The organism is Rhizobium sp. LARHSG275, assembly GCF_052871115.1.
In genome coordinates, this window is the sequence record NZ_JBIXJN010000006.1 from 282,825 (window position 1) to 333,230 (window position 50,406).

The 50,406-nt window shown below is 60.6% G+C and carries 54 protein-coding genes and 2 pseudogenes (1 of these 56 cut by a window edge); 22 read left to right on the top strand and 34 right to left on the bottom strand.

The window, feature by feature from the left end; all coding sequences use genetic code 11:
• The 13 genes from ACIPSK_RS10140 to ACIPSK_RS10200 all read right to left on the bottom strand — a co-directional run.
• Positions 1 to 1,188, bottom strand: the 5' portion of a protein-coding gene (locus ACIPSK_RS10140; RefSeq protein ID WP_162117624.1) for a pyridoxal phosphate-dependent aminotransferase. Its footprint begins 15 nt before the window's first position; 1,188 of the gene's 1,203 nt are visible here — the first part of the coding sequence; it begins with the start codon at positions 1,186 to 1,188; the stop codon falls past the left edge of the window.
• Between the two features lie 61 nt (positions 1,189 to 1,249).
• Positions 1,250 to 2,017, bottom strand: a complete 768-nt coding sequence (locus tag ACIPSK_RS10145) for a 5-oxoprolinase subunit PxpA (RefSeq protein ID WP_162117625.1) — start codon at positions 2,015 to 2,017, stop codon at positions 1,250 to 1,252.
• A 36-nt stretch (positions 2,018 to 2,053) separates the two neighbouring features.
• Positions 2,054 to 3,049 carry a 5-oxoprolinase subunit C family protein gene (locus ACIPSK_RS10150; RefSeq protein WP_162117626.1) on the bottom strand — a complete coding sequence of 332 codons (996 nt, stop codon included), beginning with the start codon at positions 3,047 to 3,049 and terminating at the stop codon, positions 2,054 to 2,056.
• Complete coding sequence (pxpB, locus tag ACIPSK_RS10155; RefSeq protein ID WP_162117627.1) at positions 3,046 to 3,753, bottom strand: 5-oxoprolinase subunit PxpB; 708 nt, start codon at positions 3,751 to 3,753, stop codon at positions 3,046 to 3,048. The genes ACIPSK_RS10150 and pxpB overlap by 4 nt, the downstream gene beginning before the upstream one ends.
• Positions 3,750 to 4,175, bottom strand: coding sequence for an acetyl-CoA carboxylase biotin carboxyl carrier protein (locus ACIPSK_RS10160; protein ID WP_162117628.1), 426 nt, complete (start codon positions 4,173 to 4,175; stop codon positions 3,750 to 3,752). Before ACIPSK_RS10160 ends, pxpB begins: the two co-directional genes overlap by 4 nt.
• Entirely contained in the window at positions 4,172 to 5,557 is a 1,386-nt protein-coding gene (locus ACIPSK_RS10165; RefSeq protein ID WP_162117629.1) for an acetyl-CoA carboxylase biotin carboxylase subunit, read from the bottom strand. Before ACIPSK_RS10165 ends, ACIPSK_RS10160 begins: the two co-directional genes overlap by 4 nt.
• On the bottom strand, positions 5,557 to 5,994 hold the full coding sequence (locus ACIPSK_RS10170) for an acetyl-CoA carboxylase biotin carboxyl carrier protein (RefSeq protein WP_162117630.1): 438 nt from the start codon (positions 5,992 to 5,994) through the stop codon (positions 5,557 to 5,559). Before ACIPSK_RS10170 ends, ACIPSK_RS10165 begins: the two co-directional genes overlap by 1 nt.
• A gap of 330 nt (positions 5,995 to 6,324) precedes the next feature.
• On the bottom strand, positions 6,325 to 6,612 hold the full coding sequence (locus ACIPSK_RS10175) for a MurR/RpiR family transcriptional regulator (protein ID WP_017968727.1): 288 nt from the start codon (positions 6,610 to 6,612) through the stop codon (positions 6,325 to 6,327).
• A gap of 129 nt (positions 6,613 to 6,741) precedes the next feature.
• Complete coding sequence (iolG, locus tag ACIPSK_RS10180; protein ID WP_162117631.1) at positions 6,742 to 7,734, bottom strand: inositol 2-dehydrogenase; 993 nt, start codon at positions 7,732 to 7,734, stop codon at positions 6,742 to 6,744.
• A 42-nt stretch (positions 7,735 to 7,776) separates the two neighbouring features.
• Positions 7,777 to 8,580, bottom strand: coding sequence for a TIM barrel protein (locus tag ACIPSK_RS10185; RefSeq protein WP_017968729.1), 804 nt, complete (start codon positions 8,578 to 8,580; stop codon positions 7,777 to 7,779).
• 84 nt (positions 8,581 to 8,664) lie between these two features.
• The gene (locus ACIPSK_RS10190) at positions 8,665 to 9,459 is read right to left on the bottom strand and encodes an ATP-binding cassette domain-containing protein (RefSeq protein WP_017968730.1); all 795 of its coding nucleotides are present in this window, start codon (positions 9,457 to 9,459) and stop codon (positions 8,665 to 8,667) included.
• Between the two features lie 2 nt (positions 9,460 to 9,461).
• Positions 9,462 to 10,583: an ABC transporter permease gene (locus ACIPSK_RS10195; protein ID WP_017968731.1), complete on the bottom strand. Its 1,122-nt coding sequence runs from the start codon at positions 10,581 to 10,583 to the stop codon at positions 9,462 to 9,464.
• Positions 10,584 to 10,706: 123 nt separating this feature from the next.
• The gene (locus ACIPSK_RS10200) at positions 10,707 to 11,654 is read right to left on the bottom strand and encodes a sugar ABC transporter substrate-binding protein (RefSeq protein WP_017968732.1); all 948 of its coding nucleotides are present in this window, start codon (positions 11,652 to 11,654) and stop codon (positions 10,707 to 10,709) included.
• 175 nt (positions 11,655 to 11,829) lie between these two features.
• On the opposite strand from ACIPSK_RS10200, the gene ACIPSK_RS10205 reads away from it, so the two are divergent.
• Positions 11,830 to 12,825 (top strand): LacI family DNA-binding transcriptional regulator, encoded by a 996-nt coding sequence (locus tag ACIPSK_RS10205; protein ID WP_017968733.1) that lies wholly within the window; start codon positions 11,830 to 11,832, stop codon positions 12,823 to 12,825.
• 147 nt (positions 12,826 to 12,972) lie between these two features.
• On the opposite strand, the pseudogene ACIPSK_RS10210 reads toward ACIPSK_RS10205, so the two are convergent.
• Positions 12,973 to 13,089 (bottom strand): annotated as a pseudogene (locus ACIPSK_RS10210) (transcriptional regulator); the annotation flags it as partial.
• A 234-nt stretch (positions 13,090 to 13,323) separates the two neighbouring features.
• Between ACIPSK_RS10210 and ACIPSK_RS10215 the strand changes: the two are divergent.
• The 3 genes from ACIPSK_RS10215 to ACIPSK_RS10225 are packed head-to-tail and all read left to right on the top strand — an operon-like array spanning position 13,324 to position 15,303.
• Positions 13,324 to 14,109: an SDR family NAD(P)-dependent oxidoreductase gene (locus ACIPSK_RS10215; protein ID WP_162117632.1), complete on the top strand. Its 786-nt coding sequence runs from the start codon at positions 13,324 to 13,326 to the stop codon at positions 14,107 to 14,109.
• A gap of 13 nt (positions 14,110 to 14,122) precedes the next feature.
• Positions 14,123 to 14,902 (top strand): MoaF C-terminal domain-containing protein, encoded by a 780-nt coding sequence (locus ACIPSK_RS10220; RefSeq protein WP_162117633.1) that lies wholly within the window; start codon positions 14,123 to 14,125, stop codon positions 14,900 to 14,902.
• 11 nt (positions 14,903 to 14,913) lie between these two features.
• Entirely contained in the window at positions 14,914 to 15,303 is a 390-nt protein-coding gene (locus ACIPSK_RS10225; protein ID WP_017968736.1) for a nuclear transport factor 2 family protein, read from the top strand.
• A gap of 21 nt (positions 15,304 to 15,324) precedes the next feature.
• On the opposite strand, the gene ACIPSK_RS10230 is transcribed toward ACIPSK_RS10225, so the two are convergent.
• From ACIPSK_RS10230 to ACIPSK_RS10280, 11 genes are all read right to left on the bottom strand, one after another.
• A complete protein-coding gene (locus ACIPSK_RS10230) occupies positions 15,325 to 16,266 on the bottom strand; it encodes a helix-turn-helix domain-containing protein (protein WP_446532923.1) in 942 nt (313 codons plus the stop codon).
• 10 nt (positions 16,267 to 16,276) lie between these two features.
• A complete protein-coding gene (locus ACIPSK_RS10235; protein ID WP_162117635.1) occupies positions 16,277 to 16,993 on the bottom strand; it encodes an SDR family NAD(P)-dependent oxidoreductase in 717 nt (238 codons plus the stop codon).
• 15 nt (positions 16,994 to 17,008) lie between these two features.
• Positions 17,009 to 17,728, bottom strand: a complete 720-nt coding sequence (locus tag ACIPSK_RS10240) for an ABC transporter ATP-binding protein (protein ID WP_162117636.1) — start codon at positions 17,726 to 17,728, stop codon at positions 17,009 to 17,011.
• Positions 17,728 to 18,432: an ABC transporter ATP-binding protein gene (locus ACIPSK_RS10245; RefSeq protein WP_162117637.1), complete on the bottom strand. Its 705-nt coding sequence runs from the start codon at positions 18,430 to 18,432 to the stop codon at positions 17,728 to 17,730. Before ACIPSK_RS10245 ends, ACIPSK_RS10240 begins: the two co-directional genes overlap by 1 nt.
• Complete coding sequence (locus ACIPSK_RS10250; protein ID WP_170282754.1) at positions 18,429 to 19,466, bottom strand: branched-chain amino acid ABC transporter permease; 1,038 nt, start codon at positions 19,464 to 19,466, stop codon at positions 18,429 to 18,431. The genes ACIPSK_RS10245 and ACIPSK_RS10250 overlap by 4 nt, the downstream gene beginning before the upstream one ends.
• A complete protein-coding gene (locus ACIPSK_RS10255) occupies positions 19,463 to 20,329 on the bottom strand; it encodes a branched-chain amino acid ABC transporter permease (protein ID WP_162117638.1) in 867 nt (288 codons plus the stop codon). The genes ACIPSK_RS10250 and ACIPSK_RS10255 overlap by 4 nt, the downstream gene beginning before the upstream one ends.
• 83 nt (positions 20,330 to 20,412) lie before the next feature.
• On the bottom strand, positions 20,413 to 21,669 hold the full coding sequence (locus ACIPSK_RS10260; protein ID WP_162117639.1) for an ABC transporter substrate-binding protein: 1,257 nt from the start codon (positions 21,667 to 21,669) through the stop codon (positions 20,413 to 20,415).
• 69 nt (positions 21,670 to 21,738) lie between these two features.
• Positions 21,739 to 23,334, bottom strand: coding sequence for a GMC family oxidoreductase (locus ACIPSK_RS10265; RefSeq protein ID WP_162117640.1), 1,596 nt, complete (start codon positions 23,332 to 23,334; stop codon positions 21,739 to 21,741).
• 3 nt (positions 23,335 to 23,337) lie between these two features.
• Positions 23,338 to 24,744, bottom strand: coding sequence for an aldehyde dehydrogenase family protein (locus ACIPSK_RS10270; protein ID WP_130767512.1), 1,407 nt, complete (start codon positions 24,742 to 24,744; stop codon positions 23,338 to 23,340).
• Positions 24,745 to 24,870: 126 nt separating this feature from the next.
• Positions 24,871 to 25,815: a helix-turn-helix domain-containing protein gene (locus tag ACIPSK_RS10275; RefSeq protein WP_409518807.1), complete on the bottom strand. Its 945-nt coding sequence runs from the start codon at positions 25,813 to 25,815 to the stop codon at positions 24,871 to 24,873.
• A 166-nt stretch (positions 25,816 to 25,981) separates the two neighbouring features.
• Entirely contained in the window at positions 25,982 to 26,923 is a 942-nt protein-coding gene (locus tag ACIPSK_RS10280; RefSeq protein ID WP_162117642.1) for a helix-turn-helix domain-containing protein, read from the bottom strand.
• A 52-nt stretch (positions 26,924 to 26,975) separates the two neighbouring features.
• Here ACIPSK_RS10280 and ACIPSK_RS10285 point away from each other — a divergent pair, with 52 nt between their 5' ends.
• Together ACIPSK_RS10285 and ACIPSK_RS10290 are read left to right on the top strand one after the other, a co-directional pair.
• Entirely contained in the window at positions 26,976 to 28,538 is a 1,563-nt protein-coding gene (locus tag ACIPSK_RS10285; protein WP_162117643.1) for a 4-hydroxyphenylacetate 3-hydroxylase N-terminal domain-containing protein, read from the top strand.
• A 9-nt stretch (positions 28,539 to 28,547) separates the two neighbouring features.
• Entirely contained in the window at positions 28,548 to 29,060 is a 513-nt protein-coding gene (locus ACIPSK_RS10290; RefSeq protein WP_018073576.1) for a flavin reductase, read from the top strand.
• A 51-nt stretch (positions 29,061 to 29,111) separates the two neighbouring features.
• On the opposite strand, the gene hpaR is transcribed toward ACIPSK_RS10290, so the two are convergent.
• Positions 29,112 to 29,585 carry a homoprotocatechuate degradation operon regulator HpaR gene (hpaR, locus tag ACIPSK_RS10295; protein ID WP_162117644.1) on the bottom strand — a complete coding sequence of 158 codons (474 nt, stop codon included), beginning with the start codon at positions 29,583 to 29,585 and terminating at the stop codon, positions 29,112 to 29,114.
• Positions 29,586 to 29,699: 114 nt separating this feature from the next.
• Here hpaR and ACIPSK_RS10300 point away from each other — a divergent pair, with 114 nt between their 5' ends.
• From ACIPSK_RS10300 to hpaI, 7 genes are all read left to right on the top strand, one after another.
• Complete coding sequence (locus tag ACIPSK_RS10300) at positions 29,700 to 30,092, top strand: 5-carboxymethyl-2-hydroxymuconate Delta-isomerase (RefSeq protein WP_162117645.1); 393 nt, start codon at positions 29,700 to 29,702, stop codon at positions 30,090 to 30,092.
• Positions 30,093 to 30,183: 91 nt separating this feature from the next.
• Positions 30,184 to 31,701: a 5-carboxymethyl-2-hydroxymuconate semialdehyde dehydrogenase gene (gene hpaE, locus ACIPSK_RS10305; protein WP_162117646.1), complete on the top strand. Its 1,518-nt coding sequence runs from the start codon at positions 30,184 to 30,186 to the stop codon at positions 31,699 to 31,701.
• Between the two features lie 38 nt (positions 31,702 to 31,739).
• Positions 31,740 to 32,720 carry a 3,4-dihydroxyphenylacetate 2,3-dioxygenase gene (gene hpaD / locus ACIPSK_RS10310; protein WP_162117647.1) on the top strand — a complete coding sequence of 327 codons (981 nt, stop codon included), beginning with the start codon at positions 31,740 to 31,742 and terminating at the stop codon, positions 32,718 to 32,720.
• A gap of 65 nt (positions 32,721 to 32,785) precedes the next feature.
• Entirely contained in the window at positions 32,786 to 34,240 is a 1,455-nt protein-coding gene (gene gabD / locus ACIPSK_RS10315) for an NADP-dependent succinate-semialdehyde dehydrogenase (RefSeq protein ID WP_446532924.1), read from the top strand.
• A gap of 20 nt (positions 34,241 to 34,260) precedes the next feature.
• Positions 34,261 to 35,130, top strand: coding sequence for a fumarylacetoacetate hydrolase family protein (locus ACIPSK_RS10320; RefSeq protein WP_162117649.1), 870 nt, complete (start codon positions 34,261 to 34,263; stop codon positions 35,128 to 35,130).
• A 1-nt stretch (position 35,131) separates the two neighbouring features.
• Positions 35,132 to 35,935: a 2-oxo-hept-4-ene-1,7-dioate hydratase gene (gene hpaH / locus ACIPSK_RS10325; RefSeq protein ID WP_162117650.1), complete on the top strand. Its 804-nt coding sequence runs from the start codon at positions 35,132 to 35,134 to the stop codon at positions 35,933 to 35,935.
• Positions 35,936 to 35,945: 10 nt separating this feature from the next.
• Positions 35,946 to 36,761 carry a 4-hydroxy-2-oxoheptanedioate aldolase gene (hpaI, locus tag ACIPSK_RS10330; RefSeq protein ID WP_162117651.1) on the top strand — a complete coding sequence of 272 codons (816 nt, stop codon included), beginning with the start codon at positions 35,946 to 35,948 and terminating at the stop codon, positions 36,759 to 36,761.
• A gap of 41 nt (positions 36,762 to 36,802) precedes the next feature.
• Here the strand turns inward: hpaI and ACIPSK_RS10335 are convergent, their stop codons facing one another.
• Positions 36,803 to 37,063, bottom strand: coding sequence for a winged helix-turn-helix transcriptional regulator (locus ACIPSK_RS10335; RefSeq protein ID WP_162117652.1), 261 nt, complete (start codon positions 37,061 to 37,063; stop codon positions 36,803 to 36,805).
• On the opposite strand from ACIPSK_RS10335, the gene ACIPSK_RS10340 reads away from it, so the two are divergent.
• The gene (locus ACIPSK_RS10340; RefSeq protein ID WP_446532925.1) at positions 37,028 to 37,897 is read left to right on the top strand and encodes a PDZ domain-containing protein; all 870 of its coding nucleotides are present in this window, start codon (positions 37,028 to 37,030) and stop codon (positions 37,895 to 37,897) included. The genes ACIPSK_RS10335 and ACIPSK_RS10340 overlap by 36 nt on opposite strands.
• Before the next feature lie 305 nt (positions 37,898 to 38,202).
• On the opposite strand, the gene ACIPSK_RS10345 is transcribed toward ACIPSK_RS10340, so the two are convergent.
• Positions 38,203 to 38,373, bottom strand: a complete 171-nt coding sequence (locus tag ACIPSK_RS10345; protein WP_162117653.1) for a hypothetical protein — start codon at positions 38,371 to 38,373, stop codon at positions 38,203 to 38,205.
• A gap of 308 nt (positions 38,374 to 38,681) precedes the next feature.
• On the opposite strand from ACIPSK_RS10345, the gene ACIPSK_RS10350 reads away from it, so the two are divergent.
• The 6 genes from ACIPSK_RS10350 (at position 38,682) to ACIPSK_RS10375 (ending at position 43,921) form a co-directional block, all read left to right on the top strand.
• Positions 38,682 to 39,497 (top strand): oxidoreductase, encoded by an 816-nt coding sequence (locus ACIPSK_RS10350; protein WP_168724832.1) that lies wholly within the window; start codon positions 38,682 to 38,684, stop codon positions 39,495 to 39,497.
• Between the two features lie 51 nt (positions 39,498 to 39,548).
• Entirely contained in the window at positions 39,549 to 40,139 is a 591-nt protein-coding gene (locus tag ACIPSK_RS10355; RefSeq protein WP_162117654.1) for a TetR/AcrR family transcriptional regulator, read from the top strand.
• A 156-nt stretch (positions 40,140 to 40,295) separates the two neighbouring features.
• Positions 40,296 to 41,300, top strand: a complete 1,005-nt coding sequence (locus ACIPSK_RS10360) for a zinc-binding dehydrogenase (RefSeq protein ID WP_162117655.1) — start codon at positions 40,296 to 40,298, stop codon at positions 41,298 to 41,300.
• A gap of 181 nt (positions 41,301 to 41,481) precedes the next feature.
• Positions 41,482 to 42,468: an acrylyl-CoA reductase (NADPH) gene (gene acuI, locus ACIPSK_RS10365; RefSeq protein WP_162117656.1), complete on the top strand. Its 987-nt coding sequence runs from the start codon at positions 41,482 to 41,484 to the stop codon at positions 42,466 to 42,468.
• A gap of 446 nt (positions 42,469 to 42,914) precedes the next feature.
• Positions 42,915 to 43,220, top strand: a complete 306-nt coding sequence (locus ACIPSK_RS10370; RefSeq protein ID WP_017968764.1) for an alkylphosphonate utilization protein — start codon at positions 42,915 to 42,917, stop codon at positions 43,218 to 43,220.
• A 260-nt stretch (positions 43,221 to 43,480) separates the two neighbouring features.
• Positions 43,481 to 43,921 carry a hypothetical protein gene (locus ACIPSK_RS10375; RefSeq protein ID WP_162117657.1) on the top strand — a complete coding sequence of 147 codons (441 nt, stop codon included), beginning with the start codon at positions 43,481 to 43,483 and terminating at the stop codon, positions 43,919 to 43,921.
• 126 nt (positions 43,922 to 44,047) lie between these two features.
• Here the strand turns inward: ACIPSK_RS10375 and ACIPSK_RS10380 are convergent, their stop codons facing one another.
• The 5 genes from ACIPSK_RS10380 to ACIPSK_RS10400 all read right to left on the bottom strand — a co-directional run bounded on the left by ACIPSK_RS10380 (position 44,048) and on the right by ACIPSK_RS10400 (position 48,584).
• Positions 44,048 to 44,950 carry a hypothetical protein gene (locus tag ACIPSK_RS10380; RefSeq protein WP_246709781.1) on the bottom strand — a complete coding sequence of 301 codons (903 nt, stop codon included), beginning with the start codon at positions 44,948 to 44,950 and terminating at the stop codon, positions 44,048 to 44,050.
• Positions 44,951 to 44,965: 15 nt separating this feature from the next.
• On the bottom strand, positions 44,966 to 46,960 hold the full coding sequence (locus ACIPSK_RS10385) for a protein-L-isoaspartate(D-aspartate) O-methyltransferase (RefSeq protein ID WP_162117659.1): 1,995 nt from the start codon (positions 46,958 to 46,960) through the stop codon (positions 44,966 to 44,968).
• 207 nt (positions 46,961 to 47,167) lie between these two features.
• A complete protein-coding gene (locus ACIPSK_RS10390) occupies positions 47,168 to 47,440 on the bottom strand; it encodes a hypothetical protein (protein WP_162117660.1) in 273 nt (90 codons plus the stop codon).
• A gap of 421 nt (positions 47,441 to 47,861) precedes the next feature.
• The gene (locus ACIPSK_RS10395; RefSeq protein WP_162117661.1) at positions 47,862 to 48,326 is read right to left on the bottom strand and encodes a YbhB/YbcL family Raf kinase inhibitor-like protein; all 465 of its coding nucleotides are present in this window, start codon (positions 48,324 to 48,326) and stop codon (positions 47,862 to 47,864) included.
• A gap of 18 nt (positions 48,327 to 48,344) precedes the next feature.
• Positions 48,345 to 48,584: a hypothetical protein gene (locus ACIPSK_RS10400; protein ID WP_020486284.1), complete on the bottom strand. Its 240-nt coding sequence runs from the start codon at positions 48,582 to 48,584 to the stop codon at positions 48,345 to 48,347.
• Positions 48,585 to 48,942: 358 nt separating this feature from the next.
• Here ACIPSK_RS10400 and ACIPSK_RS10405 point away from each other — a divergent pair, with 358 nt between their 5' ends.
• Positions 48,943 to 49,236 (top strand): hypothetical protein, encoded by a 294-nt coding sequence (locus tag ACIPSK_RS10405; protein WP_246709782.1) that lies wholly within the window; start codon positions 48,943 to 48,945, stop codon positions 49,234 to 49,236.
• A gap of 307 nt (positions 49,237 to 49,543) precedes the next feature.
• Entirely contained in the window at positions 49,544 to 49,990 is a 447-nt protein-coding gene (locus ACIPSK_RS10410) for a hypothetical protein (protein WP_017968787.1), read from the top strand.
• A 310-nt stretch (positions 49,991 to 50,300) separates the two neighbouring features.
• Here the strand turns inward: ACIPSK_RS10410 and ACIPSK_RS10415 are convergent.
• Positions 50,301 to 50,406: pseudogene (locus ACIPSK_RS10415) on the bottom strand (IS5/IS1182 family transposase); the annotation flags it as partial.

Here is a 50,406-nt window from a genome sequence, read left to right on the forward strand (position 1 = left end):
GCAGAATTGAGCTATGCGCGCGCAGCCTTCGCCGAGTTTCTCCATGCTCGTGGCGTAGGAAATGCGAAAGAACGGGCTCATTCCGTAAGCCGCTCCTTGCACGGTCGCGACATGATGCTCGTCCACCAGCGCCATGACGAAATCGACATCGGTCTCGATCTTTCGCCCACCCCTGCTGGTATTGCCGATCAGCCCGGAAATGTTGGGATAGAGGTAGAAGGCGCCTTCTGGCCTATGGCAGCGCAACCCTTCCACTTCCGACAATCTGTCGAGGACGAAGTCGCGTCTTTCCTTGTAGATCGCCGCACGCTCCTTCAACAGATCCTGAGGACCGTCGAGCGCCGCGGTCGCCGCAGCCTGGGTCAGCGTTGCGATCCCGCCGCCATTCTGGCCGTTGACGTTGCTGATGGCGGAGATCAGCTCTTTCGGACCCGCACAAAAGCCGAGCCGCCAGCCTGTCATTGCGTAAGCCTTGGAAACGCCGTTCATCGTCAGGACGCGCTCATAGAGCCTGGGTTCGACTTCGGCGATCGTGCAGAACTGGAAGTCGTCATAGACTAGGTGTTCGTAGATATCGTCGGTCATGATCCAGACATCGGGATGACGCAGCATGACCTCGGCGATGGCAGCCATCTCCGCCCGAGAGCAAGCGGCCCCGGTCGGATTGTTCGGGAAATTGAGGAAAAGCCACTTCGTGCGCGGCGTGATCGCCGCCTCCAGATCCTCGGGACGCAGCTTGAAGCCGGTCTGCTCGTGGCAGGGGACGGCGACCGGGATGCCGCCGGCGAATTTGACGATATCCGCATAGCTGACCCAGGAGGGTGTGGGAATGATGACCTCGTCGCCCGGGTTGCAGGTTGCCAGCATGGCATTGAAGATCACCTGCTTGCCGCCGCCCGAGACGACGATCTGGCTGGCCTCATAGTCGAGATTATTGTCCCGTTTGAACTTCCTGATGATGGCGGATTTGAGCGCCGGCGTTCCGTCCATCGGAGGATATTTCGTATCGCCCGCAAGAGCAGCCGCATGAGCCGCCTCGATTGCGCGGCCCGGAGTGGGGAAATCCGGCTCGCCAGACGAGAGGCTGACGACGTTGATCCCGTTGGCGGCCAGTTCCCTGGCGCGCTGGGTCATGGCGGCGGATGCGGATATGGAGACGTTTTTCAGGCGGTCTGATGCAGCGGACATCAAGAAGGTCCTTCGATGAGGGATTGGAACGGGAGACCGCCCGCAGGCGATCGGGATTGTATCAATCGGCGAGTTCGGCGGCAGGCGCGAGGGTCGCGCCCGTGGCTTCGATCTCGCCGCGCACGATGCTGGCAAGCTCCAGGGCGCCCGGGGTGTCGCTGTGGACGAGAATGGAGCGGGCCGGCATTGCGATCACCGCTCCGTCGATCGTCTCGACGGTTCCTTCGAGCAGGAATTTCCGTACGCGTGCACGCACCGAGGCTTCGTCCTTGATGACGGCGCCGGCGAGTCCGCGCGCGACGAGTCTGCCCTCGGCGTCATAGGCCCGGTCCGCCAGGAAAAGCGCCAGCGTCCTCAAATCTGCGCGTCTGGCCGCCTGTTGGATCTCGCTGCCTGACGTCACGAAGACGACGAGGCCCGCGTCCACGGCGGCGATCGCATCCATCGTCAGGTCGGCGAGCAGAGGATCGCGATTGACCATATTGCCCATGGCCGCGTGGAAGCTGATATGGGACACCGTGACACCCTCGGCTTTGGCGATCGCCGTCAGGGCGCCGAGCTGATAGAGCATCTGCTGGCGAAGCTCATCTGCCGAAAACGCTATTTCGCGCCGGCCGAACCCCAGCCGGTCGGGCAAGCCCGGATGGGCGCCGATGCCGACGCCGTTCAGTTTCGCAAGCCGGACCATACGCCCCATGGTATCGGGGTCGCCGCCATGGAAACCGCAGGCGATGTTGGCCGACGAGACGAGTTTCATCATCGCTTCGTCGTCGCACAGCCGGTAGGGGCCAAATCCTTCGCCCATGTCGGAATTCAGATCGATCTTCATCAGCTCCTCCTTTTGACGGCCTATTGGCGACACCCATTAGGCCATCGCCTTCAAGGCGCGCTTGACCATTCGGGATGTCTGCATGACGTCGTCGATATAGCGGGCGACAGCCTGTTCCGCCGCGCGGGCCTCCGTATGCGTCGAGCGAACGAATTTCAGGCGGGTGCCGATGCGGGCTTGCCCGAGCCGCCACAGGTCACATTCGATCACGCCGGCGATCTTCGGATAGCCGCCGGCGGTGTTGGCATCGCTCATCTGCACGATCGGCTCGCCGCCGGGCGGAACCTGGATCACGCCGGGCACGACGCCGTGGGAGCGCATCTCGATGGACGCCGTCGGCGTGATGGGCTCGCCGGACAGGCGGTAGCCCGTCCGGTCGCTTCGGGAGGAAATCCTCCAGGTCCGGCTCCAGAAAGCCTCGCCGTCGCCTGCGAAAAGATCGTGCTCACCGGCAGGCAAGGCGCGGATCGGCAGCGTGCCGTCGACAGCAGCCGGGAAGACATCGCGCAGTGCCACGGCCGGTTCGACGACGGCAAGACCCGAGGTCGGCAGTATGGCGATCTCTGCATCCTTGCCGACCGCGATCCGGTCTCCCTTCGCCAGAGGCCGGCCTGAATTGCCGCCAAAGCCGCCGCGCAGCGACGTGCTTCGCGAACCCATGACAACGGGAATATCCAGCCCGCCTCCGAGCGAAATATAGGAGCGCGCCAGCCGTGGAGGCTGTTTCAGTTCGAGAACCTGTCCGGGCTCCGCGATGTAAGCGCACCAGGGAAGTAGTTCCAGTCCGTCCAGATGAGGTTTGCCGTCGGCGCCGGTCACGGCAAAGACGATGCGCCGCTCGAAGCGCAGGCTGAACGGAAAGGTCTGCACCTCTATCGCGGCGGCATTTTCATCATTGCCGACGAGAATGTTGCCGATCCGGACCGCCAGCGGATCCATTGCGCCGCTGGCCGATACGCCGATATCGCGATAGCCGGGTCGGCCGAGATCCTGCACCGTGTTGAACGGACCGCTTTCCAAGATCTCGATCATAGCTCGATCCTCGCCGGCAGGAACCGCACTGTATCTCCCGGCGCCATCACGGCGGGGCTCGGCAAGGTGGGGTCGAACATCTCAAGCGTCGCGAAGCCGATGGAATTCCAGCCGTTCGGACCTGTGAGCATGGCGACGCCGGTCTGCATGCCGCCGATGGTCACGCAGCCCTTCTGCATCTTCAGCGAGGGCACGGTCTTTCGCGGCATGTAGATGCGCGGATCGAGGCCATGTAGGTAGCCGAAACCGGGAGCGCTGCCCAAGGCGAAGACACGGTAGGTCGCTTCATGATGGATGCGGACAACTTCGCGATCGCTCAAGCCCGAGAGATCGCAAAGGGCCGCCAGATCCGTCGCATATTCGCCGCCATAATCGACAGGGATCTCGATGGTCTTGCCCTTGAGGTCGATGCTGCGGGCATTCTCCCATGCCTCCAGCAGCCGGGCGACCACCGCATCCGGATCTTCGGGCGTCTCCTTGAAGATCACCAGCAGGTTGGTCATGCCGGGAATGTTTTCGGCAAGGTCCGCCCAACCTTTCACGCTCTGGGACAGAGCCCAGATCCGCCGCTGCGCGGCGAGATCGAAGTCGCCGGGCGCCTCGAGCAGGAAAGATCTGGCGCCGATCGAGGAAACCCGCGCCTGGCTTTTGGTGGCCGGAACGATCTCGCGCTGCGATGCGTGTCTGTTCGTCGTGGCGATCATGACGGGAGCCCGATTTCGAACAGAGGATCGCCAAAGCCGACGAGCGCGCCGGGCTCGGCGAGCAGCCTGATCAAAACACCGGAACGGCCGGCGCGAAGGGGAAGCAGGATATGCCCTACCCCGACGAAGCCGACGATATCCGCATCGGATACGGAGCGCGGCAGATCTTGCGGCGCGGCGGAGGCGGCCGGGTGCTCGACACAGAAGCGGCCCGCCATCGGCGCCTTCACCACCGCCGCCGCTGAACCGGGAGCAGGAGGCGTCGCTTCCGTCGAGCCAATGCGGGCGCCACTTTCTCCAGCGACGACGATGCGAAGCTGTCCGCCCGGCCGGGAGATTTCAAGACCGTCCACGCCGGCGGCCATCAGCGCCGCAGTGAGGAGTGCGATGGTCTCCGGATCGCTGAAATCGATCGCGCTCATGCCGCCCTCCGCAGCTTCAGCCATTGTTCGAGATGGTGAATGTCAGTCTCGCCGCGCGCGAATGCGCCGTCCTCGAACAGAGTGCGCAGGAAAGGGATATTGGTGGAAATTCCCTCGACCTCAGTGCCGGCAAGCGCTTCGCGCATTCTTGCCATCGCTTCCGCCCGCGTCGGCGCATGGACGATCAGCTTTGCGATCAGCGAATCGTAATAGGGCGAGACCTTGTAGCCGGCATGAATATGCGTATCGACGCGGATGCCTGACCCCGTGGGCAGAACCAGATGGGTGACGACACCTGCCGAGGGCAGGAAGCTATCCGGGTCCTCGGCGTTGATGCGGCATTCGAAGGAATGGCCTTCGCAGGTCACATCGCCTTGGACGAGATCGAGAACGTGACCCTGAGCCACCCTTATCTGCGCCTGGACGATATCGACACCGCTCGTCATCTCGGTGACGGGATGCTCGACCTGAAGTCGCGTATTCATCTCGATGAAATAGAAAGCACCGTCCTCATAGAGGAATTCGAAGGTTCCGACACCCCGGTAGCCGATCTGAAGGCAGGCCTGCACGCAGGCCATGCCGACCGGCTGGATGATGTCGGGCACAATTCCCGCCGCCGGCGCCTCTTCCACCACTTTCTGATGGCGGCGCTGCATCGAGCAATCCCGGTGTCCGAGCCACACGGCATTGCCGTGATCGTCGCAAATGACCTGGATCTCGATGTGGCGCGGATGCCCTAAGAATTTCTCCATGTAGAGCGCGGGTGAGCCGAAGGCCTTGCGGGCCTCTTCCCGCGTCAGCGCAATTGCTTCATGCAGCAAATCGGCCTTTGGCACGACGCGCATGCCGCGTCCGCCGCCGCCGCCGGCTGCCTTGATGATGACGGGATATCCGATTTCGAGCGCTAGGCGCTCGATCGTGGCGGGGTCATCGGGCAGCGCGGTATCCGGACCGGGAACGCAGGGAACTCCGGCTGCCATCATCGCGCGCTTTGCCGATATCTTGTCGCCCATGATGGCAATCGAGGAGGTGGTCGGGCCAATGAAGACAAGGCCGGCCTTTTCGACAGCGTCGGCGAAGGCGGCGTTTTCCGATAGAAAACCGTAACCTGGATGGATGGCGCCGACACCGGCGAGACGCGCCGCCAGAAGGATGGCATCCTGATTGAGATAGCTCTTGGCAGCACTCGACGGGCCGATGCAGAGAAAGCTGTCGGCGGTGCTGCCGTAAGGCGCTTCCCTGTCCGCCTCGGAGCAGATGGCGACTGTCTTCAGGCCGAGCTCGCGGCAGGCGCGCTGAATCCGGACTGCGATCTCGCCGCGATTGGCGATGAGGACGGTATCGAAGCGGCCGCTCGGAGATTGTTCAGGCGTTTCCGGCATCAGGCAATCTCCGCCAGCAGATCGCCGGTCTCGACCTCGCCGTCGTCGATTTCGGTGAGATGGGTGATGCGCCCCGATCGCGGCGCCGCGATCGTGTTGAAGACCTTCATCGCCTCGATGATGAAAAGCGTTTGCCCCTCTTCCACCTCTTCACCGATTGCGACGAATGGCGGCTCCCCGGGTGCCGGGGTCCGGTGCAGAACGCCGAAGACCGGCGCCTTCACCGCATGGGTTTTTTCAGGCTTCGAAGGCGTATCGGCGCCGGCATTCTGGGCAAGGCTTGTCGTCGATCCCTCTTGCTCGGGCTCGGCAGCAGCCTCCTGACCCGGCGACGTGCGGAAGATCCGAACCGTCACGTCCTTCTCCGTCACGGTCAGCTCGGTAATGTTCGATCGTCCGACAAAGTCGATCAGCGTCTTGATCTTCAAGAGGTCCATATGTGTGCTCGGAATTTCAAAATTCCACCGCGCATAGCTGAAGTTTCAGATCGCCCGGCGTTGTGATTTTCGTAGCACGACGCGCCGACTGATGGGGTCAGACGAAGTTTTGATGGAGCGTGACCTGCGCCCAGCGGGGCATCTCGCCGAGCGCTTGCGAATTTCTCTCGACGGCAGCAGCGGCCGCCGGAATCCCCAGACGACTTGATTCCTTCTCGAGAAGTTACGCGTCATCGAACTGGTAGAGGCAACGGCTTCGACGGCCTCGATGCCGGGAGCCTTGTGACCTCATGCGGAACGGCCTTCGTCGAACAGGGAGCCAGACAGCCCCTAGCGATGATTCGCGGAAATCTTGCGGAGATGATCTCTTATCATCGCGCGAAACTCGCGCAATGTTCGAAACCCGATGTGCTGTGCAAGTCGGTGAACCGTCGTTTGAGAAACCTTGCAATTGCGCGCAATCACAGCGGCACTTTCGAATGCAATTATTTCCGGCCGTTCAATGACCTGCCTCGCAACTTGTTCGAGACTGTTTGGAAAGACGATCTGCCGTTTGGCGATCAGGTACTTCAATTCCTGCAGAGTCGCAGGAGGGCGATGGTCTCTATCCTGTAGCATTGCGCTTCACCTTCCAAAGGCCGTCTTCCGGCAATCTCGGTGCGACCCGGATGCGCATTGGAAGGCGGCACGTCACCCCCGGTGGCGATGCGACAGTGTGACAACATGGCCGCATCGCATCGAAGCTTGTTAATCGACCTGCACGGGCCTTCCTGTCTGCCAACTGACAGTGGCGGCCTCCGCCAGTTTCTGAGCCTGGAGGCCGTCGAGTCCGCCGGGCCTCGGTGAGCGGTTGCCGCTGTCGATCGCATCGATGAAAACATTGATCTCATTGGCGTAGGCCTGGGCGTAGCGTTCGAGGAAGAAATATTGGACGGGATCGCCGCTAACACCATGCGCATTGGAAAGCTCGACGCTGGTTGCGTGGATATTCCTCGCAGCAAGCATGCCGGCAGCTCCGTGGACTTCGATTCGCTGGTCGTAGCCATAAGTCGCCCGGCGCGAATTGGTGATGACGGCAATGCGCCCGGATGCCGTCTGCATCTGCACGGCGGCGGTATCCACATCGCCCTCGGCCCCGATCGCCTTGTCGACGAGCGAGGAGCCAAGTGCATTCACGACGATGAATTCCTCCCCGATGAGGAAGCGGGCCATGTCGAAGTCATGAATCATCATGTCGCGGAACAGACCGCCGGAGGATTTGACGTAATCGGCAGGCGGCGGCGCGGGATCCCGGCTGGTGATCGTCACGATTTCGATTTCGCCGATATCGCCGCGGCGCAGGCGCGCTTCCACACTGGCGAAATTCGGGTCAAACCGGCGATTGAAGCCGATCATCAAGGTCGACTTGTTCTTCTCGACGACGTCGAGGCAGGCATTGATGCGCTCGACCGACAGGGACACCGGCTTCTCGCAGAGGATTGCCTTGCCGGCCTTCGCGGCCGCTTCGATGAGATCGGCGTGGCTGGGGGTCGGTGTCGCAATCAGGATCGCATCGACGTTTGAGGACTTGGTGACGTCCTCCGCATCGGCAACCTCGGCGCCCGTCTGCGCGGCAAGCGCCTCTGCCGATGCCTTGAAGGCATCCGCCACATAGACGAGCTTCGCCTTCGGGTTCGCCGCAATAGTCGCGGCATGCACCTTGCCTATCCGGCCGGCGCCGATCACTCCAAACCTGATCATTGATATTTCTCCATGATATGTAAGTGTTGACTATCGAAATCTTCAAACCGTGAAGGCGTCGCGGAAACGGGCAAGCGCCGTCTCATCGTCGCCGGAAGCCCAGGCCTCCATGCCGATCGTGCCGCGATAGCCCATATCCTTGAGCGCACCAGCAATTGCCTTGTAGTTGATCTCTCCGGTACCCGGCTCCATGCGCCCCGGAACATCCGCCACCTGGATTTCGCCGATATGAGGCAGAGCGCGCCGGCATAGCTCGATCAGGTTTCCTTCGCCGATCTGAGCGTGATAAAGGTCGAGATTGAGCTTCAGCGCCGGTCGGTTTACCGACGAAACGAGCGCAAGCGTATCTTCGGCCTTGGCAAACGGTGTCTTTGGGTGATCGACTGCCTCATTGAGGTTTTCGAGCACGAAGGTGACGCCCTCTTTGTCGCCGAGGTCGGCGATACGGCTAAGAGTATCGCGCGCCTTGAGCCACATGGCGCCCGTCACCTTGTCGGCCTTGACCACCGGCAGACCCTGGCCGTCGAGACCGGTCCCATGCAGGTTGAGGCGCGGGCAGTTGAGCTCTCTGGCGATCGGGATCGATTGCTTGGCCGTTCGCAGCAATTCGTCTGCGCCCGCGTCATCGGCGAGCGTACCGGTCACATAGCCCGTCATTGACGAGAAGACCGCTCCTGATCTTGCAAGGGCGGCGATGTCATGTCTCGTCCAATCCCAGATCTCGGCCTGAAAGCCGAGTTCGGTGATGCGCTTGAGCCTGTCGACGACCGGCAGCGACTTGAAGACCATCTCGGCACAGATGGCGAGCGTGAAGGGGGATGAGGCATTCGACGAGCCTTCGTACATGACCGTATTCCATGATTGATGATTGAGTGAAAGGCGGCGACGGCCCTTGAAAGCCAATCGAACGCCGTCTCGGAAGCAAGCCGGCTAGATCGTGCCGCCGAGTTCTTCGGACAATTGCTGCAGTTCCTTGCCGCCGGCCATGAGGTTCTGAAGCTCATCCATCGCGATATCAGCCTTGGCAAAAGTGCCAAGCGTCTGGCCGCGATTGAGGATGGTGAAACGGTCCGCCACCGCGTAAGCATGGCGAACATTGTGGGTGATGAAAATGACGCCCAATCCGTTCTGTCGGACCTGGTGGATGTATTTCAGCACCATCGAGGTTTGCGCCACGCCGAGCGCCGAAGTTGGCTCATCGAGAATGAGGATCTTGGCGCCGAAGTAGACCGCACGCGCAATCGCAACGCATTGGCGTTCGCCCCCCGACAAGGTGCCCACTGCCTGATTGGGATCGCGGATATCGATGCCGATCTTGCGCATCTCTTCACGCGTGACGTCGTTGCAATGCGTAAGGTCCAGGTGACGGAAAGGGAAGAAGCCTTTGCGAGGCTCCCGGCCCATGAAGAAGTTACGGGTGATTGACATCAGCGGGATCATGGCAAGGTCCTGATAGACAGTCGCAATCCCCGCATCGAGCGCGTCGCGCGGACTGCGGAAATTGACCGGCTTGCCTTCGACCAGGAACGAACCTCCGCTTGGGCGGACGACGCCGGAGAGTGTCTTGATCAAGGTGGATTTGCCCGCGCCGTTGTCACCGAGGAGACAAAGTACTTCTCCGGCCGACACCTGCATCGACACGCCGTTGAGCGCAATCACGGAGCCGTAGTGCTTGATGATATCGGTCACTTCGATGATCGGCGTTCGATTGTTGATATCAGACATGATCAGCGCTCCCCGGTAACCTTGCGGCGGATGAAATTGTTGAAGAGAACGGCCAGCAGCAGCATCGAGCCCAGGAAGACCTGAAACCAGTCGGAATCGAATTTGGTGTAGGTCAGGCCGATCGAGACCGAGCCGAAGATGATCGCGCCGAAGAAGGCGCCAATCGCCGAACCATAGCCGCCGGTCAGCAAGCACCCACCAATGACGGCGGCAATGATCGCCTCGAACTCTTTCTGAAAGCCGCGTCTGGCGTCAGTCGAGCCAGCATCGAGCACGGTGATGATGGCAACCAGAGCTGCCGCGCATGCTGTCAGCGCAAACAGGCCGGTCTTAACTCTGTGAACGGGCACGCCGGAGTTTCTCGCCGCATTGGGATCGCCACCGGCGGCAAAGATCCAGTTGCCCGTGCGGGTGCGCAGGAGGACCCAGGTCGCAGCCAGCGCAAGCGCGACAAACCACAATACGGAGACCGGGACGCCCGTGACCTTCGGCATGCCGTTGGGGAACTTGTCGATCAGATCGTGATCCGCGAGCCAGACAAATGCGCCCTTCAGCGCATCCCCGGAAAAAAAGCCAAGCAGCGGACTGTCTTTGACACGATCGCTGATGCCGCGAAGCTGCGTCGAACCGCCCGTTGCCCATTTCAGGCCGACGAGCGTCAGGCCACGGAGAATGAAAAGGAATGCCAGGGTCACGATGAAGGACGGAAGGCGCGTGCGAATGACGATCTGCCCATTGATCGCTCCCATGAACGCGGCGAAGAGCATCGTCATGACGATGGCAACCGAAAGCGGCTGGCCGAAATTCGTGAGGATGACGCCGAAGATCAGTCCGGCAAAGGCCACCATCGAGCCGATCGAGAGATCGAACTCTCCTCCGATCATCAGAAGCGCTGCTGCAATGGCAAGGATTCCCAATTGCGAGGCCGGCGCCATGATGGTCATCAGGCCGGAAAGCGAAAACATCGTCGAATCTGCGGTAAGAAAGAAAAAGACGATGACGAGAACAAGGCCTGCCACAGCACCAAGCTCTGGCCGCCGCATCATATGCGTCAGAAAGCTCACTTGTTTGACGCGCTCATCGGTCTTCGGCGCAGCTGCCGTTCTCTGCTCAAGCGAAGCCATAACTCCTCCGACTGGATCGTAATTTAGGGTGGCGGGGCGCTGTTCGGCAGCGCGCTCGGTCAGCCGAACCCCCTCCCCACAAGGAGGAGGAGAGTCCGGGAGAATGCCTGACGGCAATTGCGGTCAGCGAATGCCCTTGGCGGAAAGATCCACAACTTGGGCAGCCTTTTCCTTGGTGATAAGGTTCGGGCCGGATGGAACATTCCCCCCCGGGATAAGCCCGTATTTGGCGTAGTTGGCCAAAAATACGACGGGCAGATAACCCTGTAGGAACTGCTGCTGATCGATCGCAAAAGCTGCCTTCCCATCGGCCACGGCCTTCAGGAAATCAGCTGAAAGGTCGAATGTCGCCACCTTGATCTTGCCGGTCATTCCGACATCCTCGACGGCAGCCAGGGACGGCTCGCCGGCCGTGCCGGCACCGAGCGCCATGACAGTGTCGACGGCAGTATTGGAACTCAGCGCCGCCTTGACCTTCGCGCGGACATCTGCCGGATCGTTGCTGACGGGTAGTACCGTGACCTTGCCGCCGAAACCGTCGGCAAAGCCCTTGCAGCGCAGATCGAGCGAAACATTGCCGACCTCCTGGTTCACGCACAGGCCTTCCTTGCCGCCCAGCTCTTGCAGCTTCGCGCCGGCGGCCTTGCCGGCGGTATATTCGTCCTGGCCGACATGGAGAAGTGCTCCCAGCTCCTTTGAAACGTCAGAACCGGAATTGATGGAGATAACCGGGATACCGGCGGCGACAGCCTTCTTGATCGATGGGCCGAGTGCCGAGGCGTCTGGAATGGAGACGATAAGCCCATCGGGCTTCTGATTGACGGCAGCATCGATGAGCTGCCCCATCGACACCATGTCGAAGGTTTCCGGAGCGCGATAATCGACGCTGGCACCCATGTCCTTCGCCGCTGCGTTGACGCCGTTCTTGACGACCGACCAGAACGGATCATTGGCTTGGCCGTGGGTGACGGCGACGATGCGAATGTCAGCCGCGTTGGCGATTGCCGAAGAGCACATGAGCACAGCAGCAACGGCCGCACTCGTGAGAAGCGATTTCACACCGAATTTCATTTTACCCTCCCAAAACACAGTCCGCTCCATGCGAACTTGCGAATGCTACCGGTAGCAACTCCTATTGCACCCGGTAGCAAGCTCGACAAAACTACTTTATTGTCGACAAAAATCAAGCATCCATTCCATTTTTATTTTTTTGTGGAATATTCATTCCATTCAAGAGGAGGCAGTCATGCGCAAACGGGCGACGGCGAAAGAGGTGGCGGAAGCCGCCGGCGTGTCGAAATGGACCGTCATCCGTGCGTTCACGCCAGGTGCGTCCATTGCGGACGCAAGCCGGCAAAAGGTGCTTCGGGCGGCGGAGACCCTGAACTATTCGCCCAACCTGCTTGCCCGAAGCCTCGCGACGAACACCACCCATCAGGTCGCCGTCTTCGTCGACGACTTCGCCAATCCGCATAAGCTTCCGGTTCTGGAGACGCTGACCGAGCGCCTGCAGGCGGAGGGTCTGCTGACAGTATTGATCAACATCAACCGCCATTTCGATCACGTTCACGCCTTGATCAATGCTGACCAACGACAATTCGATGCCGTGATCCTGTTCGGTACGGCCTTTCGCGAGGAAACGCTGGGTGATCGACGGCTTGGCCGAGGTTTCCCCCCGATGTTCGTTCTTGCGAGAGACAGCCAAATCCCCGGCGTTCCCGCGATTGCCTGCGATGCAGAAATCGCTCTCAGCGAGATCGTCGATTACCTCTTCGACAAGGGCTATCGCCGTCCCGGCTTCATGACCGGGGCGAGAACCCTGTCGACGGCGCTCGGCAGGCGTCATCACTATGCAAATTTCTGGCGACGAAAAGGTGTCGAAGGCGTCACAGAATTGGCCGCGGAAAGATACAGCGCCCTGGCCGGCGCCGAATCGGCACGCACTTATCTGAACGCAACTTCGCCCGGATCGCGCATCGATGTATTGATGTGTGAAAATGATATTTTGGCGCTGGGAGCGATGGACGTTGCCCGCAGAGAGTTCGGTCTTGGGGTTCCGCAAGACTTGGCAGTCGTCGGCTTCGACAATATCGAACTCGGCGGGGCTCCTGCCTACGAACTAACCAGCTACGAACAGCCCACCGACGAGATGATCAACGCCATGGTCGCAATGATAACGGGCAAGCGCGATGCCGAAATGGTTGTCATGCGGGGACGGCTTGTGCCGAGGTCATCGGCATGAAGTGTCTCAAGGATCTTCCCGGGAGCACCTCGCGTCGCACTTCGATCGAACGGTGGTCATCCCGCTCTTGATGGGAATTGAACCGCAAACCCTGTGCTCTGGTGGCCCCTGGGAGGGGCGCCGATGAATCTCATGCTGACAAGATTCGTCTTGGGCTATTACGAACTTGAGATCCATGTCTCCCCAGATCCAATTCGGATTGGAATTGACTATTCGCCGCGCAGATCCGTACTCAACGGCAAAGCTGCGCTGCACTTTTCTCACTTTGAGAAGCTTGGATGTCCGCGGTGATGTTTCGGCGACGTTTTCAGCATCGCAACAAGCCCTGCAGATAACCACTATCGCGCTGCCGGTCTAAGCCCTTGCTCGGCCCGTGGCGCGAGGCCTTAGACTCGAAACCAACATCTGTGCACGCTCAGTCAAAACCAATTGCAGACGTGGACACGACGGCTCCGCTGCTTTCGGCCATGATGTTCCTCAAGGGTGAGAGGAGACATCATGCGCTTCAAGAACAAGACGGCCTTGATTACGGGCGGGGGAACGGGAATCGGTGCCGCGGTTGCGCGCCGGATTCGGTTGGAGGGTGGCAACGTTGCGCTCGTGGGGCGGCGTCCGGACCCACTTCACGCCGTTGCCGAAGAGATCGGAGCCGCGGTCGTTGTCGCCGATGCAGCTGACGGCACCAGCATGAAGACTGCCGTCCTTGCCATCGCCGAGCAGTTCGGCGGACTGGATATTCTCGTGGCCAATGCCGGGGGCCACGGTGTCGGTCCCACGGTCAGCATGTCGGACGAGACTTGGGATCTGGCCATCAGGCTCAATCTCAATACGGCCTTCGTCAGCGCGCGCGAGACGTTGCCGCATCTGATCGAGAGTAAGGGCAATATCGTCGTGCTTGCCTCGATCGCGGGACTTTTTGCCGGTCCGGATGCCGCGGGCTACGTCACCATGAAACACGGCTGTATCGGCCTGGCAAAGTCGCTGGCTCGGGACTACGGCCGTCTTGGCGTGAGGACCAATACTGTTTGCCCCGGCTGGGTGACGACCGCGATGGCCGACGAGCAGATGGAATTCATCATGGAAAAATTCAAACTGAAGAGCATCGAGGACGCTTATGCCCTGGTGACGAAGGACGTGCCGCTTGGCCGCCCCGCAACGCCTGAAGATGTCGCCAATGCCGTCTGCTTCTTGGCCTCGGCGGAAGCCACGATGGTCAACGGTGCCATCCTGACCGTCGACGGCGGAGCCGGGACCGTCGATCTGCCCACGCTCGCATTCACCTGAGGAGGAGACGATAATGAACCAGAATCCGAAAGACTGGAAAACCTACGATCAGTTCGCATATGGGATCGACGCGAACCGTCTGCCGGCGACGAATGCCCTTTCCGGCTCATCCCACACGATCGTCTTTGACGATGCTCGCAAGCTTCAACTCACCTTCCACGAAAACAATGTGCAATGGTCGGACGGCGATGACAGCGCGACCGACAAGGTCGAAGTCATCGAGGTCGCGCCCGACACCTTCTTCGTCGAAGTCATTTTCGCGGGTCGACCCAAAGAAGCCGAGACCTTGATCCTGAACGTTTCCAGCCGCCGCGTTCTGTCGATCTATTCGATCGTGCGCGAAAAGGAGCAATCCATCGGAGAGCCGCAGGTGGCGCAGATTTTCCGACCCGGCATTCTCGAAGGCGGCGTAGTGAGCGGACCGGTGCCGGTCGAAAGCCGCGACCTGATCGGGCTGAGAGCACATTTCACCTATAGCCCGAACCACGTCTACGAACATACCTATCTCTCGTCGCAACGCTATGCATGGCAATGCCTTGTCGGCGTGCAGCGCGGGCACGGTGACGTCGACCTGACGACCACCTATAAGTTCGACGACGACCAGTACATCTTCACCTTCCGGGAATTCAAGATCGCTGTCGCCTCGACATTCTTCTACAATTTCAAAGATATGCGTTCGACCGGCAAATTCCTTGGCATCACTGGTGATGGCCATATCCAGAACAGCCCGGCCGGTGCCTTCATCCGCAAGGCGTCGATGACCTACTATCTCCCCGGGCAGGAACCCGTCTGAAAGGCAGAACGATGCGCACAGCCTATGAAATCGTGAAGGCACACTACGACGCCAACGCGCGCCGGGATATGGACGGCATGCTTGCCGACATCGCCGCCGATTGCCGATGGACGGAAATGGATGGCTTTCCCTGTGCCGGCACCTATGTCGGTCCGCAAGAGGTTTTCAAAAACGTTTTCTTCGCACTCGGAGAAGCCTTCGACGGCTACACGTTCGCCCTGGAACGGCTGCTGGATGCAGGCAGCGACGTGATCGGAATCGGTGATTATGCCGGGACTTACAGACAGACCGGCAAGTCCTTCAAGGCGCGTGTCGTTCACGTCTGGAGCGTCGCAGACGGCAAGATCCGCCGCTTCGAACAATTCACCGACACGCTGCGTGTGGCGGACGCAATGCGATAAACGCGTGGCGGCCTCGCGAATTCACGCCGGGCCGCCCTTTCGCCAGTCGGAGGGCGAAAGCGCATAGCGGCCACGAAACGCCCGGGAGAAATGCGCGCTCGAAGAAAACCCGAGCCCAAAGGCAATCTCGGATATTTCGCCTAGGCGGCATGCCGCGTCACGGAGCCGGGACGCGGCTCTTTCCAGTCGCAGGCTCCAGATATAGTCGGCCGGTGTCGTGCCCTCGGCCTCAAATGCACGATAGACATAGCGTACGGAGCAACCCATGCGGCGCGCGATCATGGCGACGTCGAGATCGGGCCGAGAAATGTGGTCCGAGACGAAGTCCTTCATACGCCTTCGCAGCAGGTCGAGGGAATGGGCGCTTGATCGTTCCCGTTGCGGATCGACGCCGATCATGGTGCGAACCAGTTCGATCATCGTCTGGCCGAGACTGGCGCGTGCGGTATCGTCCAACTCGCTGATCTCCCGGATTGTCGAATCCATCAGCGAAAGCAGGATGCGCTGCATCCCCGCATGTTCGGGCATGGCGACAAATGGCTCCATCAGCCGGTTGACCGCTTGAACTGGAAGCGCGCCACGCGGCAATTGCAGGAGAAGCAGGCGGACAGCCGTTCTGTTGGTCAGCACATAGGGACGGCTTGGATCATACATGATGCTCGCGCCGGCGCCGACTGGAACGCTACGGCCATTTTGGTTGAGGGACGAAAAGCCATGTGTCTGTATGACCAGTTTGATGGCATCGGGAGAGTCCGAGCCGAGGGTCACGCGCTCGCCAAAAACCGTGTGCGGATCGGCTTCCAGCAGCGTCAGGCGGCAGGCACCGAGCATTGCCGACAACAGCCGGCTTTGATCTTCGTCACCCGATTGAAAATCGAGCCGCACATTGCCGAACAAGCTGCGGGCAACGCTCGGAAAATCCCTTCCCCCTGCAACTTTAACGGATGAGAAAACCGGTTCCATGCTGTCTTCCTCATGAGGTCAGGTAGCCGCCGTCGACCGGCAGGCAGACGCCGGTTATGTAGCGTGCCGCCTCGGACGACAGGAAGACGATCGCGTCGGCGACTTCCGCCGCCTCGCCCCATCGTCCCGCCGGTATGCGGTTTCTGATCGGCGCCGAAAAGACTTCATCGGCAAACAATGCCCGGCTCAGCGGCGTTACGATCCAGCCTGGCGCGACGGCGTTGACGCGGATATTCTCCGCCGCAAGTTCCTGCGCCAACGACTTTGTCAGTTGTACGATCGCTCCCTTGCTGGCCGAATAGCCTGGCCGATCGGCCGCGCCGAACGTCGAATACATCGACGCAATGTTGATGATGGACGATCCGGTTTTCATCCGGCTGCGGCCCAAGCGACAACAATCCATGACGGATGTCAGGTTGATTGCGATGACCTCATCGAATGTCTCTTTCTTCCACTCGTCACGATCGCGGCTGACCCCGGTGCAGTTTACAAGGACATCGATCTGATTGAGGCTCGCGAAGAAATCGTCGAGAGCGCCGGGCTGAAGGACGTTGATGTCCCGGCTCTCGATCCGCTCGCTGCGTGGTCCGCCGGCGGCGCCAAGGCCGCAGCAGACGACCCGGGCACCGAGCGCAGCAAAGCGCTCAGCCGTCGCAGCCCCAATGCCCGATGTTCCGCCGGGAATGACGACCGTGCGGCCAGTAAAAAGATCGTCGGCAAAGGTCATCGTCTCTCCTTGAGATCAGCTTGCCAGATAGGCGCCATGCAGGATTTCGGGATTGGCCTTCAACGTTTCGGAGGCACCGTCATAGACCAGCCGGCCGCGCTCCATGACCATCGCGTGGTCGGCAAGATCGAGAGCAAGATTGGCGAACTGTTCGATCAGGAGCACGCCGATGCCGTTTTGGGCCGCAATCTTCAGCGCTTCCGCCAGCCGTTTCACCACAGCCGGCGCCAGCCCAAGCGAAAGCTCGTCGACCACCATGAAGCCCGGCTTGGCGATGAATGCCTGTGCCATCGCGACCATCTGCTTCTGCCCCCCTGAGAGATCGGAAGCCAGCTGGCGTTTGCGCTGGGCAAGTTCCGGAAATATCTCATAGGCCCTTTCAAGCCCCTCGCGGCGACCGGATGGTGACCCGTCGAGGGCGGCAACGAGGATGTTGTCTTCCACCGAGAGCTGGCCCAGCACCCGATGCCCCTCCGGCACCAGCGCCAGGCCGGCCCGGCGTATGCGATCGGGCGAAAGCCCGTTGAGTGACTTCGCATCGAGCCGTATCGCGCCGCCAGCGACTGGCAGGACGCCAGCAAGCGCCATGACAGTGCTGGATTTGCCTGCGCCGTTGGCACCCAGCAATGCCGTGATTTCTCCACTCCGTATTGCAAAGGAGACATCGTGAATGACCCGTTTGCCACCGCGCTCGACTGCGAGGTTTTCGACGGCCACGGATGAGATCGCTGCCATCAGAATTCCCCCAGATAGGCGCGACGCACGTTCGGGTCGGCAAGCACCGCTTCCGTCGGCCCCAGCGCCAGCAGCTTTCCATAGTCAAGCACCATCGTTTCGCTGCACATGGCGCGAATGAGCTCGACGTCATGATCGATCACCAATACTTGCGCCCCGACTTCGGTGGGGATGCGCAATACGAGTTCGCGAAACATCCCACCCTCCTCTTCGGTCAAGCCGGCTGCGGGCTCATCGAGCAGAATGAGCTTGGGATTGCCGATCACGCATTTGCCGAGTTCGACCAGACGGCGCTGGAACAGATTGAGCGACTGGCCCAGCTTATCGGCCACGGTGCGAAGGCCGACAAAAGCAAGTGCGGCATCGACGGCCGCCGCACGGTGAAGTGGTGCGACGACGTGATCTGCGATTGCGGCGAGATTGCCCGACACCGACAGGTCCTCGACGACCTGCTCGGTCTGAAAAGACCGCCGGAGGCCGGCGCGGACGCGCTGCAGCGGGGCAAGATCCAGCAGTTGATCGCCATTCAGTGCGATGCTGCCTTGAGCCGGCCTGACAAAACCGGAGAGAACATTCAGCAGGGTTGTCTTCCCCGCACCGTTCGGGCCAATCAGGCCGGCGATCGGCGCAACGAGTGTCGCAGTCAGTTCATTGATCGGCCTGACGCCGCCGAACTGGACGACGAGATTGTCGATGGCGATCATCGCGCCCTCTCCTTTGCCGAACGGAATTGCAGCCGGGTGACCAGCGAGGCGATCTGCCCGGCGATGCCAGATGGTGCCGTCGCCAATGCCTGGAACAGCGCAACGCCGAAAATCCCGATGGTCACATATCCGTCGATGCCGAGATCGGTCAGCAGTGCCGGCACCGCCCGCAACAGCAGCCCGGCAATCAGCGCTCCGTACCAGTTGTAGACGCCGCCGACGATTGCCAGCGCGAAGAGGTTCAAGCTCTCGAAGGCGCCAAAGGCGCGACCGTCGAGCTGGCCGACGTTTCCGGCCAGCAGTGCACCGGCGACACCAGCGAGGAAGCCGCTGAGCGCAAACGCCCATGCCTTATAGGTCAGCACATTGACGCCGCTCGCAATGGCGACCGTCTCGCCTTTGCGGATCAGAGCCCAGGCGCGGCCTGGTCGCCCCAGCTTGTGCCATTGCGCGATCAGCAGAGCGATCGTCGCAGCAAGGCAAACATAGAGAAAATAGCCGACCGCTCCCTCGGCAATTCCGGGCCGGGGAAGCATGGCGCGGCCCGAACCGTCGGCGCGGCCGAGAAAACCGTCGCCACCGTCGGGAAAGCCCCAGGCGCTGATGATGATCTGAAACGCGCCCGCCAGCATCAGCGTGACAAGGGCAAGATAAAGCCCTCTCAGGCGCAGCGCCGGCAAGCCGAAGGCAAGGCCGACCAAGGAAGCGATGATACCTCCGGCCAGAAGGCTGACCTCGAACGGCGGGTGAAAAGCGTGGCCGACACGAAGCGTTACCCAGCCGCCAACCCCCACGAGCGCAAATTGGCAAAGCGAGACAAGGCCGAGCTGCCCATAAAGGATTGCCAGGCCCGCCACCGAGAGCGACAGCGCCACCGCCGACGTTGCGGCCGACAGCCAGTAGGAATTGGCAAAACACATGACCACGGCGGCAAACAGAGCCATCGTCGCGGGAACCTGGAGAAGCTGTTTGGGAAACCGGGCCACCGGAACGCGCTCGGGCAATGCCTGTATGGTCTGCTGCGAAGTCATCATCGGTCCTTCAATACGGCCTTGGCCGTACTCCCCAAGATCGTGACCGCGACGAGCGCGATAATGAAAGGTGCGGCCGCGCGATAGGGCGATATCCAGGCGACCGGGGTGAGCGCAGCTTCGGCAATGCCGATCAGAAGCCCGGCGGCGGCCGTTTGCCAAAGCGAGCGCAACTGGCCGAGAATTGCCGCCGCGATTGCTGGGATCACCAGCAAAGTCAGGAACGTGCCCTGGAGGCGGACGAGGTCGGCAAGCAGCAGGCCGGCGAAACCGGAAAAAATGCCGGTAATGACCCATGCCGCCGTTTCTGTGTAGAGAATGCGAACACCGAGGATTGCGCTCAGGTCGCGGTCGTTGGCCAGGGCTCGCATGTCGAGCCCAAGGCGCGTCCGATTGAGCAGCAGCGTGATCGCGCCGACCATGACGACGGCAAGCAGGATAGCGATGATGCGAGTGTACGTGAGGCGAACGCCGAAGAGAGAAGCGAACATCTGATCGGTCGGAAACTGCAGGCGACGCGGCAGTTCACCCCAGATGATCCCCATCAGTGCGATCAGCACCAGGGCCGGCGCCAAGGTACCGACTGCACGCACGACCGTATCGCGATGCGATAGCATAGGTGCAAAGAGCCGCCCGTAAAGAAAGCTGGTGGCCGTGGACACGACGACGGCCGCGAGGATGGCCACGGAAAGCGGCATTTTCCATTCGAGAAGCTGCCAGGCGCAATGCGCGCCGATAGCACCAAACGCGCCGAAGGCGAAGTTAAGGACACCTGTCGCCCGGAAAAGCACGACGAGGCCGACGCCAGAGAGGGCATAGACGGCCCCAATTCCGAGACCCGATATCAGAAATGGTAAAAAGGTCATGAGCGGATTCCGATGTGCTGCCGAAGAGACGGCGGGCAGCATATCCCGTGGCTCGGACCACGGGATGTGCGAAATGCCTCAATTTACGGGGCTATTCCGGCGCTCTTTTCAAAGGCGCGGATGTCGGCCAACTCCGGATCGGGTGATGGTGCGCAATCGGAAATCACCTTCCACTTGCCACCCTCGCTGACTGCCATGCGCGTCGTCGAATTTGCATTGTGGCGCGGCTGACCATCCCCGAAATACCAGGGCGCGCAGAAAATATCGCTGGCAAAGCCTTTGACCTGCCGGATGGCGGAACTGGTGCTTTCGCGCGTGATGTCCTTGGGATCAAGCGACATCAGTGCCTTCTCGGCAATCCGGGCGGCAAGATATCCGGCCTGGGCGAACGTGTCGCGCGGGTCGGAAGGCTGGCCATATTTGTCCATGACGGCAAGCCAGTTCTGATTGTCGGGCGTCGCTGCTTCGAGATCGTTGAACTCCATGTTGACATAGAAGTTTCCATCCCAGCCTGCGCCGATTGTCCCGGGCACCGAAAGGTCGTAAGCCGATGCCGCGCTTAGGAACTTGATGGTCTGGTTGAGCCCCTGTTCTTCGGCCGCGGTCAGAAGCGGGATTGTGACGCCCTTGGGAAGGGCGAGGATAATGACATCAGGCTTGGAAGCCGCCGCCTGCAGGATGATCGAGGTCGAATCGGCCGTACCGGGATCCATCAGGATCGTTTCCGCCATAAAGCCTTTTTCCTTGGCCAGAGACTTAATGCCGTCGCAGGACCATGTACCGACGTTCGGGATGTTCGGACCGATGCAAACCACCGACTTTGCCTTGAGCTGATCCAATGCGTAGCCCATGGCGCCCAGCGTGGAGACGCGGGGCCCGGCATTCGTCGCGGCGTAGTTCTCGGCAAAGAAGCACTCGCGAGGAACGCCGACGCCAGCGACGACGACAATGCCGGATTTCTTGTAGAAATCCGCGTTTGCGCCACATTCGACAAAGCTCGAATTGCCGACCATCAGCACCGCCTTCTCGTCGTTGACGAGCTTGGCGGCCAGCTGAGCGGCCGTCTCAGGATTCCACTGATCGTCTTCGACCAGATATTTGACCGGCCGCCCTTTGATGCCGCCATTGGCGTTCAAGCAGTCGAAATAGGCCTTGGCGGCCCTGGTCGAATTCGAAAAATCGTCCGGACCGGTTTTGCCGGTGATCGCACCGATGACAATCGGTTCGCCGGTCGCGGCTTGGCCGGTATTGTCGCCGCAGGACGCAGCGGCATGAGCACTGAATGCCGAAAGCAGCGTCAGGCCGAGGCCGACCACCAGCCCCCTCATATCTATTCTCATCGTTTCCTCCTCCAGTTTCCGTTATTGTCCGCACTCCCCGCGAACGTCTTCCGTCGTGGAATATCTGCCTCAGCCGGCGATCGCCTTGCCTGTCATGAAGGCGGCGGCGCGGGCTGCAATCATCATCACCGGAGCATTGGTGTTGCCCGATACCAGCGTCGGCATCACCGATGCGTCGCATACCCTCAGACCTTCGACGCCGCGCACCTTCAGATCGGCCCCGACGACCGCCATCGGATCGTCTGCTCGCCCCATGCGCGCCGTGCCCGCCGGATGGAAAACGGTCTTGGCGGTCTGGCGGATGTAGTCGCGCAATGCCGCGGGATCATTTTCGACCCCCGGTTTCGGCAGGACGCGTCGCTTGATAAGCTTCGCAAGTGCTGGCGCATCCAGAATGCGGATCGCTGTCTCGACACCGCGCACCAGCGTATCGAGGTCGGCCGGGTCCGAGAGGAGATTGGCGTTGAACTCCGCCTTGTCATTCGGGTCGGCGCTTCTGAGACGAATGGTGCCGCGCGAGCGCGGCCTGAGGTAGCAGGGGCCGATGCTGAGACCATGACCGGGTTCGGGATCGCGGTCGACGAAACCCACAAGAACCGGCAGGACATGGAACTGGACATCCGGCTGACCAGTGCCGGCGGTGTCCACGAAACCACCGCATTCGACGACGTTCGACGAAAGCAGGCCACGATGCGACAGCAGGTAGCGCGCCATGTGTCCGGCGGCGCGAATCCCACTGTCATGCCCGAGGATGGAGATCGGCTCGTGGGTCTCGCCCTGAACCGGCGCTTCGAGATGATCCTGATAATTTGCGCCGACGCCCGGCAGGTCGGCCACCACATCGATGCCGTGAGAGCGGAGATGCCCGGCCTCGCCGATGCCCGAAAGCTGCAGGATCTTGGGTGTCGCGATCGCACCCGCCGTCAGGGCGATTTCCTTGGAAGCGGTGAATATGGTGCCGTCCTGCAACGCCACACCCGTCGCCCGCCGGCCTTCGAACAGGATGCGGGCGACCTTGCGTTCGGTCAGGATCGTGACGTTCGGCCTGATCTCCGCGTCACGCAGGAACGCCTGCGCGGAACTCCAACGACGTCCCCGATACGTCGTGCTCTGGTAGAACCCGACGCCTTCCTGATTGGCGCCGTTGAAGTCCGGATTGTACGGGATGCCGACTTGCGTGGCTGCCTGAACGAAGGCTTCGCTCAGCGGGTGCCGGTGACGGGGGTTCGAGACGTGCAGGCCGCCGCTGCGGCCATGAAACTCGCCATTGAGGCTTTCGTTGTTCTCGAGCGATCGGAAAGCCGGCAGTACATCTTCGTAGGACCAGCCATGACACCCCATCTGCGACCAGGTATCGTAGTCGTTCTTGTGGCCACGGATGTAGATCATCGCATTGACGGAACTGCCGCCGCCAAGCACGTTTCCTTGCGGGGTAATGCAAGGGCGACCATTGAGGCCCTTCTCCGGCTCGGATGCATAAGGGTGAATGTCGACCCCCTTGCCGAGGACCTTGAAAAAGGTCGCCGGAATATGGATCCAGGGGTCGGCGTCACGCCGACCGGATTCGATCAGCAGAACCTTATTTTGCGGGTTCTCGGACAGCCGGTTTGCCAGTACGCAGCCGGACGATCCGCCGCCGACGATAATATACTCGAAGTTGGTCATGGCTCAGCTCAACACCGTCTGGATCGTGGTAAATTCCTTCAGCCCTTCGGCGCCGAACTCGACACCCATGCCCGATTGCTTGACGCCGCCAAAGGGCGCGTTCGGCTGGATCGTTCCGTGCTTGTTGATCCATACCGAGCCGCATTCGAGCTGCATGGCATAGCGCTTGGCCTTTTCGGCATCCGCCGACCAGACCGAGCCGCCAAGCCCGGCGGGATTGGTGTTGGCGCGGGCGATGACCTCATCGATATCGGTATAGCGAATGATCGGCAGCGCCGGCCCGAACTGCTCTTCGTCGACGAGACGCACGCCATGGTCGACGTCGGCAACAAGCGTGATCGGATAGAAATAGCCCGGCCGATCGATCGGCGCGCCGCCGGCGAGAATGCGGCCGCCATTGGCGCGCGCGTCATCGACGAGTTCGCGAACCTTGTTGAACTGCATCTCGTTTTGGACCGGGCCGAGGATGCTGGTTTCGTCAAGGCCGTCGCCGATTACGATCCTGCCGGCATAGTCGGCAAGTCTTGCACAGACATCTTCATAAATGCTGTCGTGCACATAGAGGCGCTTCAGCGCCGCACAGGTCTGCCCGTTGTTGATGAAGGCTCCCCAGAACAGGCCCTCGGCGATCTGCGCGGGGTCGGCATCGGGAAGGACGATGCCGGCATCATTGCCGCCAAGCTCGAGCGTCAGGCGTTTCAACGTCGCCACAGCCGAGGCCATGACCTTCTTGCCGGTCTCGGTCGAGCCCGTGAAGGTCATCTTGGCGACACCGTCATGGGCGGAAAGCGCCGCACCAATGCTGTTTTCGCCGGTGATGACATTGACGACGCCGGGCGGCAGCACTTCGTTCATGATCTCGACAAGACGGATCGTCGACAGTGGCGTCAGCGGCGAAGGCTTGATGATGACCGTATTGCCGGCCCGCACCGCCGGCACGATATGCCAGCATGCGATCATCACCGGCCAGTTCCAGGGTGTGATCGAACCGACGACGCCAATTGGCTTGCGGTGCAATTCGACACGGCCCTCATTGTCGTCCTGCAGGATCTCAACCGGCAGATTCAGTTCGGCCGTGTGGCGTGTCCAGGCAAGCGCGCCGCCGATTTCGAACCGGGAGCCGAGACCATTGAGCGGCTTGCCCTGCTCCAGCGTCAAAAGCCGCGCGAGCTCCTCGCCATTGGCTGCGATCTTTTCGGCAATGGCGCGGCAGGCGGCCTGGCGCTCTTCTTCCGACACCTGGCTCCAGGTCCGAAAGGCGACTGAGGCTGCGGCAACGGCATGGTCGAGATCCGCCGGCGTCGCCAGCGGCATCTGACCGACGATTTCGCCGGTCGATGGGTTGCGAACCTCGGCATAGGTTGCGGTCTCGATGCGTGCTCCGCCGATGAACAGACTGTACTGCTTCACGATTGGCTCCTCCCTGAGCTTTGGAAGGAGTATGACGGGGCAGAAGAAAACCGTCTTGGGCAGAAGCGCGCCGCGACTTGGTTTCAAACGCAACAGGCCGGCGGCTCATCAAGTAGTTAAACCGCACTATTGTGCGGTCGATGTCCCCGGCCTGAGCAGATCGGTCGGCGCGCAGTCGAACAGATCCTTGAAGCTGCGATTGAAATAGGAAATATCATTGAAACCGGCAGAATAGGCGACTTCCGCGATCGTCCTTGGGCTTCTTTGATCTTTGATCTGCGCGATCTTTTCACGCACGAGGCGCAACCGCTTGTCACGGATGACCGTGGTGCAGGTCATGCCGATACCTTGAAAATCCTGCTGCAACGTGCGGATGGATACCCCGATCCGTGTCGCCAGCCACTTGGCGCTGAGATCGCTCTCGGTCAGGTGTCGGTCGATCAGTATGTCGACCATTTCCAGCCGCCGCGAAGCGCTGTCATTGAGAGCGGACATGGCGTCGCCGTTTGAGACGAAGGCCTGTCGCGTCGCATTGAACATCAGCTGCCGCAGATTGGCAGACGCGGCATCCGATGCCGAATTGGACATGATCTTCGCCACCAGCGCACGCAGCATCATTGCCATCGGGTCAAAGGCCTCGAGTTTGCGGGCGATGTCGAAATCGATCGGGCTTTCGGCATACATGATCTGGCGTGGCAAATGCAGCGACAGATGATTGCTGAACTGTCCACCGAAATGGAATGTCGTGGGCCGGGTCGAGTCGACGAGAATGCAATCACCGACATCCAGGACTGCCTGGAGGCCGACGTGCTCGAGACCACAGGACCCTTCGAGCTGCATGATGAGAAAAAGGTGTTCGTTGGCGTCTCGGCGAATGTCATCCCAATCTCGATGGACGCGATCGAGATCATTGGAAACATGGGCGAACTCCATACCGCAGACATCGATACGCCGGGCTGCCCCCGTTACGGCCTTGCCGCTCTCCATTGCTTTCGGATTGAAGTTGCCGCAGATCGATTGGAGATCACTGGTCCATTGATCATAGGGAACGGTTGCCCATGCGTGTTGCATCAGGGCCTGATTGTTCAAGAGCTCCAACTCTGCCTCCCAACAGTGTCAGTCAACGACATGTCCGTCTCGCGCGACTCTCCCACAAGCGCAAAAAGGCGGCAACACCTGAGACCGGTAGAATGAAAGAGTGTCGAAGATCGATCGCGCTGTCAATATATTTCACATGTTAAATAGAATCGTTCACTCCCGATCCGGCCTCAGCGGCTGTGTTTTGCCGCCGCCATTCGCTCGGCGGCATGCCCGTTCGCTTGCGGAAGAAGCGCGAGAAATACGCGGCATCCTTCAAACCTACCTCGTAGGCTATGTCCTCGAGCGGACGGATGGTGAACAGCAACAATCGCTTGGCCTCGAGCAGACGGCGCTCGGCGATCATGCCCTTGACGCCCTGGCCGAAAGCCATGTGCCCGGCCTTGGCAAGAAGATGCGGCGTGGTGCCAAGGCTCGAAACGTAGCGCTCGACTGGCCAGTTCTCACGAAAGTGCCGGTCGATCAGTCGTCGAAGCTCGGCAGCAAGAAAGCGTTGCGGCGATTGCGCCAGCATCGGGGCGTCCGACGCCAAGCGTCCGATCTGGGACAGCATGGCGGCAACCAATAGTGAAAGGATTGTATCGGCTTGGCCTCTCCCCTCGGCGTACTCCTCCAGGACTAATTGCACGGTCCGCCGAAGTCTCTCCCAGAACGCCTCCGCGCCCTGCCCCGACACCATCACCGGGCGATCCAGCGGCAACGTCGTCTGACCGGCGATCGACGGCAGGAGACTGTCGGCGATCGACACGACGACCGCGTCTGAGACAAGCGGATCGACGTTGAAGCCATGGATGACGCCGCTCGGCACGAAGCTGACGGCAGGCGCCAAAAAGTCCAAACGTTGGTCCTCTATGAAATAGGATCCGCTGCCGCTGGTCCAGAATGTGACCTGCATCATTCGATCATGTTTATGGGCTCGAACTTGGCCGGAATGGAGATTTGCTCGCGCCATCACCGTTTCGACATGAAGAAAACCGATCTCCAAAGGGCGATCCGGTTCGCCGTAAACAAAGAAACTTGGGACGATATCGTTCATGCCGGCCACCGAGAAAAGTTCAAGTGATTTCCCTATTCTGTCCATGGTGGAGGGCGGACGCAAGGACTAGCTTTGACTGACATCATAGGAGGAGACGATGGGAGCAGAAGAGTTCCGGGCCGATACAAAGCGGCCTTTCACCGGCGAAGAATATCTCGCCAGCCTGCGCGACGGCCGCGAGGTCTACATCAACGGCGCGCGTGTCAAGGACGTGACCACGCATCCGTCGATGCGCAATTCCGTGCGATCGCTTGCAAGGCTCTACGATGCACTGCATGCTGAGAAGACGAAGGATCGCCTGACATCGCCGACCGATACCGGCTCCGGAGGCTACACCCACAAATATTTCCGTGTCGCAAGGTCCTCCGCCGATCTCGTTGCCCAGCAGGGCGCGATCGCCGATTGGGCCCGCATGTCCTACGGATGGATGGGCCGCACCGCCGACTACAAGGCGGCATTGATGAATACGCTGGGCGCCAATGCCGACTGGTACGGTCCCTTCAAGGACAATGCACTCGCCTGGCACAAGCGCGCCCAGGAAGCGGCTCTCTTCATGAACCACGCGATCGTCAACCCGCCGATCGACCGCCACAAGCCGGCGGATGCCGTGAAAGACGTGTTCGTTCACATCACCAAGGAAACCGATGCAGGCATCTACGTCTCGGGCGCCAAGGTGGTGGCGACGTCTTCTGCGCTGACGCACTACAATTTCCTGGCGCAAAGCTCGGCGACGGTTACGGAAGACCCGTCGCTGTCGGTGATGTTCATCGTGCCGATGAATGCACCCGGCATCAAGATGTTCTGCCGCGTCTCCTATGAGGAAACGGCAAATCGTGTCGGCACGCCGTTCGACTACCCGCTCTCTTCCCGCTTCGATGAAAACGACGCCATCCTGGTTCTGGACAACGTCTTCATCCCCTGGGAGGACGTGCTGGTCCTGCGCGATGCGCCGAAGATCCTGTCCTTCCATCCCGCTTCCGGCTTCATGCACGGCTACTGCTTCCAGGGCTGCACGCGTTTCGCCGTCAAACTTGATTTCCTGGCAGGCCTGCTCGCCAAGGCTTTGCGGGCGACCGGCGGTGATGCCTTCCGCGGCAATCAGGCCGCACTCGGTGAAGTCATTGCGTTGCGCCACATGTTCTGGAGCTTCTCCAACGCGATGGCTTATAATCCAATCCCTTGGGCGAACGGCGCGGTGCTCCCCAATCTGGAAGCGGCCCTCGCCTACCGCACCTTCATGTCGGAAGCCTATCCCCGCGTCATCGAGACGATTCGCAAGGTCGTCGCCTCGGGACTGATTTATTTGCCGTCCTCGGCCAAGGATTTCGGCAATCCGGAGATTGATCGCTATCTCGGCCAGTATGTGCGCGGCTCCAACGACATGGGCCATATCGAACGCATCAAGATCATGAAGCTTTTGTGGGACGCAACCGGAACCGAGTTCGGCGGGCGGCATGCGCTCTATGAGCTGAATTATGCCGGTGCGCCGGAAGAAGTTCGGCTTCAGGTGCTGAAGGGGGCCGAGCGTGGCGGACGGTTGCGCGAAATGGAGGCCTTGGTCGATACCTGCATGAGCGACTACGACGAAAACGGCTGGACCGGCGATACCTGGTTGCCGCCGATCGGTGCTGCAGACCCGTTCAAGTCGGCCGCGGAATAGGAGGCGACCATGGAGGAAGCCTTTTCCAAAACCGAGTTCCGCAACGCCATGGCGCGCGTCTGCGCGCCGGTGAATGTCATCACCACCAATGGTCCCGCCGGTCGCGGCGGATTCACCGCCACGGCCATGTGCAGCGTCACGGATGAGCCGCCGACGCTGCTCGTCTGCATGAATAGCCGATCCGCCCAAACCGCACTGTTTCTGGAAAACCACCGGTTCTGCGTGAACGTATTAAGTCACGACCACAGAGAGCTAGCCGGGAAATTCGCCGGAGCAACCGCCGATATGGAGGCGCGCTACGCCTCTGCGGATTGGGTCGCAATGCCTTCAGGTACGGATGCTCTCGCCGATGCGATCGTCTCATTTGACTGCGAGCTGTCCGAGGCAAGACTTGTCGGCAGCCATCACATTTTCATCGGGCGAATCGCCGGCATCCGATCCCGCCCCGATGGCAACGCGTTACTGTATTTTGACCGGAATTACGTTCATGTCCCGACGCAACTTGGCAGCTTCGGAGGTTGAACAGGCGGGCTGTCTGCCGCCTTGCTTTACCAACGCATGGGAGACATCCAACTATTTGTGCAGCATCGCCAATTCGTCGAGCATATCCAGCAGCGTATCGATCCGTTCCCGACCAAACCGCTGCTCCAGCGCCGTGTAAATCATGCGGCTGTCTGGGCTGACTTCATTGATCACTTTCAGCCCGGCGGCCGTGATCTCAAGAAGGATTCGACGACCGTCTTCACTATCCTTGGTCTTGGTGATGAAGCCACGTTCCTCCAGGGATCGGATGATCCGCGTCAGGCTAGGGGCAAGAATGAAGGCCCGTTCCGACAGCTCCGAGGCATCCAATGTTCCGGCTTCCGCCAGAATGCGGATCACCCGCCATTGCTGTTCGGTCACGTCATGCAGCGCCAGCATCGGACGGAAATGCCCCATGACCGCCTCACGCGCCCGAAGCAGCGCAATCGGCAGCGAGCGGCGAGTGTCGCGGGGGAGAAGAGCGTCCTGCACTATGCGGTCCGTCTTAGGGGGTTGTCTCGTCATAAGGGTTCTATGGATCAAATTTTTGCGACACGCAACGAGCCGAGTGCCCATCACCGTTGACAAGGCCGCAAATATTGTTAACATGTTAAATATATGAGTGGCGCGGGAGGAACGATGCCGCATTTCACGATGGATTATTCGGCCAATCTCGATCGAACCGTGGACTTCGACGCGCTTTGTCGCGTGGTCCATATGGAAATCCTGAAAACGGGCCTGTTCGAGGTCGGGGCGGTGCGGGTGCGCGCTATTCGGTGCGAAGCCTATGCGATTGCGGATCTTCTTGCCGATAATGCCTTCATCGACATGTCTTTCCGTATCGGCGAGGGACGCAGCGAAGATGACAAACACCGGACCGGAGAAGCTATCTTCCAGGCGGTGACGCAGCACCTGGAATCCCTTTTCCAGACGCCGCATTTTGCACTCACGCTTGAAATCCGCGAGATCGATCCGGCGCTCAGCTGGAAGAAAAACGCCATTCATCCGCGTCTTCGCAAAACGAACAGCTAAGCAGCCCGCCTGAATCCAGACGCAGCAAACGGAAAAGCGCGGCAACTGCCTCGCAGTCCGGCGCGGCAAGACCAGCAATATTGGAGAAAAAATGTCGACATTTGAAAACAACATTGCAAAAGCGGAGGCCTATCTGGCCCGCTTCCGCGCGCGGGGCGTGCTGAACCATATCGATGGCGAAGCGGTGCCGGCCGCCGACGGCACGACCTTCGATATCATCTCTCCCGTCGATCTGAAGGTGCTGGCAAAGGTGGCGCATGGCAAGGCGGCCGATGTGGACCGGGCAGCGAAGGCAGCGAAGGCGGCCTTTCCCGCCTGGGCGGCAATGCCCGGCGGTGCGCGCAAGGCGCTGCTGCACAAAATAGCCGATGCCATCGTCGCGCGCGCCGAGGAGATCGCTTTCACGGAATGCATGGATACCGGACAATCGCTGAAATTTATGGCGAAGGCAGCCCTTCGCGGAGCAGAGAATTTCCGCTTCTTCGCCGATCGCGCCGTGGAAGCCCGTGACGGCAAAACGCTGCGTGCGGATGGTCAAGTCAATATCACCACCCGCGCACCGATCGGCCCGGTCGGCGTCATTACGCCATGGAATACGCCCTTCATGCTGTCGACATGGAAGATTGCACCGGCGCTCGCCAGCGGCTGCTCGATCGTCCACAAGCCGGCTGAATTCTCGCCCCTGACTGCGCGGCTGCTGGTCGAAATCGCCGAAGAGGCTGGTCTGCCGAAGGGCGTCTGGAATCTCGTCAATGGCCTCGGCGAGGACGCCGGCAAGGCGTTGACCGAGCATCCTGCCATCAAGGCAATCGGCTTTGTTGGTGAGAGCCGTACCGGCTCGATGATCATGAAACAGGGTGCCGATACGCTGAAACGCGTACATTTCGAGCTTGGCGGCAAGAACCCCGTCATCGTCTTTGCCGATGCCGATCTGGAGCGCGCCGCCGATGCTGCCGTCTTCATGATCTATTCGCTGAACGGCGAGCGCTGCACCTCCTCCTCCCGTCTGCTGGTGGAGGAAAGCATCTACGACCGATTCACGGCAATGGTCGCCGAGAAGGCCAAGCGCATCAAGGTCGGCCACCCCCTCGATCCAGAAACTGTGGTCGGCCCGCTGATCCACCCCGTGCACGAAAAGAAGGTGCTGGAATATATCGAGATCGGCAAAGCCGGCGGCGCGACGGTTGCCGCTGGCGGTGCGAAATTCGATGGGCCGGGTGGCGGATGCTACGTATCCCCCACCCTCTTCACCGGCGCCAACAACCATATGCGTATCGCGCAGGAAGAAATCTTCGGGCCTGTCCTGACCGCGATCCCCTTCAAGGACGAGGCCGATGCACTGGCGCTTGCCAACGACGTGCAATACGGCCTGACGGGCTATCTCTGGACCTCGGACGTCACCCGCGCTTTCCGCTTCACCGATGCCCTGGAGGCCGGGATGATCTGGGTGAACTCGGAAAACGTTCGCCATCTGCCGACCCCTTTCGGCGGCGTCAAGAATTCCGGCATCGGCCGTGACGGCGGCGATTGGTCCTTCGATTTCTACATGGAGACCAAAAACGTTGCTTTCGCCACCAAGGCGCATGCGATCCAGAAACTCGGCGGCTGAGTGCACCGGACACCCTATTGAATTTGGAGGAGAACCCCATGCCCCTGCCCACACCCAATCTTTATCCGCCCTTCAACATCGTGCGCCTCAGCCATGTCGAGCTTGCCGTGACCGACCTTGCGAAATCGCGCGCCTTTTACGTAGACACGCTCGGCTTGCAGGTGACCGACGAGACGGCAGACACGATCTATCTGCGTGCGCTCGAGGAACGCGGGCATCACTGCATCGTGCTGAAGAAAGAAGCCGCCGCCGAAGCACGCGATCTCGGCTTCAAGGTGTTCTCCGACGAGGACCTCGACAAGGCCGAGCATTTCTTCAAGGGCAAGGGCCTGCCAGTCGAATGGGTAGAGCGGCCCTACCAGTCGCGTACCTTCCGCACTCGCGATCCGCACGGTATTCCGCTGGAATTCTATTCGAAAATGGACCGCCTGCCGCCGATCCACCAGAAATATGCACTATACAGAGGTGTGAAACCGCTCCGCATCGATCACTTCAACTGCTTCTCACCGAATGTCGACGAAAGCGTCGCCTTCTACAATGAGATCGGCTTCCGGGTGACGGAATACACCGCCGACGAGGAGACCGGCAAGCTCTGGGCTGCATGGACGCACCGCAAGGGTGGCGTCCACGACATTGCGTTTACCAATGGTCGCGGCCCGCGGTTGCATCACACCGCGTTCTGGGTTCCGACGCCGCTCAATATCATCGACCTGCTCGATTTGATGGCGACCACCGGTTGGCTGCCCAATATCGAGCGCGGACCGGGCCGGCACGGCATTTCGAATGCCTTCTTCCTCTATATCCGTGATCCGGATGGCCATCGTATCGAGATCTATTGCTCGGATTATCAGACGGTCGATCCCGATCTCGAGCCGATCAAATGGGATCTCAAGGATCCGCAGCGCCAGACGCTCTGGGGAGCTCCGGCGCCGAAATCCTGGTTCGAGGAAGGCAGCACCTTTGCCGGCACCGAGGTGCGCGATTCCGTGCTGAAGGCCCAGCCGATCGTTGCGCCCTGAATTTCTCCAGCTGGGCAGGCGCGAAAGCGTCCGCTGTTTTCTTAATGCTTGGTGAGGAGCCAGCCATGAAATTGCAAGATCCTTCCCTGTTCCGCCAAGCCGCTCTTGTCGGCGATAATTGGATCGAGGCCGATCCGAACAACGCCATCGAGGTGAACAACCCGGCGACTGGCGAGATCATCGGTCTCGTGCCGAAGCTGGGTGCCGCCGAGACCAGGACGGCCATCGAGGCCGCTCGCCTGGCGCAGAAGGGTTGGGCTGCCCGCACTGCCAAGGACCGCTGCGCCGTCCTTCGCAAATGGTTCAATCTGATGATCGAGAACAAGGAAGACCTCGGCCGCGTCCTGACGCTCGAACAGGGCAAGCCGCTGGCGGAGGCGACCGGTGAAATCGTCTATGGTGCGAGCTTCATCGAATGGTTCGCCGAGGAAGGCCGTCGCATCTACGGCGACTTGATCCCCGGCCACCAGCCCGACAAGCGCATCATGGTGATGAAGCAACCAATCGGCGTCGTCGCGGCAATCACGCCGTGGAACTTCCCCAATGCGATGATCACCCGCAAGGCCGGCCCCGCCTTTGCCGCCGGCTGCGCCATGGTTTTGAAGCCCGCCTCGCAGACGCCGTTTTCGGCGATCGCCATTGCGGTTCTCGCCGAGCGCGCCGGCCTGCCGAAGGGTCTCTTCAGCGTCATCACCGGCTCGGCCGCGGCCATCGGCGCCGAGATGACCTCGAACCCGGTGGTGCGGAAGCTGACCTTTACCGGCTCGACCGAAATCGGCACCGAGCTCTACAAGCAGAGCGCCCCGACCATCAAGAAACTCGGCCTCGAGCTTGGCGGCAATGCGCCGTTTATCGTTTTCGACGATGCCGATCTCGACGCGGCGGTCGAAGGGGCGCTGATTGCCAAATATCGCAACAATGGCCAGACCTGCGTTTGCGCCAACCGCATCTACGTGCAGGACGGCGTCTATGACGCCTTTGCAGAAAAGCTGGCAGTTGCGGTCGCCAGGCTGAAGATCGGCAACGGCTTTGACGAAGGCGTCATCCTTGGGCCACTGATCGACAAGGCCGCCCTCGCCAAGGTCGAGGAGCATATTGCCGATGCCTTGGGCAAGGGCGCGCGCATCCTGCAGGGCGGCAAGCGGCATGCGCTCGGCGGCACCTTCTTCGAGGCGACCATCTTGGGCGACGTCACCAAGGACATGGCGGTGGCGCGCGAGGAAACCTTCGGGCCGCTGGCGCCGCTGTTTCGTTTCAAGGACGAAGCTGACGTCATCGAGCAGGCTAATGATACCGAGTTCGGCCTCGCTTCCTACTTCTACGCCAAAGATCTCGCTCGGGTATTCCGTGTGGCCGAGGCATTGGAATACGGCATGGTGGGCGTCAATACGGGTCTGATCTCGACAGCCGAAGCACCGTTTGGCGGCGTCAAACTGTCGGGCCTCGGCCGTGAGGGCTCGAAATACGGCATCGAGGAATTCACCGAGATTAAATATGTCTGCCTTGGCGGCATCGGCTGAACTGAATAGGAAGAAAAACGATGTCTCACCCGAAGTTTGTCAGCTTTACCCGCAACGGCCACAGTGGGTACGGCGTTCTTGCCGGAAATGGAATCATTGACCTTTCCGCCCGCCATGGCACGAAGTGGCCAACGCTGCGCGAGCTTATAACCGACGGCGTGCTGCTGAAGCTCGCTGAGGAAGCGGCGAGCTTGGAGCCCGATTTTCCGGTGTCGGACATCCGTTACGAAGTCCCTGTTCCCGCCCCGGAGAAGATCATCTGCGTCGGCGTGAACTTCCCCGACCGCAACGAGGAATACAAGGATGGGCAGGCAGCGCCCTCCAATCCCTCCCTGTTCATCCGCTTTCCGCGCTCCTTCACCGGCCACGATCAGCCGCTGATCCGACCACCGGAAAGCCCGCAGCTCGACTACGAAGGCGAAATCGTCATCATCATTGGCAAGACCGGCCGGCGCATTCCCGAGGCTGAGGCACTATCCCACATCGCGGCGCTGTCGCTGTGCAATGAGGGCACGATCCGCGACTGGGTCCGCCATGCCAAGTTCAACGTTACCCAGGGCAAGAATTTCGACCGCACCGGCTCGATCGGCCCTTGGCTGATCCCGTTCACGGACGAGGCGCAGATCGCCGACATCAGGCTCCAGACGCGCGTCAACGGCGAAGTGCGCCAGAGCGACCGCACCAGCCGGATGATCTTTTCCTTCCGCAAGATCATCAACTACATCTCGACCTTCACTACGCTCGTTCCCGGCGATGTGATCGTCACCGGCACGCCAACCGGCGCCGGTGCTCGCTTCGATCCGCCGATCTGGCTGCAGCCCGGCGACGTCGTCGAGGTCGAGGCCGATGGCATCGGCATCTTGCGCAACACGATCGCTGACGAGGTGTGAAATGTTGACTTCAGACGATATCAGGCAGGCGGCAGAGCGACTCGACATCGCCGAGCGGATGCGCGAACAGACGGAGCTTCTGTCGCTCAAATATCCGCACATGACGATGGATGATGCCTATGCCGTGCAGTCGGCCTGGGTCTCGAAGAAGATCGCCGCCGGGCGCAAGGTGATCGGCTGGAAGATCGGGCTGACCTCGAAGGCGATGCAATATGCGCTGAACATCGACACGCCCGATTCCGGCGTGCTGTTCGACGACATGCTGTTCGAGGACGGCGCGACGGTGCCGGCCGACCGCTTCATCCAGCCGCGGATCGAGGCGGAGATCGCCTTCATCATGAAGGCTCCGCTGAAAGGCCCAGGCATCACCGTATTCGATGTGCTGAACGCCACGGATTATATCACCCCGGCCCTCGAAATCCTCGATACGCGCATCCTCAGGGTCGATCCCGGAACGAAGAAGACCCGCACCATCGTCGACACGATTTCCGACAACGCGGCCAATGCCGGCATCGTGCTTGGCGGGCGCATGGCGCGGGCCGACGACGTCGACATGCGCTGGATGGGAGCGATCGTCAGCCGCAATGCCGAAGTGGAGGAAACCGGCCTGGGTGCCGGTGTCTTGAACCAGCCGGCGCGAGGCATTGCCTGGCTTGCCAACCGGCTGGCCCAATATGGCGACGGCATCGAGGCGGGCCAGATCGTGCTCGCCGGCTCCTTCATCCGACCGATCGAGGCGCGCCACGGCGACACCATCGTCGCCGATTTCGGACCCTATGGGACGGTCAGCAGCTATTTCGCATAGGAGAGCGCTCATGCCCGCGCCCAAGAACACTTTCAAGACGGCCTTGGCCGAGAGGCGTCCGCAGATCGGACTCTGGCTGGCGCTCGCCAATTCCTATACGGCCGAAATTCTGGGTGGTGCCGGCTATGACTGGCTGTTGATTGACGGTGAGCATGCGCCGAACGACATCCCTCTGATGACGGCGCAATTGCAGGCGCTCAAGGGTTCGCCGAGCCACCCGGTCATCCGGGCACCGGTCGGGGAGGCCTGGATATTGAAGCAGATCCTCGATATCGGCGCGCAAACCGTTTTGGTGCCGATGATCGAGAGCGGCGACCAGGCAAGAGCCATGGTGCGTGCGGTACGATATCCGCCGCACGGCGTGCGAGGCGTCGGGGCAGCGCTTGCCCGCGCTTCGGCATTCAATCGTATTCCCGACTACCTGCAGACCGCCAATGACGAGGTCTGCCTGCTGCTGCAGATCGAAAGCCGCGCCGGGCTGGCCGCACTCGATGACATCGCCACTACCGATGGCGTCGATGGCGTTTTTATCGGACCCGCCGATCTTGCCGCCGACATGGGCCATCTCGGCAGGCCTGGCGATTCAGAGGTACAACAGGCGGTGGAAGCGGCGCTGATCCGTATCCAGTCGCACGGCAAGGCAGCCGGTATCCTGACCGCCGATCAGTCGCTTGCCAAACGCTATCTGGAACTCGGCGCCACCTTCGTCGCCATCGGAAACGATGTCGGCCTGTTGGCGAACGGCGCATCGCGCCTGCTGTCCGACTTTCAGAAGGCGAGTGCAGCCGGCCATGGAAGTTCAGCAGCCACGACGAAGGTTTACTAAGATCTCCTCCAACCGGGCCTCAATCGTCTTGCGGACGTAGATCAGCGGCTCTCGCTTGCATGGGCGGAGTCGTTGAGTCTCACTATCCGATGCATCTTGTGTCGCTGCCACCAAGCGACCAACCCATCGAACACTGGTGCGAGCTTATAGGCTGCCGGGGTTAGCGCATATTCCACACGCGGAGGGACCTCGGCGAAGATTCGCCGTGTTGTTGGTTTAGGCGGATATCCGCGTGTGGCTGCTGCTGGTGTTGCACCGATGTCGCCATGCCGCCAATATTGAACCAAGCAAGTGAAGTACATAGTGTTTTCTATATTTTATTTTCCAGGTCATTGCTTAAGACATCTTTAGAAGCCGTCGACTACCGTCTCCGCGCGGAACGAAGCAAGAGCTTGTTCGCGCCAACCCAGGAGATGGTCTTGAAGAATTCGTATCGTGCCTTCCGAGCACTGATCGTCGTCGCACATATTGCTTCTCCGTTTGCCGGGGTTCACTCCGCCTTCGCGGCAAACCCGCCGGCGGCCCATGCGAAATCCGGGCCAATGATATCCAAGGCGCTCGATGCGCTGCTGCTGCCGATCAACAAGGGCGTGATCAAGAAGTTCAAGCTCGACAAAGGCGTGCACGGTGTTCTGGTGCTTTCCGTCAAGCCCGGCGGCGTTGCCGACAAGCAGGGGATCAAGCCGGGCGACGTTTTGGCTGAAGTACAGGGCCATAAGGTTCATAAGCCGATCGACGTCGATGTTGCCGTGCGCCGCCAGTTGAAGGCCGGCCATTCCGATATGTCCTTCAGCGTCGCGCGTGGTGGGGCAGTGATCGCGGTTGCCGCAATTATCACACTCGAATCCTACAACGAGACGACGGCGGTCAGCGAAATCTCCAGTTGGGAGACTGACACGACGGTAAGCTCGTCCTCCTACGAGGAATATGTTTCCACGGAATCGACGGAAATTGAGACTTCCGAGGAGAGCGAGGAGGCGACGGTCGAAGAGGACCTGACCGAGGACGAGTCGGCTGACGCTGATTCCAGCGACGATGCGGACGACAGCAGCGACGACAGCTCGGACGATTCAGGCGATGACGGCTCGGACGATGCGGGTGACGACGGCTCGGATGATTCAGGTGACGACGGCTGAATCCAGCCGACGTGCCGGCGAGAAGCGCTCGCCCGAATTTCGACGAACCAACTGCGCCGGTCTTGCAACTGGAGCAGTTGGTTTTCTGCCATGTTGCTCAGGAGACACGTGCCAATATCAAAGTCGTCACCGGCAAATCATTCGTTCGCCGGCGCTCATTTGTGGTCCCCACCCAACGCCATTCCGGCGGCACGAATGGCGGGCTGAAGGTTCTCCGGTCGATGTGGCGACGCATCTACCTATGTCAGCAGCGATATCGAGGTCGATCTGACTGTCGCGGCGACTTACATCGTGATCGGCCATTTCTACCGCTCCGCTGCCAGGATCCTCATGCTTGGCGCAAGATCGAGGCGCAAAACACAGCCGAGCCAGAGTGCGTACTTGAGCACGGTCAACTCGTTCCAGGCATCGAGGGCAAAATCGCCTGCAGTACCGGGTGGTGAGCGGTCGCCGTCCTGATCAGCACGAACGAGCATCTTACGCCGGTCATTCGTAACGCGTCTCCAAACCCGACATTCGCACTATGGCTGCCGCCGCCCGATTCAGACATTGCCGTCAGCGGTCCAAACGACGGAACCGGAATCTGAACCTCCGTTTCGTCCTCTGCCAGTCATTCTTCAAGAATGCCGCCCCTCCGCGATCTCGACCGGCAATCCTGGCGCCGTTCACCGGCTGCTTCCTCGTCTCGCCCCTCCGTGAACGTACGAACATAATTTAATCCTTGCCTTGTGACCACTCAATCGCTATTGCAGTATGATCGTAATCCTAACTTCAGGAGCTCATCATGACAGCAACTCCGCGGGTTGCGCTCGTAACAGGCGCCACCTCAGGCATCGGCAAGGCCACAGCGATCGCTTTGGCCGCCGCAGGTTTCCAGGTAATCGGAACCGGCCGCAACACCGCGCAACTCGCCGCGCCCGCCGGGGTGACGTACCTCGACCTCGACGTGACCAGCGACGAATCGGTCGCCTCAGCGGTCAGGCAGGTGATCGAACGGTTCGGGCACATCGACGTCCTGGTCAACAACGCCGGCGTTGGCACAACCGGCGCGGCCGAGGAGTTCTCGATCGCCCAGACGCAGGACATCTTCGACATCAACGTCTCCGGCGTCATGCGGACGACCAAGGCGGTCCTGCCGCACATGCGCGCCCAAGGCCGCGGACGCATCATCAATGTCTCCTCCCTCAGCGGGTTCGTCCCCAGCCCGTTCATGGCCCTCTATGTTTCGACCAAGCACGCGGTAGAGGGCTACTCCCAGTCGCTGGACCACGAGGTTCGCGATCACGGCGTCCGGGTCCTGCTCGTCGAGCCCGGCCCGATCAACACGCCGTTCGCAGGTCACAGCGTGGTGGCCGACACCCCCATGCCGCTCTACGCGGCGGGACGGCGCAACTACGACGATCTGCTGGAGAAGAACCTCAGCAGCGGCGACGACCCCGCCGTCGTCGCCAAGGTGATCGTCGCGGCGGCCATCGACCGGAACCCGAAACTACGGCGCACCGCCGGTACGACCGCCCGGATCATCAACGCGGTATACAACGTCGCCCCGGCCCGGATCTTCGACCGCGTCATCCGCAGATTCAACCGGATGCCGAACTGACCTGGCCACGGCGGTATCCGGAGCGCAAACCCGGCTTAAAAGGAGGAAGGCATGGTGCGTTACACGAAAGAACACAAGCAGGAGACGCGGCAGAGGATCATTGCGACGGCCGGTCGACGGCTCAAGCGGGACGGTATCGACGGCTCCGGAGTCGCGACGCTCATGAAGGACGCGGACCTCACCAACGGCGCCTTCTACGCCCATTTCGAATCCAAGGACAGCCTCGTCGCGGAGGCGGTCACCGACCAACTGCACACATTGCACGCGAACATCGTCGAGCTGGCGGAGCCGGGCCCTGCCGGCCTCGAACAGCTCATGCGCTGGTACCTGTCGGCCCACCACCGGGACAACCCCGGCGACGGCTGCCCCAACGCCGCCCTGCTCGACGAGATCGGGCGCAGCGCGGACGCAATCAGGCAGGCGTATACCGAGGGCGTGCTGGTCGTCATCCACGGCCTCGCCGCCCGATTGGCACCCGAAGATCCGCTCTCGGCCCGCGTGAAGGCGCTCAGTCTCCTCGGCCTGATGGCCGGGACGCTACAACTCTGCCGCGCCCTGACCGACCGCCAGCTCTCCGACGACCTCCTCGCGCAGGGGCTCAGCAACGCCCTGGCGCTGGTGGACGCCGAACTCCGACGATGACCCTCGTTTCTGCGACAAGCCCGGCACACCCGGCGCGTCGTCCTCCATCAGACAGGAAAAGACGATGACCGAGCAGCCCTTCAACCCACAGCCGAAGGCATTTTCCTTCCTCAATGCCTCCGACCACCAGCAAAATTTAACATTGGAGAAAACGCCGTGAAGGCATTCGTCGTCGATAAGTACAAAAAGAAAGGCGCTCTGCGCCTGGTCGCCATGCCGGAGCCGGCGTTGGAGGCCAATGACGTCCTCGTCCGGATTCAAGCTACCGCAGTGAACCCGCTTGATTCCAAACTCCGCGATGGAGAGTTCAAACTTATCCTGCCCTATCGGCCGCCTTTCGTGCTCGGACACGACGTCGCCGGGACGGTTGTCAGGGTGGGAGCCGCCGTCAGGCGTCTAAAGGTGGGTGACGAGATCTATGCCCGTCCGCGGGATCATCGGATCGGAACATTCGCCGAATTCATCGCCATCAATGAAGCGGACGTTGCGCTGAAGCCCAAGAACCTCAGCATGGCCGAAGCGGCGTCCATCCCACTGGTCGGGCTGACCGCGTGGCAGGCGCTGGTCGAGCTAGCCAAGGTGAAGCCCGGCCAGAAGGTCTTCATCCAGGCCGGCTCCAGCGGTGTCGGGACTTTTGCCATCCAGCTCGCCAAGCACCTCGGGGCAACGGTTGCGACGACGACGAGCACGAAGAATGTCGATCTGGTCAAAAGTCTCGGGGCGGATGTGGTGATCGACTACAAGACGCAGGATTTCGAGAAGGTCCTGTCGGGCTACGACCTCGTGTTGAACAGCCAGGATGCGAAGACCCTCGACAAATCGTTCGGCGTGCTCAAGCCGGGCGGCCAGTTGATTTCCATCTCCGGTCCGCCCGATCCGGCTTTTGCCAAGGAACGCGGTCTGAACCTTTTCCTGAAACTGGTCTTGCACTTGTTGAGCCGAGGAGTCCGGAAAAAAGCCAAGCGCCTTGGCATGCGCTACTCGTTCCTGTTCATGCGAGCGCAAGGTCAACAGTTAGGCGAGATCGCCTCCCTGATCGAATCGGGCGTGATCCGCCCGGTGGTCGACAAGGTTTTCCCGTTCGAGAAGACCGGCGATGCCTTAGCTTACGTCGAGACAGGGCGCGCGAAGGGCAAAGTCATCATAGCGGTCGCAGACTAGAATCCGTACCGGCCTCACCGGATTGGCGACCGGTGAAACTGACGCGGTTTGCAGATACCTGCCACGCGGGTCGCCTGGCCATCCTTCCGAACACCAGGCGGGAGCATCCCGCCGAGCGCTATCGGACGGCGGGCCGATACCGCCTGGGAGCCACCGGCAACAACAAACAGAGGATAGATCAATGACATTCAAAGCACTTATGGCCAGCAAAAGCGGCGATACGATATCGACGGATCTGGTCGAATTGGAAGAGCAAGACCTCATGCCGGGCGATGTCACGATCGCCGTCGACTACTCGACTGTGAACTACAAGGACGGCATGGCGCTTGGGGGTCGTGCTCCGATCATTCAGACATTCCCGCTCATTCCTGGCATTGATCTTGCGGGAACAGTCGAGGGGTCCTCCTATCCAGGCATCGAGGTGGGTGACCGCGTTGTTGCCAATGGCTGGGGACTGAGCCAGACCCATCATGGCGGCTATGCGCAAAAAGCCCGGTTGAGCGGCGACTGGCTCGTCAGGATTCCAGGCCCCCTGTCTACCTGGGATGCCATGGCCGTCGGAACAGCGGGCTACACGGCAATGCTGTCGGTGCTGGCGCTCGAACATGGCGGCATTGCGCCCGACCGGGGCGACATCCTTGTCACGGGTGCCAATGGCGGCGTCGGATCGATCGCGATCGCCCTTCTCGCCGACCTCGGCTATCGTGTGGTCGCATCAACCGGGCGTCTCGAAGAGGCCAACTATCTGCGCGAGCTTGGCGCAGCCGATGTCATCGATCGCCGAACCCTTTCCGAACCGGGCACGCCTGTTGCCAGCGAACGATGGGCCGGTGCGATAGACTCCGTTGGTAGCCATACGCTGGCGAACGTGCTGGCCCAGACCCAGTATCGCGGTGTGGTGACCGCTTGCGGCCTCGCCCAGGGCCTCGATCTTCCCGCGACCGTCCTGCCCTTCATCCTGCGCAACGTCACGCTCGCCGGCATTGATTCCGTCAACGCGCCGCAATCGGTTCGCCTCAAAGCCTGGTCGCGTCTGGCCCGCGATCTCGATCTCAACAAGCTCGCTCGCACGACGAAAGTTATCGGGCTGGCCGACGTGACCGACGTTGCGCGACGGCTCCTTGAGGGACAGGTTCAGGGTCGCACGGTCGTCGACGTCAATGCCTAACCGTCGTGTGGTCGCATGGTCAGCTGGCACTGGGCGGCTTGACGGGAGCGGCTTGCGGGCTTTGCCGTGATGGTTTCCTTTTCGGTTTTCCGAAGCGGTTCCGGCCCCTTGGCCGGTCTGCCCTTCGGTGCGGTCGAAAGTAACCGGCGCAAGCCGCGCGTTTCAGGGTCCGGGTTGGCCAGATCGAGCGGAGCCGGTGCGCGGGCAAGCGGGTCCCCGGACCTGCAAAGCCCGCGTGCCTGCTGCCACAAACGGCTTGACCGGCCGCCACGCGGCGCGCAAGCGGCCCCGCGCGGCCGGGATGCTCCGACATTCCGCGAGGCTCGCTGACCCGCTCAGTGCAACCGACGTGAAACGCCCGCCGTTTGATCTCGACGCCGTTCCACGATAGACGCGCATGACATGAGGGACGGTCAAAAAGGACTCTCCCGAGAAAGGGCAATGCAATGAGCGACCAGAATGACGACGATTACATCTATGACGAAGCAACCGGCGAGTGGAGGCCCGCTTCCGAAATTGCTGCGGATAAGGCCAAAGCCGCGCAAGTCCACGACGCATCCGGCAATCTTCTTGCCGACGGCGATTCCGTCGTGCTGATCAAGGACCTGAAGGTCAAGGGCGCGGGCCAGACCCTGAAGCAGGGCACCGTCATCCGGTCGATCCGGCTCACCGACAACCCGGAAGAGATCGACTGCCGCCACGACGCGATCAAGGGGTTGGTCCTGCGCACGGAGTTTGTGCGCAAGCGCTGATCGGCGATCTGCCTGGCGTTTCGGCAGGCGATAGCGATCGAGCCAGGTCGGACCGTGGGTGTTGCGCAGCCGGCGCAGGGTGCCACCGTCGTCACAGGGCGCTTCGCCCATTCACACCCGGCTCAGGATGCTTTTCCAGCGCCGCCGTGTTTGGCTGCATAGTCCTGGAGGGCATTCACCTCTTCCCCGGTCTGGGACGCAAGCGGCTCATGGCTTGTCGAATTCGCAGCCCGTGGAATTTTGGGCAGCTCGACGGACGCATGACCGTCGAGCGCGTCGGCCTTGACCAGCGCCGCGGCAGCCAGCGCTTGAACTCACGCCGGCTGAGGCCCATCGGTCGCGCCGGCTGGCGGATCAACACGACCAGCGCCTCGAACAGATCGGCGCGCAGCATCGGATGGACCGAAGTTCGTGCCGGCGATGTAGGTTTGCCTATGGCCGTTCAATTCGACCGCTTCCGCATGTCGGATTCAAATTTGCATCTCTTGCAGTCACCGGCTTCGCTTTCGGGCAAGCGCCCGTGCGAGGGCATCTTTGAGAATTGCACGGATTTCGTCGTTCGCCAGGCCCTGAATGGCGAAAGCCCTGGTCGGTTCGGCACCGGGATCTTCTTCCTGATCGCCGACGGTTTCATTTTCGTGCGCCAGCGATTCCAGCGCCTGATGAAACTTTGGATCGCCGGCGATGATTGTCAGCAGTGAGACAAAGAGCCGGCGGTGAGCGTTCAACCGCGCTTCCGTTTCGTCTGCCATGTCGTTCATTGAGATAATCCTTCACTGATCGGCGAACGACAACCTGAAAGATTTGTTCCAGTGAAGCACTTCGCCTTATCCGCCCCTGTCTCGGTTGTCAGCGTTCAGAAAGAGGCCGGGCAGATGCGAGGCGCAGGCCATGACATGGGTGATCGCTTCCCTGTCATATTCGTCATTTGAGCGGTAGACATCGAAATAGGTGTTCAGCCGGTCGACCCGCTCCGGCCATCGATCGATTGCCTGCAATCCCAGCGATACGCCATAATTGGCGAAGGCAATACGGACATGCGGCGCGTAGCTGGCACGCCCGTAATAACCCGGCGGGTCAATCCACAATCGATCGAGCGCCGCCAGGCTCCGTTCCGTCTGGACGCGTGCCCAATCCTCTGTCGGGAAGAAATGGCAGAGCCACAGCATCATACCAAGACCGAGATCCTGGTCGATGTCGAGCGTGCGGTACTGCCGCTCGATCAGCGTTCGCATTTCGGCGATTTCGGCGGCTAGCGCGTTCCGATCGAGAAGAGAGTAGGAAACATACCCATCGAACGCGTCCATCGCCCCCAGGCCATAGCCGGGATACGGCGCACTCAGATCCTCCTGCATCTTCCAGATCACGCCGCGCCCGGGCAGGACGAAAGCCGGGTGGATCGCCTTGGCGACCGCAATGCCCTTCGCGCGGTACTCCGGCTTCACATCGCCCAGTCTGGCCAGCGCAAACAGCCACATGGCAAGATAATGGAAGTACTGGCCATCTCGGTCTGACGCCTCGCCGATGCGATAGCCACGTGGCCGCCCCAGCACGCGCCCGACCTCGCCGACCAGTTCCTCCGCCGCATCCAGCCAGCGCTCTTCACCAGTCTGTCGGTAAAGCGACAGATAGAGCACGACACCGAACGCGTCGGTCCAGAGATAGCGCAACCCATTGGGCCAGATGCGTTCGCTGCGCATCCAGTCGAGCTTGGCCAGGACATAATCCATGTCGCGAAGCATCGTCTATTCACCGAAGGGATAGGTTTCTGGCATGCCGCGATGGTGCTCCGGCCCGAGCGGCGTCACTGCCTGGGTCTCATCGAACCAGACGTAGGCATCGAATTGCTCGGAAAGGATCGCCTGGCTGTAGTGGCTCCACAGCTCTGTGTCTGGCCGGTAGACAACGCCGATGAAACGCTCGAGCCGCGGCTCCGAGAGGCGGCGCCTGAGCGGCTCGTGCCTGCCAGGCAACAAGTCGAGGAGGAAGCGGCGCTTGCCCGCATCATGGCACATCCTTTCATAGCTGTCGGCTCGGGAGGGGTTTACGCGCATGACCTCCATATCTCCATCCCAGTCATTGGCGGCCGCCACCGTACCGCTATGGGTGCCAAAACCGATGAGAGCCGTCTCGTCTCCGAAAGCCTCTCGGCAAAGCTGGCCGATGTTGAACTCCTCGCGCGTTGCGCCCATATCGGTAAAGCGCGCGTCACCGATATGACTGTTGTGGGCCCAGACGATCGCCTTGGCATCCGGTCCCTTCGCGTCCAGCAGATGCTGCAGCGTTTCGAACATATGAGTGTCACGCAGGTTCCAGCTTTCCGCTCCGCCATAGTACATGATGCGATAGTAGCGTTCCGCAGATGCAATCAGCCGGGCATTCTGGGTGGCATCGAGGAAGGCATCGCCGTCGTTGTCGGCATAGTCCAACCGCCGGCGGAAGAGCTCCTGGCATTGGTCGATCACCGCCTGCTCGCATTCTGCAAAACCGCGGCTGAGCGTCGCCCGGCCATAAGTCGCGGGATTCTTCTGCCAGGGCGTCAGGCAGCCGTAGCGCTCGCGCGCGACCGCTGCCGCCTGCGGGTCGACCCGATCCAGATAGTCAAGCACGGCGCCGATCGAATCGGACATGTTGTAGATGTCGAGCCCGTAGAAGCCAGCCCGATCCTCCATGGCGTCGAGACCCGCATTGTGCTCCCGCATCCACTCCGTCAGTGCCCGAACTTCCGTGTTGCGCCACATCCAGGTCGGAAATCGTTGAAACGGAGATTCTTTACGGTCGGACGCGGATCGATGTCGGACGTATCGATCAACTTTCGCCGCGTCCGGCCAATCCGCCTCGACAGCAATGATCCTATAGCCGTGATTGGCGATCAAATGACGTGTGATCGCGGCTCGGGCCTGGTAAAATTCGAGCGTCCCATGGCTCGCTTCCCCAAGCAAGACCACGCGCCGATCAACAAAGCGGTTGAACAAGCGGCCGAAGGCGGGGTCGTCGAAACCGGGCAGGTCTTCGGCCGCTTCGGCAATCATCTCCGGCAGGCTCTGCTTTCGTGAGGCGCCGGGCTTGTGATTGCTCGCGGTGCGGCGGCCATCCTCGGACCATCCCTGCTCCCCGATCAGCGGCACGAACATCACAGCCCCAAGATTCGTTTCCTCGTAGCTGGTCTCGGTGCGCCGGATGACCTTGCAGAGTGTCTGGCTGAACTCTTCACCGACAGGAATCACGAGCCGCCCGCCGATTGCGAGTTGTTCCTTCAGCGCCTCCGGCACGACAGGACCACCCGCGGCCACCAAAATGGCGTCGAACGGCGCTTGTTCAGGAAGTCCGCGGGTGCCGTCGCCGGCAAGAACCTCCACATTGCCATAGCCGAGATCAGCCATCCGCCGCTTTGCCGACCTAGCCAAGGCCCCGTGGCGCTCGATCGCATAGACATGCGCCGCGATCTGGCCGATCACCGCGGCCGCGTAGCCGGAACCGGCTCCGACCTCGAGAATACGATCGCCCGGGCGCACCTCCGCCGCCTCGATCATCGCGGCGACGATATAGGGCTGCGAAATGGTCTGCCCCTCCTCTATCGGGAGCGGCGCATCCTCATAGGCGAACTCTGCCATGCCTTCGGCAACGAAACGCTCTCTTGGCACGGTGCGCATCGCCTTCAGGACATGCTCATCCCGTATCCCCCGCCGTCTCATGTAGACCTCGACCATGTGATCGCGCATGCGCTGGTAGTCGACCATCCCGGCCTCCTTCCTTTTGCGGCCGTTTCCTTAGTAATTTATGGCTATGCAACAGGCCGACCCCCGATGTCGGGGCACTTGCTTGTTGCGTTTCTCGCCAGCCCGCAACATCAGCGGCTCGATCGCCTCGACAATGGTTTCAACGCCTGAGGTCAGGATCAAATTCAGCGCTGGAGGCAAATCCATCTTGCCGTCAATTCCCTCGCATCAAATCAATCTGCCCCAGGTGGGATTCCAGCGTATACCTTCCGCAAGCTCGACGAAGATGGGCGTGTCGGGCGCTTCCCGGTGCTTGTTCTCGGCCATCAGAAACGCATCGTCCACCTGCAGTTCCTCGCTCGGGAAAACGGTATCCTTCTCCTGCTTGGGGTCGGTGACCTTCCTGATATATCCTCTGATTTGGTCACCCGAGTGATAGAACTTGATGACAATTGAGCCGACACTCGCCTCGCCTTTCCGATATCGTCGAAACGTACGCATCTCATGCTCCTTTTCTCCTATTGAGCCGGATCGCCTTCGGAATGTTCCGATGACGACACCACTGGATCAACAACAGCACTTCAGGTTTTCCCTGGTATCAGAGCGCTGACGACCTGGTGCACCGTGCCGCGGCTCACGCCGCTTATGCGAATCCTCCTTCATCGGCGGCCAAGGAGATGTTTGCGCATCTGCTCGAAACTAATGTGCGTCGGCACCACCCTCGGGACGCTATCTAGGAGGCGCCGGGACCAGACGTCGCGATACAGACGCCTGCGCGATTGAGCGCTCGGAAAACATGGTTAATCCCGTCACAGAATAGCCGAAGACCTATTTGACGCCCCATTCAGATGCTCTGGCAGCGCAAGCAGTCGTCGACGCATTGCTGCGTCTCGCTGTCCAAATGGATTGTTATCTCCTTTGGCTATTGTGTTTGGTACGTGCCTGTGACGCTTGCCTCCTCGAGTGCGTGTTTCTTTGCCTCTGCCCACATCGTGCTTATGCCGGCGGCATCCGGGATTGAGAGCTTCGCCACATCGAGGGCGGCAAGGCGGAAGATGTAGCGATGAGGGCGGTCGCCGGGCGGCGGCTGCGGTCCGTCGTAACGGGCATTGCCGAAATCGTTCTTATAAAACCGCGGCGCTCGCTCCGGCGCTGTGTCGGCGCTTTCCGCAAGCGCAGTCCATTGCGCCGGGATATTGGCAATACCGCAGTGACGGAAAGTGCCGTTTGGAGCGTCCGGATCCTCGACGATCAGAGCAAAGCTTCTGGTTTCATCGGGAGCGCCGCTCCAGGCGAGCGGCGGAAAAAGATTCTCGCCCGCCCGCGCATATTTGCCGGGGATTGGTTGATCTTGCGCAAAGGCCTTGCTGATCAATGTCAAAGCCATGACATTTTCCTTTCCTTGTCAGGAAGAGCCGCTTCCTTTTTTGTGCCCGCTTTCCTGATTGAGGCCCCGGACCATGTTCCGATCTTCACTCCGAAGATCTGGGTCGGCCTTCAGGTCGGTTCCTTTTCGATAGGCTTCCCTTGCCTGTTCATTTCGATGCAGATCTGCCGCCGCGTCGAACGCCTCGTCGGCATTTGCGGTTTTCTCGCGTTTTTCGATAACGCGAAGTTGTTGCTCATGAGTCTTTCTGCCCGTCATGACATTTTTCCTTCCTTCAGGCGCATGCCTTGCAGTTCGGTGAATTTGCCCGCGGCTGATCGCTGTGGACGCTCGACTTTTCCAATCGCATAGTCGAACCCGCCGGCATTCTCATTGTTCCCTTGGAGTTGGAAGAATGGTGCTTCAGTTTCTGCGGGGCACTCTCGGATTATCATGCCGTAGGAATTCGGCTTTTGTCACCGGAGCGGCGGCCCGTAACAGCTTTGCCGATGGTCTTTAATTTGCAGATATTTGCAGCATGCATCTTTCTCGTTTGCCCCCCGGAATATCTTTGCGGACCGGTGGTTTTCTTAAATTGCCGCCTGTTGGGCGACAGCCAGCAACCAGGAGAAAAGCCATGCCAAATCGTAAAATAACGGCCTCGACACCCTCTCGGGGCCTCCATCCGCCGAGGCGCGATCCGTTCATGTCGTTCCGTCGAGAAATCAACCGCCTTTTCCCGACGGTCGATGCCGCCACCGCAAATACCGCTGGGAGTTTATGGCCGAGCTTTGAGCTGCACGAAACCGATCAAGCATATGACATCACCGCTGAATTGCCCGGCCTCGACGAGAAAGATATCGTGGTCAATTTGCGCGACAACGCGGTTTCAAACCAAACCCTTAAGAACCTGATGAGATTGCAGGCATGAGCCCTGTGGAATCCGACGGGCTATGTTGAAGTGCTCGCATTAACCTGGAATTTTATCGGAACCTTCAGCCGACAACTGGGTTTGGTAGCTCAAAACATTCCAACGCGTGGACGCAGTCGGCAGCCTGAGCGCATCCTAAATTGGCGTTGGCGGGCGCAAGCGGGCAGGAGTGAGTTCCAGCTCTCGTCCGGAGAGGAGATCGAAGCGCGACAAAAAATCTCCGTCACTTGATCGCGTCGGAGTCACGCTCAATTTGGGAATATGTCCCAGATGCTTGGACCAGCTATCGTCCGAAAAGGAGGCTTCGATGAAGCACCATGCCCTTGAACAACTGCAGACCGTCGCCAGCATCAATCTCGACTACCCGCGTCCGGCACCGGCAATGTCGCGCCGCGAACGCCTTGAACGCTGGGCGGAACTTCTGGAGCTCAGTCAGCATCATGCACTTTCAACCCTGCATCAGACGGAATATCAGCCGGCCGGGGAGCGTGCGATCATGCGCGCCCACCATTCGCCGATCTCGGTGGCGTTTGCCGACCCGGTGCTGCGAGCAGCCGGTCTGGAGAACGACAGCTACGGCGAAGCCCAGAGGTTCTTCGAACTGAGTGACAACCAGTTGCATAGACTCGTCTGCTATTGCCACTTCGGGGCGACGGTCAGCGCCGCGACGGCCGCCCGTCATGTCCGTGCACTGATCGCCGCAGGCGATCGGCAAAGCATTTTGGCCAGGCTGCGAAACTTTTTCGTGCGATAGGTCCATTTGTTCGAAGCGCCGTTGAAATTAGCGACGACACGAAGGCAGACGTTGGAGGCCGGTTTGGATTTACATTGGCCAGCCCGACGATTGTTGAGAGAATGGCGCGCCAGAAGTCGATGTGGTCGAGCGTCATGAGACGGCCCTTCATGGCAATCACTTTCAGTGAACGGCGTCTGGCCGCCGAAGGCGTTATTGTGAGAATATTGGCAAACGGAGGGAGAAGACGTCTACCATTCAGCTCAGTTCATGGGCGAACGGGCCGACGCGCCGTAAGTCCCGGTCTCTTAGAACCTGACTCGAAAAGGTTTCAACGATATCCGTATCTTGCCAAGCGTCGTGTCAGGACGCGGATGTGGGCGATAGTGATCCATGCTTCGGCTGAAGCGAGGGACTTTTCCCAATCCTTGGCCAAG

Bases quoted from the DNA above. Each gene is read 5' to 3' on its own strand.
- ACIPSK_RS10250 (WP_170282754.1), bottom strand. From the start codon at position 19,466: ATGATGACTTCGCAGCAGACCATACAGGCATTGCCCGAGCGCGTTCCG.
- ACIPSK_RS10175 (WP_017968727.1), bottom strand. From the start codon at position 6,612: ATGCTACAGGATAGAGACCATCGCCCTCCTGCGACTCTGCAGGAATTG.
- ACIPSK_RS10220 (WP_162117633.1), top strand. From the start codon at position 14,123: ATGAACCAGAATCCGAAAGACTGGAAAACCTACGATCAGTTCGCATAT.
- ACIPSK_RS10400 (WP_020486284.1), bottom strand. From the start codon at position 48,584: ATGACGGGCAGAAAGACTCATGAGCAACAACTTCGCGTTATCGAAAAA.
- hpaI (WP_162117651.1), top strand. From the start codon at position 35,946: ATGCCCGCGCCCAAGAACACTTTCAAGACGGCCTTGGCCGAGAGGCGT.
- ACIPSK_RS10290 (WP_018073576.1), top strand. From the start codon at position 28,548: ATGGAGGAAGCCTTTTCCAAAACCGAGTTCCGCAACGCCATGGCGCGC.
- ACIPSK_RS10285 (WP_162117643.1), top strand. From the start codon at position 26,976: ATGGGAGCAGAAGAGTTCCGGGCCGATACAAAGCGGCCTTTCACCGGC.
- hpaH (WP_162117650.1), top strand. From the start codon at position 35,132: ATGTTGACTTCAGACGATATCAGGCAGGCGGCAGAGCGACTCGACATC.
- ACIPSK_RS10385 (WP_162117659.1), bottom strand. From the start codon at position 46,960: ATGGTCGACTACCAGCGCATGCGCGATCACATGGTCGAGGTCTACATG.
- ACIPSK_RS10275 (WP_409518807.1), bottom strand. From the start codon at position 25,815: ATGCAACACGCATGGGCAACCGTTCCCTATGATCAATGGACCAGTGAT.
- ACIPSK_RS10375 (WP_162117657.1), top strand. From the start codon at position 43,481: ATGACCGTCGAGCGCGTCGGCCTTGACCAGCGCCGCGGCAGCCAGCGC.
- acuI (WP_162117656.1), top strand. From the start codon at position 41,482: ATGACATTCAAAGCACTTATGGCCAGCAAAAGCGGCGATACGATATCG.
- gabD (WP_446532924.1), top strand. From the start codon at position 32,786: ATGAAATTGCAAGATCCTTCCCTGTTCCGCCAAGCCGCTCTTGTCGGC.
- ACIPSK_RS10280 (WP_162117642.1), bottom strand. From the start codon at position 26,923: ATGGACAGAATAGGGAAATCACTTGAACTTTTCTCGGTGGCCGGCATG.
- ACIPSK_RS10230 (WP_446532923.1), bottom strand. From the start codon at position 16,266: ATGGAACCGGTTTTCTCATCCGTTAAAGTTGCAGGGGGAAGGGATTTT.
- hpaE (WP_162117646.1), top strand. From the start codon at position 30,184: ATGTCGACATTTGAAAACAACATTGCAAAAGCGGAGGCCTATCTGGCC.
- ACIPSK_RS10380 (WP_246709781.1), bottom strand. From the start codon at position 44,950: ATGGATTATGTCCTGGCCAAGCTCGACTGGATGCGCAGCGAACGCATC.
- ACIPSK_RS10150 (WP_162117626.1), bottom strand. From the start codon at position 3,049: ATGATCGAGATCTTGGAAAGCGGTCCGTTCAACACGGTGCAGGATCTC.
- ACIPSK_RS10265 (WP_162117640.1), bottom strand. From the start codon at position 23,334: ATGACCAACTTCGAGTATATTATCGTCGGCGGCGGATCGTCCGGCTGC.
- ACIPSK_RS10215 (WP_162117632.1), top strand. From the start codon at position 13,324: ATGCGCTTCAAGAACAAGACGGCCTTGATTACGGGCGGGGGAACGGGA.
- ACIPSK_RS10255 (WP_162117638.1), bottom strand. From the start codon at position 20,329: ATGACCTTTTTACCATTTCTGATATCGGGTCTCGGAATTGGGGCCGTC.
- ACIPSK_RS10350 (WP_168724832.1), top strand. From the start codon at position 38,682: ATGACAGCAACTCCGCGGGTTGCGCTCGTAACAGGCGCCACCTCAGGC.
- ACIPSK_RS10245 (WP_162117637.1), bottom strand. From the start codon at position 18,432: ATGATCGCCATCGACAATCTCGTCGTCCAGTTCGGCGGCGTCAGGCCG.
- pxpB (WP_162117627.1), bottom strand. From the start codon at position 3,753: ATGATCGCCACGACGAACAGACACGCATCGCAGCGCGAGATCGTTCCG.
- ACIPSK_RS10335 (WP_162117652.1), bottom strand. From the start codon at position 37,063: ATGTACTTCACTTGCTTGGTTCAATATTGGCGGCATGGCGACATCGGT.
- ACIPSK_RS10195 (WP_017968731.1), bottom strand. From the start codon at position 10,583: ATGGCTTCGCTTGAGCAGAGAACGGCAGCTGCGCCGAAGACCGATGAG.
- ACIPSK_RS10190 (WP_017968730.1), bottom strand. From the start codon at position 9,459: ATGTCTGATATCAACAATCGAACGCCGATCATCGAAGTGACCGATATC.
- ACIPSK_RS10390 (WP_162117660.1), bottom strand. From the start codon at position 47,440: ATGCGTACGTTTCGACGATATCGGAAAGGCGAGGCGAGTGTCGGCTCA.
- ACIPSK_RS10340 (WP_446532925.1), top strand. From the start codon at position 37,028: ATGCCGCCAATATTGAACCAAGCAAGTGAAGTACATAGTGTTTTCTAT.
- iolG (WP_162117631.1), bottom strand. From the start codon at position 7,734: ATGATCAGGTTTGGAGTGATCGGCGCCGGCCGGATAGGCAAGGTGCAT.
- ACIPSK_RS10165 (WP_162117629.1), bottom strand. From the start codon at position 5,557: ATGCCGGAAACGCCTGAACAATCTCCGAGCGGCCGCTTCGATACCGTC.
- ACIPSK_RS10260 (WP_162117639.1), bottom strand. From the start codon at position 21,669: ATGAGAATAGATATGAGGGGGCTGGTGGTCGGCCTCGGCCTGACGCTG.
- ACIPSK_RS10355 (WP_162117654.1), top strand. From the start codon at position 39,549: ATGGTGCGTTACACGAAAGAACACAAGCAGGAGACGCGGCAGAGGATC.
- ACIPSK_RS10240 (WP_162117636.1), bottom strand. From the start codon at position 17,728: ATGGCAGCGATCTCATCCGTGGCCGTCGAAAACCTCGCAGTCGAGCGC.
- ACIPSK_RS10370 (WP_017968764.1), top strand. From the start codon at position 42,915: ATGAGCGACCAGAATGACGACGATTACATCTATGACGAAGCAACCGGC.
- ACIPSK_RS10225 (WP_017968736.1), top strand. From the start codon at position 14,914: ATGCGCACAGCCTATGAAATCGTGAAGGCACACTACGACGCCAACGCG.
- ACIPSK_RS10160 (WP_162117628.1), bottom strand. From the start codon at position 4,175: ATGAGCGCGATCGATTTCAGCGATCCGGAGACCATCGCACTCCTCACT.
- ACIPSK_RS10345 (WP_162117653.1), bottom strand. From the start codon at position 38,373: ATGCTCGTTCGTGCTGATCAGGACGGCGACCGCTCACCACCCGGTACT.
- ACIPSK_RS10185 (WP_017968729.1), bottom strand. From the start codon at position 8,580: ATGTACGAAGGCTCGTCGAATGCCTCATCCCCCTTCACGCTCGCCATC.
- ACIPSK_RS10235 (WP_162117635.1), bottom strand. From the start codon at position 16,993: ATGACCTTTGCCGACGATCTTTTTACTGGCCGCACGGTCGTCATTCCC.
- ACIPSK_RS10300 (WP_162117645.1), top strand. From the start codon at position 29,700: ATGCCGCATTTCACGATGGATTATTCGGCCAATCTCGATCGAACCGTG.
- hpaR (WP_162117644.1), bottom strand. From the start codon at position 29,585: ATGACGAGACAACCCCCTAAGACGGACCGCATAGTGCAGGACGCTCTT.
- hpaD (WP_162117647.1), top strand. From the start codon at position 31,740: ATGCCCCTGCCCACACCCAATCTTTATCCGCCCTTCAACATCGTGCGC.
- ACIPSK_RS10170 (WP_162117630.1), bottom strand. From the start codon at position 5,994: ATGGACCTCTTGAAGATCAAGACGCTGATCGACTTTGTCGGACGATCG.
- ACIPSK_RS10320 (WP_162117649.1), top strand. From the start codon at position 34,261: ATGTCTCACCCGAAGTTTGTCAGCTTTACCCGCAACGGCCACAGTGGG.
- ACIPSK_RS10395 (WP_162117661.1), bottom strand. From the start codon at position 48,326: ATGGCTTTGACATTGATCAGCAAGGCCTTTGCGCAAGATCAACCAATC.
- ACIPSK_RS10405 (WP_246709782.1), top strand. From the start codon at position 48,943: ATGCCAAATCGTAAAATAACGGCCTCGACACCCTCTCGGGGCCTCCAT.
- ACIPSK_RS10205 (WP_017968733.1), top strand. From the start codon at position 11,830: ATGCGCAAACGGGCGACGGCGAAAGAGGTGGCGGAAGCCGCCGGCGTG.
- ACIPSK_RS10145 (WP_162117625.1), bottom strand. From the start codon at position 2,017: ATGAAGATCGATCTGAATTCCGACATGGGCGAAGGATTTGGCCCCTAC.
- ACIPSK_RS10200 (WP_017968732.1), bottom strand. From the start codon at position 11,654: ATGAAATTCGGTGTGAAATCGCTTCTCACGAGTGCGGCCGTTGCTGCT.
- ACIPSK_RS10410 (WP_017968787.1), top strand. From the start codon at position 49,544: ATGAAGCACCATGCCCTTGAACAACTGCAGACCGTCGCCAGCATCAAT.